Raw genomic sequence first — 55818 nt, 5'->3', positions numbered from 1 at the left:
GCGTTGAAGGGCACGGAGATGTCGAACGCTTCCTCGATGGCGAAGATGCTTTCCACGAGGCCGAGACTGTCGATGCCGAGCTCGTCCAGCGTGCTGTCCATCGTGACGTCAGACGGCTCCAGCACCGCCTGTTCGGCAATGATCTCGATGACCTTGTCCTTGATTTCCATGCTGCACCCCGTTCTTTCCGCAAACCGCTTTAGTCAACCTGATCCGGTTTTGAAACAGCTTTCTTGAGGTCAGCCACGTCGGCAAAGAGCCGCTTGAGCCGTCGCAGGCCTTTGAAGACCTCCATCGTGGATTCCATTTTCATCGCCGGATAGCCCAGCATGACGCGCCCGGCGGGAACATTGGCCAGAAGCTTGGTGCCGCCGCCGGCGATGACGTTGTCACCGATGAAAATGTTGTCGGCCACGCCCACCTGCCCGGCCAGAACGACGTTGTTTCCGACCTTGACCGACCCGGCCAGCCCAACCAGCCCGCAGAGCAGGCAATCGTTGCCGATGACGCAGTTGTGGCCGACCTGCACGAGGTTATCGATCTTGGTGCGGTCGCCCACCACGGTGTCGCGGATGGTGCCCCGGTCGACGGCGGAATGGGCGCCGACCTCGACATCGTCGCCGATGCGCACGGCGCCAAGGCTGTGGATGCGGACATAGGATTGCGATGCGATATCGCCTTGGTCGCCCAGGGACTGGCGCGCCCGCTCCACGCCCGAGACATCCGGCGTGACGTAGGAAAACCCGTCCGCCCCCACCACCGCGTTGGGCTGGGCAATGAAGCGTTCGCCGATGACGACGCGGGCGCAGATGCGCGCGCCTTCCCGCAGAAAGGCTTTCTCGCCCAGCACCGCGTCGGTGCCGACAAAGCTTTGCGGTCCGATGACGCTGTGCGCGCCGATGCGCGCGCCGGCGCAGATCACCGCCAGAGGACCGACCGAAACATTCTCGCCAAGTTGCGCGGTCTCGTGGATGACGGCCGAAGGGTGGATGCCCTCGTCCCAGCCCTGGCCGGGGTCGAACATGGTGCTGAGTCCCGACATCACGTAGCGCGGCCGTGGCGCGACGATAGCGGCGGAAAGTCCGAGCGCCTGCCAGTCGGCCCCGTCCCAGACGAGCGCGGCACGGGCCGCGCCCTGCGATAAATTCCGGGCATATTCAGGCTTCATGGCCAGGGCGAGGTCGTCTGCCGTGGCATCGGCAGGCTCGGAGACCCCGGTGACGGTCACGGTGACATCGCCCAGGGCGGTGGCCCCGAGTGCATGCGCGATTTGCTCGATCGTGTAGGACATGTCCGACCCCTTGCGTTTGGGGCCGGTTTATCCCCGAACGCCGGGCAGCGAAACCCCTGCCTGTTCCAGTGCGGACCAAATCTGCGCATCACGCCCATAGACATCCGCACGGTAATTGGTGTGTCCCTTGGGAGAGGTCACGGCGGTACGGTAGATGATGTGCACCGGCACGTGGGTTTCCAGATCGACCTTGGTTTCACGGCCCGTATTCAGGATGCCGTGGAACTTGCCCCTGGGGTCTGCCTCCTGCACGGCCAGCAGCGTATAGGCGAATTCGAAGGGCTGGTGCAGGCGGATGCAGCCGTGGCTGTAGGCGCGGGTTTCATGGTCGAACAGGTGCTTCTGCGGGGTATCGTGCAGGTAGATGTTGTACTTGTTCGGGAACATGAACTTCACCAGTCCAAGCGCGTTGCTGCTGGACGGCGGCTGCTTGATGGCGAAGGGAAAGTTGCGGGCATTGTATGCGCCGAAATTGATGCTGGAGCGGCTGACCACGCGGCCGCGGCTGTCGACCAGGCGAAGGTGACCTGCCGCGTTGCGGTTACGCTTCATCTGCGGCAGGTATTCCTTGACGGCGATCGAACGCGGGACGTGCCATGTCGGGTTGATGATCATGTGCTCCATCTCGTCCGAGAATTCGGGGCTTTGCCGGTCCGAGGCCTTGGCGCCGATCACCGCGCGGGTGCGGAAGGTCTCGATGTCGTCATCCATGATGCGGGCGGAGAAATCCGTCAGGTTCACCAGGATATGGCGCTTGCCCCGGCCCTGCGGCAGGTTCAGCCAGCGTTCGCGCTCCATTGCCACGATGACCGATTTCAGGCGCTCCTCGGCGGTGGTGTTGATCTGGTTGAGCGTGCTTTCGCCAGCGACGCCGTCGGGCTCCAGCCCGTGATCGCGCTGAAAGTCCATCACGGCCTTCTGGATGGTGACGTCATAGCTTTGCGTCGCGGTGCGCCCCAGGTAGCCCTGGGCCATGAGCCGGTTGCGCAGGGCGGTCACGGCGGCGCCTGTGGCGCCCGGCTCGAGCTTGCCGCCCGGCACGGTCGGGCCCCAGCCCCCCTCGGCGACCAGGGCTTCGAGCCGCATCTTTTCCTTCATCAGGCGTTTATACTCGTTGGTCGAGGGGGCCAACTGGCGGATGAACTGGCGCGGCTCGCGGCTGGCGGCAAAGGCGGTCAGGGTGCGGGTGCGGTCGTAGTCGCGCAGCTCGCGCTTGATGGCGGGGACCACGCGGCGCGGATCCAGCACGCCGGTGCGCATGTCGTCGGCCAGGTTCAGGAACGCCTTGCTGAGCGCCACCTCGGCAAAGCCGATATCGCGCGGGGTGCGGGCGGCGCGCAGCATGTTTTCGAGCGCGTCGATGTCATAGCGCGACTGCGGCAGGCCGTGGGCGGATACAGTCTCGAGCGCCAGAAACAGCGCCTGGCGGCGTGGACGGTGGACGGTCTCGTCGGTCCAGATTCCGCGAAAGCCGGTGCTGCGATAAAAGGCGGCAAGATCGCGGTCATCGGAGGCGGCCTCGGCGACGGCCTGCTTGAAGGCGGTGACTTGCGCCGAGGCGGGCTGTGGCGCGGACACCCAGAAGACAACCGCCATGACGGCGCTGAGGATGGTGGTGAAAATGCTGGTGTGCCCGAAGATGCGCAACGCGCTGCTCATGCCGTTCTCCAAATCGTCGATTGCCCTGCGTGCACAACAAGCGCACGCGATCATTAGTTCCTATGGCAGGAGGAACTGTCCAATCACAATTGGTTTTAAACGCAAAATTCGGCACATGTTGCAGCCAGGACGCGGAACGGCGCGCGCTTGCAAACCACGCCTGACCGAAATTTGCGCAAATTCTTGCCGAAAACCCATGCGCCATGGAACCCTCGGGCATTCACCCCTTGGTAACCGAATCCCGATATGCAATAACACTCCTACATCTGGGGATGAGATGAACAGAGCCGCTACTTAACGCGGCAACAGGCAAGCGACGGGACAGGCGCTAACAACATGACCGATCAAAGCTCGACGAGCGTAACGCGGCGTGCGTTACTGGGTGCATTTGCAGCTACGACAGTGGTCGCAGCACCAACGTTTTCCAACGCAGCAGGGTTCCTTCGGGGCGCAGGCGACATTCGCCGCCTGACCATGGCCTCGCCCCGCACCGGTGAAAAGATCGACACGATCTACTGGATCGAAGGGGAATACATCAAGGACGCGGTCCAAGAGATCAACCTCTTCATGCGCGACTGGCGCACCAACGACGTCCACCACATCGACATGCGCACGATGGACATCATGGCAGCGGCCCACAACCTGATGGATGTGAACGAGCCCTACCTTCTGCTCTCCGGCTACCGCAGCCCCAAGACAAACGCGATGCTGCGCTCGCGCTCCAGCGGTGTGGCCAAGAATTCGCGCCACCTGCAAGGCCAGGCGGCGGACCTGCGGATGCACTCGCGCTCGGTCAACCAGATGTTCCGTGCGGCTTCGGCCTGTCGCGGCGGCGGAGTGGGCCGTTACTCGGGCTCCAACTTCGTGCACATGGATTGCGGCCCGGTCCGCAGCTGGGGGCGGTAAGACCCGCGCGACGAAACGCAAATATGTCTGTTCAGCACCGGCCCCGCGAGGTCGGTGTTTTTGTTTTCGGACGGGAGATCCCGGATCAGGTCCGGGATGGGCTGGCGCTGGTTTTGTCCGGCACGACTCTCACGCGGACGTCATCCCGGACTTAATCCGGGATCTCTTGCCGTTCTCGACGGGCCGCGGCGCCCCTACCCCAGCCTGGCCATCCGCGCGTCGCGCAGGCGGGCGAAGTCGTCGCCTGCGTGATAGGACGACCGCGTGAGCGGCGTGGCCGAGACCATCAGGAAGCCCTTGCCATAAGCCGCCTTTTCGTAGGCCGCGAACTCGTCGGGATGCACGAAGCGGGCGACCGCATGGTGCTTGGGCGTGGGCTGAAGGTATTGGCCGATGGTCAGAAAATCGACATCGGCGGCGCGCATGTCGTCCATCACCTGGTGCACGGCCTGACGCTCTTCGCCCAGGCCCACCATGATGCCGGACTTGGTGAAGATGCCCGGATCGAGCTCCTTGACGCGTTGCAGCAGGCGCAGGCTGTGGAAGTAGCGGGCGCCGGCGCGGACCTCGGGATAAAGACCCGGCACGGTTTCGAGATTGTGGTTGAAGACATCCGGTTGCGCCGCGACCACGACCTCGAGCACAGCCGGGTCGCAATGGAGGAAATCCGGCGTCAGGATCTCGATCGTGGTGCCGGGCGAGCGGTGGCGGATGGCGCGGATGGTCTGGGCGAAATGCTCGGCCCCGCCGTCGGTGACATCGTCGCGATCCACCGAGGTGATGACCACGTGATTGAGCCCCAGCTTCTGCACCGCGTCGGCCACGCGCCCCGGCTCGAACGGGTCGAGATCCTCGGGCGGCTTGCCGGTGGCGATGTTGCAGAACGAACAGGCGCGGGTGCAAACCTCGCCCATGATCATCATGGTGGCATGCCCCTGGTTCCAGCATTCGCCGGCATTGGGACAGCCCGCTTCCTCGCAGACCGTGACCAGCTTGTGCTCGCGCATGATCCGGTGGGTTTCCAGATAGCCCTTGCCGACCGGCGCCTTGACGCGAATCCAGTCGGGCTTTTTCGGTTGGGCGTTGTCGGGCCGGTGCGCCTTTTCAGGATGGCGCTGGTCCGGGATCTTGAGATCGCGCACGAATTTTTCCCCGCAAATCCTTTGGTAACACACTCTATTTATAAGTCACCGCGGTGGGAAGTTCCAGTGATGCAAACCCGTCATGCAAGTGACGAATTCGCGCGTAACGAGTGTCCCACCTCCCGCCGTCCCAGCAAGGACGGTATGCGCCCGTGCCCCGTCCGCGCGGGCGCCTTGCACCGGGCGGTATGGCCGGTTGCGCGTGCGCCGCGCCGCTTTATGCTGGCGCGCGAGGCATGAGGCGGGGACAGGATGGATTGGCAGCGGCACCGGCGCGAGGCGCACCGACTGAGCCAGACGCAGGAATACTTGAAGCAGATCGTCTATGGCGGCAATGACGGGATCGTGACCACCTTTGCCATCGTGGCAGGTTTCGCCGGCGCCCAGGCCGAGGGCGTGGCGCAGATCGGCGGCGTGGCGGTTCTGGTCTTCGGCCTTGCCAACCTTTTTGCCGACGCGATCAGCATGGGGCTGGGCGAATTCCTGTCGCTGCGGTCGCAGCACGACCTCTACCGCGCGCGGCGCACCAGCGAGCTGCGCGAGATCGCGGCCGATCCCGAGCATGAGCGGATGGAGCTTTTCGAGATTTTGCGCCAGCGCGGCCTGCCCGCCGGAGAGGCCGACACGGCGGCCACGATCATGTCGAAACATCCCGAGATCATGGCCGACCTGATGATGACCTACGAATTCGGGATGCAGGACCCCGACGAGGACAGCCCCGTGCTGAGCGGGCTCTTCACTTTCGGCTCGTTCATCGTGTTCGGGGCGATTCCGCTGTTTCCCTATTTCGTTCTGGAGGCCACGCAGACGACCTTTCTGCTGTCGATCGGGACAACAGCGGCGGCGCTGGTGGCGCTTGGCATGCTGCGCTGGAACGCGACGGGCGAACGGATGGGCCGCTGCGTGGGCGAGACGCTAATGGTGGGCGCGATCTGCGCGGTCGCGGCCTTCGGCGTCGGCTGGCTGGTGGGCGGCTGAGCCGCGCCTGCCCCGTCCCTACCCCATCAGGCCCGCGCTGTCGCCCAGCTCTTCGTAATGCCGCTTGAGCCTTTGCAGCGCGATGCGCAGCACGATCTTGCCCGAGCGGGCCGACCAGCCGAGCTTCTTCTCGGTCGTCTCGAGCCCTTCGAGAAAACAGCAGCAGCGCAGCGCCACATCCGCCAGCCCGGGCCCGAGATCGCGCAGTGCACCGATCACGCGGGTCTGTGCAGCCTGGGCAGAGCCGTTCCGCGGCGCCGCGGTTGCAAGCGGCGCGGCGCCGGTCAGGATGTCCGGCCAGGCGTCGCGGGGCATTTCGTTCAACAGCGCCATCTCGTAATCCTCGCGCAGGCGTTCGCCGGCGCGGACGAGTTCGGCCGGCAGAAAGCGGCTGCCGTCGCGGTTGCGGCGGCGTGACAGTAGGATCAGCGGCGACTCGGCGATGCCGTAGCGGATGCGGCGCCGCTCTTGGGCGTCGTCTTCGTCGGCCGTGCCGGCGTCGGGTCGTCCGAGGAATGCGGCCTGGCTTTCCTCGAACCCCTGCGCGTTGTTCTCCGCCTGCGCAATGAGTTGCCCGAGCGCGCTGCGCCCTGCCCCGGTGATGGCATAGCGCGAGATCCGGCCGGGGCTGTCGCAGCTGATCCAGGATTTCAGCGCCAGCGCCTCGGCGATGTCGCGGTCGACCACCGCCGTGCGGTTCTGCCCGGCCTCGGATTCGCGCACCACGACGGCCTTGTCCATTTCCGTGGCCACGGCCAGCACGGCGCCTCTTTCGCACAGTCGGCGCAGCACGCGCAGCGCTTCGCGGTTGAGGCGGGTTTCGGTCAGGGTGGTCTTGCTTTCGGAAGGTGTCAGGGGCGCGGTCATGCGGGTCTCCTTGCTGCACGAACCGGCATCGGCGTGGGACATGACCTGAGCGCCGAGGCGGCGCAGCGCCTCGTCGACGAGATGATCGTCGCGCAGCGCCTCCAACGCACGGACCTGTCGGGAGACGGTGGAAGCATGACAGCCGAGCTTTCGGGCCAGCGCCCGGATCAACGTGCCGCCCTCGATATGGGCGAGATAGGTGATGGCCGCCGTCGGCACCCATGACAGATCTTGCGAGGCGGGAGGGCCCGCCATGCGTGTATCGCTCATCCGTTTCCCTCCTTGGCCCGATCTCTTGCGACAGGATCAGTTGTCCCCAAAACGCCCACAGAGTTATCCACAAGCAGAATGCAACCTATAGGCGACTTTGTTACCAGTTCGTTAATTTAAAGCCAGTTCGGCAACAGTGGTTTCCAGGGTGTAAACAATTGGCAACAGCGCCGAGCGCAACCAACCGGATTCGCGCAACGCCCACGTGCGTCATGGCACCAAGTATGCCTGACAAACGAAAAAGGAGTGCGACGCCATGACCGACCTGCTTGCCCATCTCGAAACGCTGAAGCGGCCCCGCCTTTTGATCAACGCGGCGCGGATCGGGGCCGCGCAGTATCGCCGGGACATGCACTTGGCGCGGCACCTGGAACACGGATCGGTGCCGGGACACCGCGCGGCGCTGGCGCAGTTGATCGGGCTCGAGGCGGAGCTGGACGCGGCGCGGCGGGCACGGCAGGCGGACTATGCCGTCGCGCGGCATCTAGACGTGCTGATCGCCTTGATGGGAGAGGCGCGGCTGCTGCGCGCCGAGACGGCCGACCCGGCCACTGCACCGGCGCAGGCGGCAGAGCCCGCGCCGGTGGGATGACAGTTCAGGAAAAGGCGTCGGGCATCGAGGCCTTTTTCTCGGCGACATAGGCGTCGAGCGCCTCGAGCACGCCGGGGTCGAGATGAGGCTGCTGGTAGTTCGCCAGCTGCTTTTCGACCCGGGTTGCGGCCAGCGCCATGGTGTCCTGCGCGCCCTCGTCGGCCCATTGCTCGAACGGTTTGTAGTCGAGCATTTCCGAGCGCCAGAAAGCGGATTTGAAGTTCGCCTGTGTATGGGCGCAGCCAAGGTAGTGCCCGCCGGGGCCGACCTCGCGGATGGCATCCATCGCCTGGCCGTTCTCGTCGGTGTAGATGCCCTTGGCGAGGTGGTGGTAGACGCCCAGCTGGTCGGCATCCATCACGAACTTCTCAAACGAGGAGACCAGCCCGCCTTCGAGCCAGCCGCAGGAGTGCAGCATGAAATTGACGCCGGAAAGAAGGCCCATGTTGAGGCTGTTGGCGGTCTCGTAGGCGGCCTGCGCATCGGGCAGCTTGGAGCCGTTGAACGACCCCGCCGAACGGTAGGGAAGCCCGAGGCGCCGGGCGAGTTGCCCCGCGCCATAGGTGATGTGCGCGGCCTCTGGCGTGCCGAAGGTGGGCGCGCCGGAGTTCATGTCGATCGAGGTGACGAACGCGCCCATGATGACGGGTGCGCCGGGATTGCAGAGCTGGTTGAAGGCCACGCCGGCCAGCGCCTCGGCCAGAACCTGCGTCAGGGTGCCGGCCACGGTCACCGGCGCCATGGCGCCACCGACGATGAAGGGCGAGACGATGCAGGCCTGGTTGTTCTTCGCGTAGACCTCCATCGCGCCCATCATCACCTCGTCGAAGGTCAGCGGCGAGTTGATGTTGATGAGCGAGGTCATCACGGTGTTCTGCTGCACGAAATCCTTGCCGAAGAGGATGCCGCACATGTCTACGCTGTCCTGCGCGCGGGAAGGCTCGGTCACCGAGCCCATGAAGGGCTTGTCCGACAGCACCATGTGGGCGCGCAGCATGTCGAGGTGCCGCTTGTTGACGGGGATGTCGGTGGGTTCGCACACGGTGCCGCCCGAATGGTGCAGCCACTTGGACATGTAGCCCAGCTTCACGAACTTCTCGAAATCGGCCATCGTCGCGTATCGCCGGCCGCCGGCGCTGTCGCGCACGAAGGGCGGGCCGTAGACCGGAGCGAAGACGAGGTTGTTGCCGCCCACCACGACATTGCGCTCGGGGTTGCGGGCGTGCTGGGTGTACTCGGACGGCGCGGTCTTGATCAACTCACGCGCGAGGCCGCGGGGAATGTGCACCCGCTCGCCCTGCACGTCGGCGCCCGCGTCCTTCCACATCTGCAGGGCGCGCGGGTTCTCGACGAAATTAACGCCGATCTCTTCCAGAACGGTTTCGGCGTTGTGCTCGATCATTTCGAGCGCCTCGTCGTTGAGGATCTCGTAGTTCGGGATCTTGCGCTCGATATACTTGGCGGTTTCGATGCTGACGGCGGTACGCTCTGCGCGGCGGGCTGCGCCGCCTCCGCCCCGGGCCCGTCTGCGAGCTGCTGCTTCGGCCATATTCTGGTTCCCCAACGTGGACTTGCACCCATGACAGGGTGCGACTGTCCCCTTAAATATCCACTAACGCGACCGAGTCGCGGGAGATTTGCGCCGTTTCACGGTCTATAACGACATTCGGCGGGGATGAGAGCTGGCGGCGGACAGGTGCGCGTGGGCTCTCGCCCACCCTACGCGATGTGATGGTGCGTCATGTTCATGCGAGGCTGGGTCACGCACGCTCAAACCTGTTGCATCGCACACGGGCTTTTCATATGGCCTCTGCATGATCGAACATGACCGCCTCCTCATCATCGACTTCGGCAGCCAGGTGACGCAGCTGATCGCGCGCCGCCTGCGCGAGCTAAGCGTCTATTGCGAAATTCACCCGTTCCAGAACGTCACCGACGATTTCCTCAAGGAGTTCGCCCCCAAGGCAGTGATCTTTTCCGGCGGTCCCGACACGGTAACGCGCGACGGCGCGCCGCGCCCACCGGAATCGGTCTATGACCTTGGCGTGCCGATCCTGGGCATCTGCTATGGCCAGCAGGTCATGATGCAGGACCTGGGCGGGCGCGTCGAAGGCGGCAAGATCTCGGGCGGCGGCGGCACGGCAGAGTTCGGCCGCGCCTGGGTGTCGCCCACGGACGAGCGCATCGACCTGCTGGCGGGCTGGTTTTTGGGCGAGCGCGAGCAGGTGTGGATGAGCCATGGCGATCACGTGGCCGAACTTGCGCCCGGTTTCGCGGTCTATGGCACCTCGCCGCACGCGCCCTTTGCCATCACCGCCGATCTTGAGCGGGATTTCTACGCGGTTCAGTTCCATCCGGAAGTGCATCACACGCCCAATGGCCGCACGCTCTACGAGAATTTCGTCAAGCGTGCGGGGTTCAAGGGCGACTGGACCATGGCCGCCTACCGCGAGGAGATGGTCGAGGCGATCCGCGAGCAGGTGGGCGACTCGAAGGTCATCTGCGCGCTGTCGGGCGGCGTGGACAGTTCGGTGGCCGCGGCGCTGATCCACGAGGCGATCGGCGAGAACCTCACTTGCGTCTTCGTCGATCATGGCCTGCTGCGCCTGAATGAAGGCGAAGAGGTCGTGGGCATGTTCCGCGATCACATGAACTTGCGCGTGATCCACGCTCAGGAGCAGGACCTGTTCCTGGGCGAACTGGACGGCGTGTCGGACCCCGAGACCAAGCGCAAGATCATTGGCAAGCTCTTTATCGACGTGTTCCAGAAATACGCCGACGAGATCGAGGGCGCGGCATTCCTCGCACAAGGCACGCTCTACCCGGATGTCATTGAATCGGTCAGCTTTTCCGGCGGCCCCAGCGTGACGATCAAGAGTCACCACAATGTCGGCGGCCTGCCCGAGAAGATGGGGCTCAAGCTGGTCGAACCGCTGCGGGAGCTTTTCAAGGACGAGGTGAGGGCACTGGGCCGCGAACTGGGCCTGCCTGACAGTTTCATCGGCCGACACCCCTTCCCCGGCCCCGGCCTTGCCATCCGCTGCCCCGGCGAGATCACCCGCGACAAGCTGGAGATCCTGCGCAAGGCGGATGCCGTCTATATCGACCAGATCCGCAAGCACGGGCTTTACGACGAGATCTGGCAGGCCTTCGTCGCGATCCTGCCGGTGCGCACCGTGGGCGTTATGGGCGACGGGCGGACCTATGACTATGCCTGCGCCCTGCGCGCGGTCACGAGCGTGGACGGCATGACCGCCGATTACTACCCGTTCAGCCACGATTTCCTGGGCGAGACCGCGACGCGGATCATCAACGAGGTCGAGGGTATCAACCGGGTCACATATGACATTACCTCGAAGCCACCGGGCACCATCGAATGGGAATGACCGAGACGGCGGAGCCTGCGCCGCAGGTCCTGCGGGCGGGGCTGTTCATGATGGGTGCCGTGGCATCCTTCACCCTGATGGCGGTGGCAGGGCGAGAGGTGAGCTTCGAGCTTGATACCTTTGAAATCATGATGTTTCGCAGCATCGTGGGGTTGGTGGTGGTACTTGCTGTCGTGCTGCTGACCGGGCGGCTGCACGAATTGCCGACGCAAAAGACCGGAACGCATCTGCTGCGCAACGTCTTTCATTTCACCGGTCAGAACCTGTGGTTCTTCGCGATCACCATGATCCCGCTGGCGCAGGTCTTCGCGCTGGAATTCACCACGCCGTTGTGGGTGCTGATCCTGTCGCCCCTGATGCTGGGCGAGCGGATGACGCGCATCCGCGTGATCGCGGCGGTGCTGGGGTTCATCGGCATCCTGATCGTCGCCCGGCCCAGCCCCGAGACACTGAATATCGGCACGCTGGCGGCGGCCGCCTGCGCCATCGGGTTCGCGGGCACGTATATCTTTGCCAAGCGGTTGACGCGGACGGAGACGTTGGCCTGCATCCTGTTCTACATGACGTTGATGCAAGTGGTGTTCGGGCTGATCTGCGCGGGCTATGACGGTGATATCGCCCTGCCCTCCGCCCAAAGCCTGCCGTGGCTGGTGGCGATCGGCATCTGCGGGCTGACGGCGCATTTCTGCATCACCTCGGCGCTGGCGCTGGCCCCCGCCACCCTGGTCAGCCCGATCGACTTCATGCGGCTGCCGGTAATCGCGATCGTGGGCCTGCTGGTCTATGACGAGGCGGTGAGCGTGTTCGTCTTCGTCGGCGCGGTCCTGATTTTCGGGGCCAATTACCTGAACCTCTGGGCCGAGACCCGCAAGAGGTGAACGCTTCGGTTCGGTTGAGACCGAAGCTGTGACATTCTTGCACGCACGTCCCCTGCTCCTCGACTCATGACGTCGGGTAAAAATTGACCGGTTTTCACACGTAACAGTAGTGTGAACTCAATGTTCTGGAGGAGAGGAACTCATGAAAAAACTGGCACTGGCCGCCACCACTCTCGGCCTTGCGACAGGCGCCGCCCACGCGGGCGGACTGGACCGCAGCTATACCCCCATCGACCCGCTGTTCGAGCAAGGCAACTATGCCGAACTGTCCTATGGCTTTACCATGCCCGACGTGACCGGCTCGGACTTGCTGGGCAACCCGATCAGCAATGTCGGCGGTGACTACGGGCAGGCCGGGTTCGCGGTGAAGCTCGACTTCAACGACAAGCTGTCGCTGGCGATGATCTACGACCAACCTTATGGCGCGGACGTGCGCTATGGCGGCAGCCCGGCGACGACGCTGCTGGGCGGCACGCGGGCCGACGCCGAGACGCACGCCCTGACCACGCTCGTGCGTTACAAGATCACCGATCGGTTCTCTGTCTACGGTGGTCCCCGCTTCGTGACCGCTGGCGGCGGGATCACCCTGTCGGGCCTCGCCTATGGTCCGCTGAACGGCTATAACGTGGAATTTGCCGACACCACGGGTGCGGGCTATGTCGCTGGTGCGGCCTATGAAATCCCCGATATCGCCCTGCGTGCTGCTCTGACATACCACTCGTCGGTCGACATCTCGCTGAGAACGACGGACAACATCGGCACCCCGGTCGGGATCACCGAGTCCGAGCTTCCGCAGAGCGTGGAACTGGCGGTTCAATCGGGCATCAACCAGAGCACCCTGCTTTTCGGGTCCGTGCGCTGGTCCGAGTGGGAAGCGTTCTCTCTGGACCCGCCGAACCCGCTGGTGCCGAACCTGGCCGAACTGGACAACGTCGTCACCTACGAGATCGGCGTCGGCAAGCGTTTTACCGAAAAGTTCTCGGGCAGCGTGTCGGTTTCCTATGAGGATGGCGGCAGCGACGACCTGGTATCGCCCCTGGCCCCGACCAGCGGCCAGATCGGGCTGACCGTGGGCGGCGAGTACAAGATCAACGACAAGATGGATGTCTCGGGCGGTATCCGTTACACGTGGCTGGGCGACGCGCAACCCGAGACCGGCACACCGGACACGGCACGCGGCAATTTCGACAACAACTCCGCCATCAGCCTGGGCTTGAAGTTCGGCTATCACTTCTGAGCTTTCACGCAACGAAAGATCGGAAAACCCCGCCGACCACTCCGGCGGGGTTTTTCTTTTGGCCTATCGCTTTGAGGTTTGACGCCTGCCGCAGCGCTGTCTACCAAAGCGGCGATAAGGAGAGGCCGGACCATGATTTATCAGACCGCGCAGGACTGGCGCGATGCGCCGCACAAACGGGTGCTGTTCTACGGCATGTCGGGCCTGGGCAAGACCCACCTGTCGAACATGCTGCGCGATGCGGGCGACTGGTTTCACTATTCCATCGATTACCGGATCGGCACCCGCTATATGGGCGAGCTGATCGCCGACAACGCCAAGGCGCACGCGATGAAGGTGCCGTTCCTGCGCAACCTGCTGATGACGGACTCGATCTATATCGGGTCGAACATCACGTTCGAGAACCTGTCCCCGGTCTCGACCTACCTGGGAAAACCGGGCGATCCGGACAAGGGCGGATTGCCGATCGACGAATACCGCGTGCGGCAGGAACAGTTCCGCCGGGCGGAGGTGAACGCGCTGATGGATACCGGCCATTTCATCGAGCGTGCCGGGCGGCTGTATGGCTATCCGCATTTCGTCTGCGACACCGGCGGATCGATCTGTGAATGGGTGGATGGAGACGATCCGGACGATCCGATCCTGACGGAACTGTCCTCTCACTGTCTTTTGATCGGGCTGAAGGGCGACGAGGCGCACCGGCAGGAACTGATCCGCCGGTTCGACCGTGCGCCCAAGCCGATGTGCTACCAGCCAGAGTTCCTGGCCGGCGCCTGGGCGGAATACCTTAGCGAAAACAACGTTAAGGAAGGCGATGTTGAACCCGATCACTTCATTCGCTGGACCTATGCCCGCGCGCTGGCCCACCGCGCGCCGCGCTATGCGGCGATGGAGAAATGGGGCATCACGCTCGACCATGACGAGGTGGCGCAGGTCACAACCGCGGACGGGTTCGAGGCGCTGGTCGCCCGGGCCCTTGAGCGTAGCGGATAAACAGTTATCTATCGCGGATTCCCGATACAGGTTCCCCAATGCCCATAAAGATCCCTGCCAGCCTGCCCGCCTTTGACGTCCTCACCCGCGAGGGCGTGATGGTGATGGACGAGGATCAGGCGGCGCGGCAGGATATCCGGCCCCTGCGGATCGGGCTGCTGAACCTGATGCCCAAGAAGATCCAGACCGAGAACCAGTTCGCGCGCCTTATCGGCGCGACGCCGCTGCAGATCGACCTGAGCCTGATCCGCATGTCCCAGCATCGTACCAAGAACACTGCGGCGGATCACATGGAAAGCTTCTATCGCCCCTTCACCGAGGTCGAGGCGACGGGCGAGAAGTTCGACGGGCTGATCATCACCGGCGCGCCGATCGAGCACCTGGAGTTCACCGATGTCACCTATTGGGACGAGCTGATGCGCGTCTTCGAGTGGACCCAGACGCACGTGCATTCCACTTTCGGCGTCTGCTGGGGCGGGATGGCGATGATCAACCATTTCCACGGCGTGAAAAAGCACCTGCTGGAGGCCAAGGCGTTCGGTTGTTTCCGGCACAGCAACATGGCGCCGGCCTCGCCCCTGTTGCGCGGATTTTCCGACGATTGCGTGATCCCGGTCAGCCGCTGGACCGAGATGCGCCGCGCCGAGATCGAGGCGGTGCCGGGGCTGGAGATTCTCCTGGACAGCGACGAGGTCGGCCCCTGCCTTGTGCGGGACGACACGGCGCGCGCGCTTTATATCTTCAATCACCTGGAATATGACAGCGACACGCTGAAACAGGAATACGACCGGGACGTCTCCCAGGGCACGCCGATCAACGTGCCGTGCAACTATTACCCCGGGGATGATCCGAGCTGCCCGCCGCAGAACCGCTGGCGCAGCCATGCGCACCTGCTTTACGGCAACTGGATCAACGAGATCTATCAGACCACCGCCTTTGATATGCAGCAAATCGGGCTAGGTTCCCGCCGGTAGGTGGCAAGGATCGTTCGGGGAGCGGGTTTGGACATGAAACGCAAGCTGGTACTGGCGGCGCTTGGCGCCGTGGCATTGCTGTCGAGCTGCGCCGGGCTGGCCGAGGTCAAGGAACGCTCGGCCGAGGATGCCCACCCGCCGCTGGGCCGCCTTATCGAGGTGGACGGCACCCGCGTGCATGTCTGGGTCGAGGGGTCGGGGCCGGACGTGGTGCTGATCCACGGTGCGGGCGGCAATTTGCGTGATTTCACATTCGACCTGGCGAAACGGCTGACGCCGCGCTACCGCGTCATTGCCTTCGACCGGCCGGGCCTGGGGTATACCGAGAGGCTGCCGGGCTATGGCGGGGTGGGCAGCACCGAGGGCGAGTCCCCGCGCGAACAGGCGGCACTCTTGCAAAAGGCCGCCCGCCAGATCGGCGTGCGGCGGCCCGTGGTGGTGGGCCACAGTTTCGGCGGGGCCGTGGCGCTGGCCTGGGGGCTGAACGCGCCACAGGAGACCTCGGCGCTGGTTCTGCTGGCGAGCGTGTCGAACCCCTGGCCCGGCGAGCTTGGCACCTTCTACAACGTGACCGGTACCGCCCTGGGCGGGGCGGCGGCGGTGCCGCTCATCACCGCGCTGGCGTCGGCAGAACGGGTGCAGCGCAGCATCGCGGGCACCTTCGCGCCGCAAGAGCCCCCGCGCGGCTATTCGGACTATCTCGGCCCCGGCCTGACCCTGCGCCGCGAGACGTTGCGGGCCAACGGCCAGCAGGTGCTGGGCCTGCGCCCGCATATCGTGGCGATGTCGCAGCAATATCGCGACGTGCTGCGGATGCCGGTCGAAATCGTGCATGGCGATGCGGACGACACCGTACCGCTGGAGGTACACTCGATCCCGCTGTCGAAACAACTGCGCAATGGCAATCTGACCGTTCTGGAAGGCGTGGGCCACATGCCGCATCATGTCCGGCCCAGGGCGAGTGTCGCGGCAATCGACCGCGCGGCCTCTCGCGCCGGATTGCGTTAAGCCGCTTAACATCTCATAGTTGCCCCGAAATCAAGGGAGTGGCCCATGAAGCTGCCTTTCGACGGCGCGATCAGCACCTATTTCAACTCCGAGGCCCCCGAGGAGGTGCGCAACGCCATCCGCCGGGCCGACAAGGGCGATATCCTGTCGCCTGATTACCCGCATTCCGACCGGATGCCGCGCAAGGCCTACGATCAGGATCTGCACCGGCTTCAGATCGAACTGGTCAAGTTGCAGGCCTGGGTCAAGGAAAGCGGCGCGCGGGTCGTCTGCGTCTTTGAGGGCCGCGACGCGGCCGGCAAGGGCGGCACGATCAAGCGGTTCCGCGAAAACCTCAACCCCCGCGGCGCGCGCGTGGTCGCCCTGCCCAAGCCGACCGAGACGGAAGCCACGCAATGGTATTTCCAGCGCTATATTGATCACCTGCCGGCGGGCGGCGAAATGGTGTTCTACGACCGGTCCTGGTACAATCGCGGGGTGGTGGAAAAGGTTTTCGGTTTCTGCACCGACGACCAGCGCGAGCATTTCTTTCACCAGGTCGGCGATTTCGAAAAGATGCTGGTGGACGAGGGCATCCACCTCTTCAAGTTCTGGCTGAACGTGGGCCGCGCCGAACAGCTGCGCCGGTTCATGAAGCGCGAGAGCGACCCGCTCAAGCAATGGAAGCTCAGCTGGATCGACGTTGAGGGCCTGAAGAAATGGGACGCCTATTCCGAGGCGATATCCGAGACGCTGGCGCGGTCGCACAGCACGCACGCGCCCTGGACCATCGTGCGGTCCGACGACAAACGCCGCGCGCGGACCGAGGCGATGCGCCACGTGCTGCGGCACATCGACTATGATCGCAAGCTGCCGAAATCGGTGGGCAGTCCCGATGCGTCCGTCTGCGGCGGGCCCGAGATCTGGGATGCCTAAGCGCGGCTATCACCACGGCAACCTGCGCCAGGCGCTGGTCGACGCCGCGCTGACCTTGATCGAGGAAAAAGGCCCGACCGGCTTCACCCTGTCGGAGGCCGCCAAGCAGGCGGGCGTGACCCCGGCGGCGGTCTATCGCCATTTCAGCGGGCGCGAGGACCTCATCGCCGAGGCGGCGCGCCAGGGATACGAGATCTTCGCGGACGTGATCGAATACGCCTATGGCACCGGGCGGACTGCGCTCAGCGCGTTTTCCGCCACGGGCCGCGCCTATCTCGCCTTTGCCCGGAAATACCCCGGCCATTACATCGCGATGTTCGAAAGCGGAATCTCGGTCAATCGCAACGCCGATCTGGCCGCCGTGTCGGGCCGCGCCCGCGCCGTGCTGGAACGCGCGGCCGAGGGCTTGTCAGCCCATATCCCGCCGGACAAGCGCCCGCCCACCGCGATGGTCTCGGCCCATGTCTGGGCGCTGAGCCACGGCGTCGTCGAGCTTTTCGCCCGCAACTCGCCCGGCACCCAAAGCCCCTTCCCGCCCGAGGACCTGCTGGAATCCGGCATCGGGATCTACCTGCGTGGATTGGGGCTGTTGCCGCCGGACCAATAGGACCCGCCCCCACTCTTCTTCTGTCCAAAGATATCCCGGGGGTTTGGGGGCTGGCCCCCAATTGGACCCGTGTTTGGGGGATTGCACCCATAAGGGCCTGCGTTCGACGCTCACCATGCCGCAAAAGAAAAGGGCCGCCCACCCGGACGGCCCTTTCCTAAATTCTGAACCCAAAGCTTAACGCTTGGAGAACTGGAAGCTCTTGCGGGCCTTGGCGCGGCCGTATTTCTTGCGCTCCACCACGCGGCTGTCGCGGGTCAGGAAGCCTGCGGCCTTCAGCGGCGAGCGCAACGACGGATCGTAAAGCTGCAGCGCCTTGGAGATGCCGTGTTTGACAGCCCCGGCCTGGCCCGACAGGCCGCCGCCCGAGACGGTCGCCATGACGTCGAACTGGTCCTCGACGCCGGCCACCGTGAACGGCTGGCGCAGGATCATCTGCAGCACCGGGCGGGCGAAGTACTTGTTCATTTCCTTGCCGTTCACGGAAACCTTGCCCGAGCCGGGCTTGATCCAGACGCGGGCGACCGCGTCCTTGCGCTTGCCGGTGGCATAGGAGCGGCCCAGCTCGTCGCGGACGGGTTCGCGGGGCGCCTGTTCGGGCGTGCCCTGGACACCGCCGATATCGTCGGTGACGGCTGCTTCGAGACCGTCGAGTGTTTTGATTTCGTCAGCCATGTCTCTTACACCCGCGTGTTTTTCTTGTTCATGGATTTCACATCCAGCACTTCGGGGCTTTGCGCCTCGTGCGGATGCTCGGTGCCGGCGTAGACGCGCAGATTGGTCATCTGGCGGCGTGCAAGGCGGTTCGACGGCAGCATGCGCTTGACGGCCTGCATGACGACACGCTCGGGGTGCGCGCCTTCCAGGATTTCCGCCGTGGTGCGCGACTTGATCCCGCCCGGGTGGCCGGTGTGCCAGTAGTTCGGCTTTTCGCGCTTGTTGCCGGTCAGCTGCACCTTGTCGGCATTGATGACGATGACGTTGTCACCCATGTCCTGGCTCGGTGTGAAGCTGGGCTTGTGCTTGCCACGCAGGCGCGTGGCGACGATCGAGGCAAGGCGGCCGAGAACGATGCCGTCGGCGTCGATCACGATCCACTTCTTGTCGATATCTGCCGGTGTTGCAGAAAAGGTTTTCATGGTCTTGTCCCCAAGGGTCAGAGGGTCATTATTCGGATTGCGGGGTTATATAGGCTTCGCGGAACTGTTCAAGCGGGAAATGCGGTATATTTCCATTCAAAAACAATCGCTTGTCATTTAGGTATCATTTTACCCCATATGGAGTTCTTGATTCACGACCCCGGTCCGCCGCTGGCGACCCTGCTGCTGCTGGCCCTGTCGACGGCGCCTGGCATGGCGCAGAAGATCGTGGTCTGATCGGCTTTGGCCTCGGCGGGGTGCGGGCGGATTGCTTTAGGATCAGACGCCGATGCCTTCGGGCGGGTTGTCCAGCAGGCGGCGCAGGCGCTGCATCGCGGCCTCGAAACTGTCCAGGCTCACGCCCGCGTTCACGGCCATGCGCACGGCGTGGGGCGAGGCCGCGTCGCGACAGGCGAAATCCTCGGCCGAGCGGACCTGCACGCCCTGCTCTGCCGCCGCCTGGCAAAAGGCGGAGGTGCGCCAGCCCGGCGGCAGGGTCAGCCACAAAAACGGCACGTCGCGGCGCCATTTCACGTCATGGCGGCCCAGCACGTTCAATGCGCATTGAATGTACTCGTCCGACCGTTCGCGCACCGCATCCATCAGCCCGTCGAGCCCGTCATGCGTCAGAAGCGCCGCGATCAGGTCCGAGATCGGCGTGGCGAGGCCGAAGAACGAGGATTCGACCGCCCGGCGCAGCGCCATCGACTGCCCCTCGGGCGCCAGCGCAAAACCGACGCGCAGCGCGGGCGTGAGGGATTTCGACAGCGACGCCACGTACCAGCCGCGCTCGGGCGCCAGCATACGGTAGGCCGGGGCCTGGGACGGGCCGATACGGTAACAATCGTCCTCGAGGATTTGCAGGTCGCAGCGGCGGGCGACCTCGACGATCTCGTCGCGGCGCTTGGCGGGGGTGAAAACGCAGGTGGGGTTGTGCACCTCGGCGGAGGTGAAGAGCATCTGCGCCTGGTGCTTGTGTGCCGCGGCCTCCAGCGCGCCGGGATTGAGGCCATGGGCGTCCATCGTCACCGGGATCACCTCGGCCCGCATCAGGTCGGCGGCGCGGCGGACGCCGGGATAGCACAATTCCTCGACCAGGATCGTTGGGCGGCGGCCGCAAAGCACGGTCTGCATGATCAGGGTGATCGCGTTCTGCCCGCCATGGGTCAGTACCACGTCATCCTCGGTGAAACGCCCCAAGGGAACGCGCGACAGGAACCGTGCCGCGGCGGCGCGGGCGGGCTGCATGTTGCGGCGGCTGGGATAATGCATGACACCCGAAGGCGGATCCTCGGCGATCTGCGCCAGAAGCTGCCGGATCAGTCGGGCCTGCCCCACGCTGGGCAGATGCGGCGAGATCATGTTGACGGCATAGCCGTCGCCGCCCGAATTGTGCTCGACGGTGTCGGCCTCGATCGGGAAGTAATCCGGCGGGATCGGTTTGGGCTCGGCCACGAAGGTCCCCCGCCCGACCTCGGCCACCAGCGTGCCGTCATCGGTCAGCCCTGAATAGGCCCGCGCCACAGTGCCCGGCGTGATCCCGAGACGCCAAGCGAGGTCGCGCACGGGCGGCAGCTTGTCCCCCGGCACGAGGCTCTGATTGCCGATCCCGGCGCGGATGGCCTGGATCAGAGCCTTGTATTTGGGGCCTGCCCCCTCGGCGAGGTCCGGCGTCCAATTTGTACCCATGACAATATTTCCGTGGATTCAGAGTTTGTGGCAATGTATCACTTTATTGTGGCAATCACACGTTATTGTGTCAATACAATTTAGGAAGAAAGGACATCGCCATGACCAGTTTCACCCACACCGACCGCCCGGCACTCGAGGGGCTGTCTGCCCGCACCACCCTGCCCGCCCTGTCGCTGATCGCGGTAAAGCTGGCCTGGGCCTATGTCCTGTGGTCGCAGCGATATGAAAGCCGGAAACACCTGGCGCGGCTGGACGATCACATGCTGCGCGATATCGGCCTGACCCCGCGCGAGGCCGACATCGAAGCGCGCAAACCCTTCTGGAGGCCGTAATCGTCCCCGATACGGATCTCTTCCACCTGGGCCGGGGTCACTCCCGGCCCTTTTTTCAGGGCTTGGGGGGAATCGAATACGTCAGGCTGGCCCGCGCCACCGGCTGGTCGAATCCGTCCGAGAAGATCAGCACGTCGCCCACGGCCAACACGCGCCCCAGCTTCAGCAGCCGGCAGTCGGCAATCAGGTCGGTATTGGCGGCGGGCTTGCGCATGAAGTCGATGGAGCAACTGGTGGTGACCGCCAACGCCTCGCGCCCCGTCATGCTGAGCACCGCCATGTATACGGCCACATCCGCCAGCGCGAATATCGACGGGCCCGACACCGTGCCGCCGGGGCGCAGATGGCGGTCGTCGACGTTCAGGCGCACGCGCAGCGCCATGTCCTCCAGGCTGTCGATGGTGAAATCCCCCTTCACCTGCGGGAAGACCTCGTCGATATAGGCCATGAGATCGGTTGCATTCAGTTTCAGCGGCATGCTTTCCTCCGTGCGCGTGCCGGCGTAAAAAGGCACAAGCCCGGAGGAGGATCAAGATGACAATCCTGGAACGCGAGGACGACGGCGCCATCGCCCGTCTGACGATGAACCAGCCCGAAAAGCTGAACGCGCTGAGCGACGGGATGCTGGAGGCGCTGCAATCCAGTTTCGAGGCCATCGCGGAGGAGTCGTCGATCCGCGTGGTCACCCTGGCCGGGGAAGGCAAGGCGTTCTGCGCGGGCCATGACCTGAAGGAAATGACCCAAGGTCGCCAAGCCGAGGACGGCGGCAAGGCCTATTTCGCCGATCTTTTTTCGCGGTGCAGCAGACTGATGCGAACGATCCGCGACCTGCCCCAGCCGGTGATCGCCCTGCCCCACGGCATTGCCACCGCCGCGGGCTGTCAGTTGGTGGCGACATGCGACCTGGCGGTGGCGGCCACCGGCACACGGTTCGGCGTCAACGGGGTGAATATAGGGCTCTTCTGTTCCACGCCGATGGTCGCGCTCAGCCGCAACATCCCACGCAAACAGGCCTTCGAGATGCTGACGACGGGCGAATTCATCGAGACAGACCGCGCGATAGAACTGGGCCTGATCAACCGCGCGGTGCCGTATGACGGGCTGCAAGCCGCGGGCGACGCACTGGCGCATACCATCGCGGCCAAGCTGGGCGCGGCGGTGAAGATCGGGAAGCAGGCTTTCTACCGCCAGCTCGAGATGGGCATCGACGACGCGTATGCGTTTACCGGCGACGTCATGGTTGAAAACATGATGTGGCGCGACACCGAAGAGGGAATCAGCGCCTTCATCGAAAAGCGCCCGCCGGAGTGGAAACAGGACTAGACGGGCGAGAAACGGCGGGCTTCGGAGCGGGAATATCCGGCCTTTCGGTCGCCACGCGCCCGGAAAGGTTGTGTTTCTTCAATCGGTTCGCCGATTGTTAACGCTTTGCGCCCGCAGTGTTGCCAAATAAGCGGTTTTTCCGAGCCTCAATTTAGCCATTATCGACCCGAGGCTGATGCGACAGTCAAAGGGCCCCGCGCCCCGGTTTTTTTTAGCAGCTCAGTTTAGTTCCGTCGCATCGGCCTCACGATAAACTTTCGAAAACATCAGCCTGGCCGCGTTTCCTGCGGTACTTGGCAATGTTTCCAAAGCTGCGCCACAGTTTTTCCGCTTTTGCCGTTTTGTCGCCACATTCGATCCGCTACACCCGTTTGCGGGGGCATCGTGTGGGGTTAACACGACGCTATGATTACGGCGCTATGACATATCGGGTGGCGGTCTTCGGCATCTGGTCCCTCCTGGCCAGCCTCTCTCTGGCCACGTTTTCGGAGGCTTCGGACCTACCCGACCCGGCGGATCGCGCGGAGTTCCCCACACCGGGGGCGACGTCGGTTCTGCTGGGCCGTGATCTGTTCTTCGACCCGATCCTGTCGGGCAATCGCAACATCGCCTGCGGCACCTGTCATCAGCCCGACATGGGCAGTGGCGACGGCGTCTCGCTGTCGCTTGGCGAGGGCGGTCGCGGGCTGGGCCCGGCGCGGAGACGGGCCACCGAGAATCCGCCCAGGCGCCTGCCCCGCAACGCGCCGCCTCTGTTCAACCTGGGCGCGGCGGAGTTTACCGCCTTTAACCATGACGGCCGCGTGACCAGCAGAAAGACCGAACGCTACGGCATTGCATTGCCGAAGGAACTCCTGCTGGAACGCCCGGTCAGCCTGTTGGCCGCGCAGGCACTTGTTACGATGGTTTCGGCGGACGAGATGGCCGGCCATCCGGGCGAGAACATCATCGCCGACGCCGTGGCACAGGGCCGGATCGCGGGCTATGACGGCGCCTGGCAGAAGATCACCGAGCGGGTCTGGGACATCCCCGCGTATCGTCGCCGGTTCGAGTGGCTGATCGGCCCCGACGAACCCCTACACATCACCCATATCGCCGCCGTGCTGGCCGATTTCGTCAGTTACGAGTTCCGCGCCACCGACAGCCCGTTCGACGCCTTCCTGTCGGGCCGGGACGAGGCGCTGAGCAACGACCAGCTGCGCGGCATGGCGCTGTTTTATGGCAAGGCGGGCTGTGCCATGTGCCATTCCGGCACGTTTCAGACCGATCACGATTTCCATGCCATCGCCCTGCCCCAGATCGGGCCGGGCAAGGGGCATGGGGCGCACGGCAACTCCGATATCGGGCGTGGGGCGATCACCGGCCGGGCGGAGGACGCCTACAAGTTCCGTACGCCTTCTCTGCGCAACGTGGCGCTGACCGCGCCTTATGGCCATAACGGCGCCTATCGCGACCTCGGCGCGATGATCCGGCATCACGGCGACCCCGGCGCGGGGCTTGCCCAATATCCCGGCCTCACGGCGGCCTTTTTGCCCGATATCGGCGCCGATGAGACCACGCTGGAGGCCGCGATGCAGGACGACGCCGAGGTGCTGAACATCTATGCCGCTGCAACTCTTCCGGGTAACCCGTTGACGGATATGGAGATAACCAATCTCATTGGGTTTCTCGACGCGCTGACCGACCCGGTCTCGCGCGAGGGGCGGCTGGGCGTGCCCGATACCGTGCCGTCGGGCCTGCCCGTTGCGGGACTGCCGGACGACAACTGACCCTTTCCAAACCGGCCGCGACCCCTTAAATGCGGGCGCATGGCAGAGACACTTCATATCGTCGGCGGCGGCATGGCCGGGTCCGAGGCCGCGTGGCAGGCCGCCAACATGGGCGTGCGCGTGGTCATCCACGAGATGCGCCCCAAGGTCGGCACCTTCGCGCACCAGACCGGCGACCTGGCCGAGATGGTCTGTTCCAACTCCTTCCGCTCGGACGATGACGAGCAGAATGCCGTGGGCCTCTTGCACTGGGAAATGCGCCAGGCCGGCGGGCTTATCATGGAAATGGCCGAGACCCACCGCCTGCCCGCCGGCGGTGCCCTGGCCGTGGACCGCGAGGCATTCTCGCAAGGGGTGACCGCCCGGCTGCGCGCGCATCCCAATGTCACGGTCGAGGAAGGTGAAGTGACCTCGTTGCCCGACGATGGTCGCTGGATCTTCGCCACCGGTCCGCTGACCTCTCAAGGTCTGGGGGCGGCCATTGCCGCCGAAACGGGAACCGACCGGCTGGCCTTTTTCGATGCCATCGCGCCGATCGTCTATTACGACACGATCGACATGAGCCAGGCGTGGATGCAATCGCGCTATGACAAGGGGGCAACCGAGGAGGAGCGTACCGCCTATCTCAACTGCCCGATGACGCGCGACCAGTACGAGACCTTCATCGATGCCCTGCTGGCCGCCGACAAGACCGAGTTTCACGAGGGCGAGACGGCGACCTATTTCGACGGCTGCCTGCCCATCGAGGTGATGGCCGAACGGGGCCGCGAGACGCTGCGGCATGGCCCGATGAAACCCGTGGGCCTGACCAATCCCCACCAGCCGGACGTAAAGCCCTGGGCCGTGGTGCAGCTGCGCCGGGACAACGCGCTCGGCACGCTCTACAACATCGTCGGCTTCCAGACAAAGATGAAGTACGGCGCGCAAACAGATGTTTTCAAAATGATTCCCGGGCTGGAGAATGCCAGCTTCGCGCGCCTGGGCGGCATCCACCGCAACACGTTCCTGAATTCGCCGACGCTGCTGGACGACCAGATGCGCCTGCGCGCCAGGCCACACATCCGCTTCGCCGGCCAGATCACCGGCGTCGAGGGTTATGTCGAATCCGCCGCCATGGGCCTTCTGGCCGGGCGACTGGCCGCCGGAGAGATCCTGGGCCGCCCCCTGCCCGCACCGCCCCAGGACACCGCCATGGGCGCTCTAATCCACCACATCACCGGCGGGGCCGAGGCCAAGACGTTCCAGCCGATGAACGTCAATTTCGGCCTCTTCCGCCCCGTCGACGGGCTCAAGGGCGGGCGCCGGGGGCGGCGTGACCGCTACAAGGCCTATACCGACCGCGCCAAGGCGGCCTGGACCGGCTGGCTGGGCGAAACAGAAGTGGACGCCGCCGAAACCGTGTGATCTTGTTCGGACATGGCTGAGAATTTTTTCGACAAGGCCTATAACACGGCCGATCCGGATCAGACCCGCGCGCTCTATGACGCGTGGGCGGCCAGCTATGACGCCGAAATCGCAGCCAACGGTTATGCCACGCCAGGCCGCGTGGCCGACGCGATGTTCCGCTTCACCAGGGAACCCGAGGCGCCGCTTCTGGACTATGGCTGCGGCACGGGCCTGTCGGGGCTGGCACTGAAGCTCGCGGGGTTCACCACGCTCGACGGCATGGACCCCAGCCACGAGATGCTGGACGGCGCTCGGCGCAAGGCCGTCTACCGTACCCTGACACGGATCGATCTGTCGGACCCCGCCCCGATCCCGGCGGGGGCCTATCGGGCCATCACCTGCATCGGCGTGATCGGTACCGGCGCGGCGCCGGCTTCTACGCTCGACCTGGTGATGCGCGCGCTGCCCAAGGGCGGTCTGCTGGGGTTCAGCCTGAACGACCACGCGCTGGCCGACCCGCAATACGAGGGCGCGTTGAATGGCTGGCTCGACTGCGGCGCGGCGCGGCTGCTGTTTCGCGAGCACGGGCCCCACCTGCCCGGCCAGAACCTGAAGTCCAACGTCTATATCATTGAGAAAGCGTGAGTTTCCGAACGAGGTTCGCCCCGTCTCCGACGGGCCCCCTGCATCTGGGACATGCCTATTCGGCCCTGCTGGGGCATGACATGGCGCGGGCCCGCGGCGGCGCCTTTCTGCTGCGAATGGAGGACACCGACCTGCAACGCAGCAAACCGGAATGGGACGCGCAGATCCTTGACGACCTGACATGGCTGGGCCTGAGCTGGGACGGGCCCGTGCTGCGCCAATCCGAGCACCTCGGAACCTACGATCCCGCGCTGGACCAGCTCGCCGCGATGGGCCTGCTCTATCCCTGCTCCTGCTCGCGCAGCCAGATCCAGGCCGCGCTCGCCGCCCCGCAGGAGGGCGTCACCCACGAGGTCTATCCCGGAACCTGCAAGCATCGCAGCATGTCGAGCCGCCGGCCCGGCGACGCGCTGCGCCTGCACCTTGACCGGGCGCTGGCGCATTTCGGCGGCCTCTATCCCGACTTCGAGGAAACCGGCCCGTTGTATACCGGCACGCACCGGATCGACCCGGACCACGCCCTGGCCGAGATCGGCGACGTGGTCCTGTCGCGCAAGGGCGAGGATATCGTCGCATATTTCCTCGCCTCCGCGCTCGATGACATTCGGCAGGAGATCACCGACGTTGTGCGCGGTGAGGATCTCTTCGGTTTCGTGCCGATCCAGGTGATCCTGCTCAGCCTTCTGGGCCATGCAATCCCGCGCTATCACCATCACCGCCTGATCCGTGACGAGGAGGGCAAACGCCTGGCCAAGCGCGACGACGCCCGCAGCATCGCCACCTATCGCGACGCGGGCAAGACCCCGGACGATATCCGTATCATGATCGGGCTGTAACGTACGGAATTCCCGGCTTTTTCTTGCCGGAAACACTCATGGCGCGACCGGCGCCATAAGCTCGACCTCGAGCCCCTCTCGGACACCTGTATAGAAGCAGCTGCGCCGGTTGGTATGGCAGGCCGGCCCGGTCTGGTCGACCAACACCAGCAGGCAGTCACGGTCGCAATCCACCCGGAATTCCACCAGCTTTTGCACGTGACCCGAGCTTTCGCCCTTGATCCAGAACGCCTGGCGCGAGCGGCTCCAATAGGTGACGCGCCCGGTTTCCAGCGTGCGGGCCACGGACTCGGCGTTCATCCACGCCATCATCAGCACCTCGCCGCTCGCCGCATCCTGCGCGATGGCAGGGATCAGACCCTGGTCGTTGAAGCGCAAGCTGGAAACATCGAACTCCATGTCAGAAAACCTTTTGCCTTGCCGGTGTCAGCCCTTATCTATGGGGTCAACGACGAAAGGGAAAGCCATGAGCGGCGAGACCGACCTGATCAAGCTCTATTCCGCGCGGATCCTCGAACTGGCCGCCGACATCCCGCATCATGGCCGGCTGGACGCGCCGGATGCGACAGTGAAACGCCGCGCGCCGCTTTGCGGCTCGACCGTGACGGTGGATCTGGTAACCGATGGCGACCGGATCACCGACTATGCCGCCGAGGTGAAGGCCTGTGCACTGGGGCAAGCAGCGGCGAGCGTGGTGGGCCGCGGCATCATCGGCTGCACCTATGCCCAGGTGGTCGAGGCGCGCGACGCGTTGAAGGCGATGCTGAAGTCGGACGGGCCGACGCCGCCCGCGCCGTTCGACGGGCTGGAAGTGCTGCGCCCGGCGCAGGACTACAAGAACCGCCACGCCTCGATCCTGCTGACGCTGGAGGCCACGGCGGAGGCCATGGAAGAGGCTCGCGCCACGGCTTGATGTCAGGCAGAGAGTCTTCGTACGAAGACTCTTGTTCACCGCACCACTTCGATCGTCGCGTGATCCATGCCGTAGCTGTCGCGCAGGGCCTCCCTGACCTGTGATTTGACCGCCTCGGTGTCGTATCCCTCGGTCACGACAAGGTTCAGCGTCACCATCGGTCGCTCCTGCGTCACCTGCCAGGCGTGAACGTGGCTGACCTCGGCGACCCCCGCCACCTCGCGCGTGAGCCTGTCCGCCATCTCGCGTCGGTCGAACCCGCGCGGCGCGCCTTCCAGCAGGATGTGCCCGCTTTCGCGCACTACTTTCAATGCCGAACGCAGGATGATCACCGCCACCAGAGCCGACAGGATCGGGTCGATCGGCATCCAGCCGGTCCAGAGGATAACCAGCGACGCCACTATCGCGGCAACCGAGCCCAAGAGGTCCCCCGCCACGTGCAATGCAGCGGCGCGGATGTTGAGGTTATCGCTGTTCTCGCGGGTCAACACCCAGAAGCTGGCGATATTCACCACCAGCCCTGCCAGCGCGACCCCCAGCATCAGCCCGCCCAGCACCTCGACAGGTTGCGCCAACCGCCGCACCGCTTCGATCACGATCCAGATCGCGATGGCAAAGAGCGTCAGGCCGTTGACGAAAGCCGCCAGCACCGAGAACCGGTCGTAGCCATAGGTCCGTTTCCAGTCTGCCGGCCGGCGCGCGATGCGAAAGGCGAACCACGCCAGCATCAGCGAGGCGAAGTCGGTCAGCATGTGGCCTGCATCGGCCAAGAGCGCCAGCGAGCCCGACAGGATGCCGCCCACCAGTTCGGCCAGCATGAAGCCGCCTGTCAGGGCGGCCGCGATGGCGATGGTGCGTTCCTTGCTGGGGACGTGGCTGTGCCCGTGGGCGTGGGAATGGTCGTGCATGGCGTGGGTTCCTGGGGCGCAGCCTCTCACGCGCCGCCGAACTCCGCAATCTGCCGCGTCAAAGATTCTTCGTACGAAGAATCTTTGACCCTGCGCGCAAAAAAACCGCCGCACGCTGGAACAGCGGCGGCGGAAGGAATGCGTGATCCGCTTTGGCGCGTCGTGTCCGGGGAAGAGGCAACACCCCGGGACAAGGGGACAGTAGCAGGCCGCGTCAGGGGACAGGAGACGCAAGCGCGACGCGCAAGGGATATACGCAGGCAGAAACGGTTACATCAGTCCCGGCAGGTAGAGCCCGCCCACCAGCGTGACGACCAGCGCCGCACCACCGATGAAATCACCGAGCAGAGTGTCGGCAGAGCGTTTGGCAGCGGTCTTGATCTGGGTCAGCATCGGGTGGCTCCTTGGTGCCGTGGACTTCTGTTGCTTCTTTGTTCTCATTTTGGAAATGGTTTGTAAAGAACTTTATAAGAACATTTGCGAACTTTATGGGAATTAATCTGCCAACCCTCTGAAATGATGCCAGAATTAACCGTTAATTTTTCTTTGAACCCGTCACCGCCCGGCTGCGACTTCCAGTTAGTCTCAACGGAAAAGAAAGTGGAACAATGGCGGACAAGGATCACAAGAAGTGGATCGAAATCCTTTCAGTCGGCACGCCTGTGCAGCGAGAAGATGCCAGCGACGTGTTCGACCCACCCGAGAGCTTTCTGCTCTTGCCGGACGTGCAGATTGCGCCCGAGCGCCCTGGCTCTGACGAATTCGATTTCAAGGCATCCGACGGTGGCGAGGAAACCGCTTTCGGTGTCACGGACGTGCTGGTCAGCAGCTATCAGACGGGCGGATCAGGCAGCACCGATCGGGACGTGGTCCCCGAGCCCGACCTGACACCGGATTTCGGCATGGCGGATCATTTCGATTTCATCTGAGCGTCGCGGCGCGCCTCATCCGACCGACAACAGGCGGATGGCCTCGTCCTGGCCCATCAGCCACAGCAGAACGCGGGCGGCCTGTCCGCGCTCCGACTGCAATTCGGGGTCGTCGGCCAGCAGTTTCCGCGCATCGGTCTGGGCGGTGGCCATCAACCCCGCCTGCGCTTCCATGTCGGCGATGCGAAACCGCGGCAGGCCCGATTGCGCCGTGCCGATAAGGTCGCCGACGCCGCGCATTTCAAGATCCACCTCGGCGATGCGAAAGCCGTCCTCGGTCTCGCGCATCGTGTCCATCCGGCGCTGCCCGCCCTCCGAGAGCGGCGCCTGATACATCAACAGGCAGGTTGACTGCGCCTCGCCCCGCCCCACACGCCCGCGCAGCTGGTGCAATTGCGCGAGCCCGAAATGCTCGGCCCGTTCGATCACCATGATCGAGGCGTTGGGAACGTCCACCCCCACCTCGATCACCGTGGTCGAGACCAGAACGCTAGTTTCGCCGCGCTGGAAGGCGGCCATCGACGCATCCTTCTCGACGGGGGGCATCTGGCCGTGGACCAGCCCAACGCGCCCCTCGCCCAAGGCCGCGCGCAGGTGCTTGAAGCGTTCCTCGGCGCTGGTCAGGTCCATCACCTCCGATTCCTCGACCAGCGGACAGACCCAGTAGGCCTGCCGCCCTTCGGCAATGGCGCCGCGCAGGTGCTCGACGACCTCCTGCATTCGGGCCATGTTGGTCAGCGCGGTCTTGATCGGTTTCCGGCCGGGCGGTTTCTCGTCGAGGATCGAGACATCCATGTCGCCGTATTGCGCCAGCGCCAGGCTGCGCGGAATCGGCGTGGCGGTCATCACCAATACGTCGACGGCGCTACCCTTGCGCCCCAGCTCCAACCGCTGGCGCACGCCGAAGCGGTGCTGTTCGTCCACCACGGCCAGGCGCAGGTCGTGAAATTCCACGTCTTTCTGGAACACCGCATGGGTGCCCACGAGGATATGGATATCACCGCGCTGCAACGCCTCCAGCTTGGCGCGCCGCTCGGCCCCCTTGTCGCGCCCCGTTAGCAATTCCAGCACCACGCCCGCGGACTCCGCCAGCGGACGCAACCCTTCCAGGTGCTGCCGCGCCAGGATCTCGGTGGGGGCCATCATCACCCCCTGCCCGCCCGCCTCGACCGCGACCAGAAGCGCCATCAGCGCCACCAGCGTCTTTCCCGCGCCCACGTCCCCCTGCAACAGGCGGTTCATACGCAGGGGCGCGGCCATGTCGTCACTGATCTCGGCAATGGCGCGGGTCTGGGCATCGGTGGGCGTGTAGGGCAAGGCGGCGCGGACCTTTGCCTGCAAAATGCCCGTGGCCTCGCTCACCCGGCCCTTGCCGCGCCGCATCCTGGCGCGGGCCAGCGCGAGGGTCAGCTGGTGCGCCATGAACTCGTCATAGGCCAGCCGCGTGCGGGCCGGATCGGTCGCCGCCAGATCGCCCATTTTCGCGGGGGAATGGGCCTGCTCCAGCGCCGCGTGCCAGTCCGGCCAGTCACCTTGGGCCTTTTGCGACGGGTCGATCCACTCGGCCAGTTCCGGCGCGCGGGCCAGGGCCGATCGCACCGCCTTGGCCATGGTCTTTTGCGTCACCCCGGCGGTCAGTGGATAGACCGGCTCGAAATCCGGGATCTCGCCCGCCTCTTCCACGGGCAGGATGTGATCGGGATGCACCATCTGCGCCATCCCGTCGAAGAGTTCCACCTTGCCCGAGACCACCCGGCGCGCGCCGGTCGGCAAAACGCGGTTGAGGTAATCATCGCGGCCGTTGAAGAACACCAGTTGAAAGCCGATCTGGGCATCCTCGACCTGTATGCGATAAGGCCGCCCGCGCGACCGGGGCGGATCGTGCCGGCCCACCGTGACCTCGACCGTGACCGTGCCGGGCAAATCCGCGCCCTGCACCGTGTCACGCTTGCGCCGGTCGATGCCGGAATGCGGCAACGTGAAAAGCAGGTCCCGCGGCCGCGTAATTTGCAGCGCCTCCAGTGTCTTGGCGGTCTTCGGTCCGACGCCTTCCAGCGTTTCCAGCTCCGCGAAAAGCGGAAAGAGGATCTCGGGCCGGGTGCTCATGCGTCGCCGATCAGTTCCAGCCAGCCATCCTCGTCGATGGTCTCGATGCCCAGCTCCTCGGCCTTTTTCGCCTTGCTGCCTGCACCGGGCCCGGCCACCAGCAGGTCGGTCTTGGCCGAGACCGAGCCAGAGACCTTGGCGCCCAGGGCTTCGGCCCGGGCCTTGGCCTCGGCGCGGGTCATCTTTTCCAGCGTGCCGGTAAAGACGACCGTCTTTCCCGCCACAGGGCTGCCATCGGTGGAGGGGGCCGCGGCCTCCTCGATGTCGAGATGCGCTATCAGCCGGTCGATGCTCTCGCGCTCGTGGTCCTGCGCAAAGGCGGTGACAAGGCTGCGGGCCATGACCGCTCCGACCCCGTCGATCGACAGCAGGTTTTCCCACTCCGGCCCTTCGCAGTCTTTCGCGGCGTCCATGGCCTTGGTGAAGTCGTCCCACCTGCCATAGCTGCGCGCGATGAGGTTGCTGGCCTGCTCGCCGACGTGGCGGATGCCGAGGGCAAAGAGCACACGGCCGAAGGGGATCGACCGCTTGTCCTCGATGGCCTCGAACAGGTTTTCTGCGCTCTTCTCGCCCCAGCCTTCGCGGTTCTTCAACTGCTTCACGCCCGAGCCGTAGCGATCGTGCAGGGTGAAGATGTCGGCAGGCTCCTTCACCCAGCCGTCGCGATAGAACTGTTCGACCTGTTTCGCGCCCAGCCCCTCGATGTCGAATGCCGCGCGGGAGACGAAATGTTTCAGCTTTTCAACAGCCTGCGCGGGACAGATGAGCCCGCCGGAGCAGCGGCGCACGGCGTCGCCCTCCTCGCGGATCGCCTCGGACCCGCATTCGGGGCATTCGGTCGGGAATTCGTAGGGTTTCGCCCCTTTCGGCCGCTTCGACAGATCCACATCGGCCACTTTCGGGATCACGTCGCCGGCGCGGTAGACCTGAACCCAGTCGCCCTCGCGGATGTCCTTGCCGCCGCGAATCTCATGCCCCTTGCTATCGAGACCCTTGATGTAATCCTCGTTGTGCAGGGTGGCGTTGCTGACCACCACGCCGCCCACGGTGACCGGGGTCAGGCGCGCCACCGGCGAAAGCGCTCCGGTTCGGCCGACCTGGATCTCGATCTTTTCCAGAGTGGTCCAGGCGAGTTCCGCGGGAAACTTGTGCGCCGTGGCCCAGCGAGGCGTGGTGCTGCGAAAGCCCAGCCGGCGTTGCAGGTCCAACTCGTTGACCTTGTAGACCACGCCGTCGATGTCATAGCCTAGGCTGGCGCGCTGTTGTTCGATCTTGTCGTAATGCGCCTGCATCTCCACCGGACCGTCGCAGAGTGCTGTCAGCGGATTGGTCTGGAATCCCAGTTTGCCCAGCCGCTCGATGGCCGCCATTTGCGTATCGGCCAGCGCCTCGCTGACCTCGCCCCAGGCATAGGCGAAGAAACGCAGGGGCCGTGCCCTGGTGATGCTGCTGTCGAGCTGCCGGAGCGAGCCGGCAGCGGCGTTGCGCGGGTTGGCGAAGGTCTTGGCGCCCGCCTCGGCCTGCCGTGCGTTGAGCGCCTCGAAATCGGCGTGGCTCATGTAGACCTCGCCGCGCACTTCCAGCACGTCGGGCGCGTTTGTCAGCGTCACGGGAATGTCGTCAATGGTGCGGGCATTGGCGGTCACGTTCTCGCCGATCGCGCCGTCGCCCCGCGTGGCGGCTTGCACCAGCTTGCCCCCCTCGTAGCGCAGGCTCAGGCTCAGACCGTCGATCTTGGGTTCGGCGGTATAGTCGAGCCGGGCGTCGGCCTTGAGGCCAAGATAGCGGCGGATCCGGTCGTCGAACTCCTCGACCTCGGCGTCGTCGAATACATTCGACAGGCTCAGCATCCGCACCGCGTGCGTGACCTTGGCAAAGCCTTCGGCCGGGGCCGCACCGACCTGTTCTGTCGGGCTGTCGTCCCGCTTGAGGTGGGGGAATCGGGCTTCGATCGCGGCGTTGCGGGCCTTGAGCGCATCGTATTCGGCATCGGTCATCTCGGGCGCATCGTCCCGGTGGTAGGCCTCGTTGGCCTCGGCCAGCACCGTGGCCAGGCGGGCCAGCTCCTCTCTCGCGTCCGTTTGCCTCAGGCTCTCTACGGGTTTGTCGGCGGTCATGCCCTGTCCTTTGCGCTTCTGCCGGTCGGCTTCTCCTTCGAAGTGTTAATGCCTTTCGCACCGAAGCTGAATTACCGATTTTCGTCCCCGGGCCTGGCGGCCCCCGTCAGCAGCGCCGGTCCCATCCCGCCCGCGCGCTGGTGGCCGCGATGTGCACCGGCCAGGCGCCGCAAACGAAACCGGGCCCGGCAGGTGCGCCGAGCCCGGTCTGCTGGAGGGCCGTCTTGAATTCTTGCGCCGGATCATGACATGGCGGTTAGGCCAAGCGTAGAGCCGCCATAGCGCAGGCCACGATCCTGCGGGTCGGGGACGGACCTTGCCGATGTTCCGCCGCGGCGTCAGGCACCCACTGCGAGCCGCGGACCGTCTTCCTTGCCCTCGTTCGGGTCCGGGTCGCGCAGAACATAGCCGCGGCCCCAGACCGTATCGATATAATTTTCGCCGTCTGTCGCTTCGGCGAGTTTCTTGCGCAGCTTGCAAATGAAGACGTCGATGATCTTCAGTTCCGGTTCGTCCATGCCGCCGTAAAGATGATTGAGGAACATCTCCTTGGTCAGGGTCGTGCCCTTGCGCAGACTGAGAAGTTCCAGCATCTGATATTCCTTGCCCGTCAGGTGCACCGTCTTGCCGCCCACATCCACCGTCTTCGCATCGAGGTTCACGTTCACCTTGCCGGTGCGGATCACCGACTGCGAGTGGCCCTTGGACCGGCGGATGATCGCGTGGATACGCGCCACCAGTTCCTCGCGGTGGAAGGGTTTGGTCAGGTAGTCATCGGCGCCGAAGCCGAAGCCCTTGATCTTGTTCTCGGTGTCGTCGGCCCCTGACAGGATCAGGATCGGCGTGTCGATCCGTGCAAGCCTGAGTTGCCGCAGCACCTCGTGTCCGTTCATGTCCGGCAGGCCAAGATCGAGCAGGATCAGGTCGTAATCGTAAAGCTTGGCCAGATCTATCCCCTCCTCGCCCAGGTCCGTGCTGTACACGTTCAGGTTGGCATGGGTGAGCATCAGCTCGATGCTTTTCGAGGTGTTCGGATCGTCTTCGACCAAAAGAACGCGCATGTTGCAATCTCCACTGGTATCCTTGTCCGGATCGATACTCCCGGAAATTGGTTAACCGCTGGTTACCTTGGAAGAACAATTAGCGCTTTCTACCTTTGGTTGTCGATTCCTTTCGTTACGGTAACCTTCAGTCCGCTCTCGCCATGGCGGGTTACCGCGTCCAGCCAACCTTGGAACTCCTCGGCGCTGATCTGGTACAGGTCCTGCGCCTCGTCCTGCGTGATCAATCCATGGGCAACAGCTCTCACAACCTTGAGTTTACGCGATGCCACCCACCGCTGCGTGTCCGGCGGAGGCAGGTCCGCGCGCGTCATGACGGAGCCGTCGGGCAACGTCACGGCCCGGGGGCCTTCGACCTTCTTGAGATACATCCTGGTTCACCCCTTACGATATCACCGGATCTACATTCGGGATTTGTCCTTAACGCCCGGTGAAACGGCGCAGGGCGAATGCCTTGGATTTTTCTAAAAGCGCGTGCTGGCATCCCTGAACCCGGCCGGACCGGGTTGACAGCGCCCCCGGGACAGGCCAAACCGCGGCCTCTTAACACGGGCCAGATCGCCCCTATATTCCGGCAAACCCCGGAGACACGCCATGCCGCTCGATCCTGAACTGAACTCTCTCGGATTTGCCAAGGCCCCCGCGGACACGCGGGTCGTCGTCGCCATGTCGGGCGGCGTCGACAGTTCGGTCGTGGCGGCGCAACTGGCCGAGGAAGGCTATGACGTGGTGGGCGTGACATTGCAGCTTTACGATCACGGCGCGGCGCTGGCCAAGAAGGGCGCCTGCTGTGCCGGGGTCGACATCCACGACGCGCGGCGCGTGGCCGAGGAGATGGGCTTTCCGCATTACGTGCTGGATTACGAGAACATCTTCAAGGACGCGGTGATCGACGAGTTCGCCGACAGCTATCTTGCGGGCGCGACGCCGGTGCCCTGCATCCGCTGCAACGAGCGGGTGAAGTTCAAGGACCTCCTGGAGACGGCCAAGGATCTCGATGCCGATTGCATGGCGACGGGCCACTACATCCAGCGCAAGCTGGGCGACCGCGGGCCGGAACTGCATTGCGCGGCGGATGCTGCCCGTGACCAGAGCTATTTCCTGTTCTCGACCACGCCGGAACAGCTGGACTTCCTGCGCTTTCCGCTGGGACATTTGCCGTCGAAGGACGCGACGCGGCAACTGGCGGCGCGCTATGGGTTGCCCGTCGCGGACAAGCCCGATAGCCAGGACATCTGCTTCGTGCCGGGTGGCAACTACGCCTCGGTGATCGAAAAGCTGCGTCCGGGGGCCGCCGAACCGGGCGAGATCGTTCATGTCGACGGCCGCGTGCTGGGGCGGCATGACGGCGTTATCCACTACACGATCGGCCAGCGCCGGGGGCTTGGCATCGGCGGGCTGGAAGAGCCGCTTTACGTGGTGAAGCTGGATGTCGACACACAGCGCGTGATCGTGGGGCCGAAGGATATGCTGGCCACACGCACCGTGCCGGTGCGCGAAATCAACTGGCTGGGCGACGAGGATTTCCAGAGCCGGCCGGAATGGCATGTCTCGGTCAAGGTCCGCTCCACCCGTCCCCCGCGCGAAGCGGTGATCCGCCCCACCGGGCCGGACACGGCCGAGGTCGAGCTGATGGTGGCCGAGGAAGGTGTTTCACCCGGACAGGCCTGCGTGTTCTACGAAACCGAGGGCAGCCGCATTCTTGGCGGTGGCTGGATCTGGAAAGGCTGACCGCGCGGCCTAGGCCGAGGCGCGTAAGTTTCCGAGTGGTTCAGCGTGCCGCGGATCGGTCCGGCTGTTGCGGCGATAGGACGAACAGGGCCAGTCATGCGGGTCGCTGACAAAGCCGTGGCGCACCGGATCGGTCCAGCAATGACGGCGGAAAGCCTCCAACTCGGCACGGGTGCGGATCGGCTCGATCCTGTCTTGCACACACCACAGATGCGACCCTCCCGCCGCGATCTGGCTGGGTGTCATCGCACGTCTCGAAGCGCGGGCAGCGAACCGCGCCTTGATCGTGTTGAGCCGGATGGCAAGATCGTCGTCTCGGAATGGCAAGGTCAGGACCGCGTGCAGGTGGTCGGGCAGGACAACCCAGGCGTCCAGCTCGAACGGCCAGAGGTCGCGAACCATGCGCACCGCTCCTTGCAGGTGGTCGATTTCGTCCACCAGCGTCGTTGCATCAGGCTGGGCCAGGGTCAGGGTGACAAACCGGCTTACGCCCCGGCGGCGAAGGGGAAGAAGCTGTACCATGCGCCGGAGCCTGCGCGATTCCCGTTAACGGGCGATTGACGAAGGCGCGCGGCGCGTCAGCCGGGCATCCGCTTCATCACCGCGCGGGCGGCACGCAGACCGGGGTCTTCTCCGCCGCGCCCCAGCCGGTCCATCGTCAGGCGCATCGCGTCGCGCTGCGGGCCGGGATTGTCGAGCATGTCCAGAACGCCGGGCGCGATCAGCTCCGCGCGGCACCGCTCGCCGTTGAATTCGGGGATGGCGCGAGTCTCGGAGACCAAGTTGACCAGCGTCAGCGTGTCGATGATCAGCATCCGGCGGATGATCTCGCGCGTCAGCCAGGCGGCGTCATAGGCGATGACCATGGGCGTGTCTGCGGCCGCCAGTTCCAGTGAGACAGTGCCCGAGGCCGCCAGCGCCCCCTGCGCCGCGCCAAAGGCCGCCGCCTTGGTCCGCTTGTCGCGGTCGCCCTGCCCCGTGGGCGCGACCACCACCGGGGTGCCGGGCCAGTCGGCCACCAACTCCGTCACCTGTTGCGCGCGCGCGGTCACGGTGGGGATCACCAGCCGCAGATCTGGCCGTTTCGCACAGACCTGGCGGACAGCGTCGCCAAAGATCGGGCCGAGCCGCGCCACCTCGCTGCCGCGCGAGCCCGGCAGCACCAGCAGCACCGGCGCGTCGCCCAGGCCGTGATCGGCGCGGAAAGCGGCGATTTCCGCTTCGCTGGCGGGGATGTCGTTCACCACCGGATGCCCGACGAAATCGCACGCCACGCCCGCGGCCTCCAGGTAGGGCGGCTCGAACGGCAGGAGCGCCAGCACCTGGTCGATCACCTTTGCCATCTTGTCGGCCCGCTTGGGCCGCCAGGCCCAGACCGAGGGGGCGACGTAATGGACAATGCGCAAGTCACTCTTTTGCTTGATGGCCTTCGCCACGCGCAGGCAGAAATCCGGGCTGTCGATGCCGATCACCACGTCGGGGGCATATTCGATCGCGGCTTGGGCGGTTTCACGGATGCGGCGCTTGAGGTGGAAATACTTGGGCAGAATCTCGACCAGGCCCATGACGCTGAGTTCCTCCATCGGGAAGAGCGAGGTCATGCCCTCGGCCTGCATCTGGTCGCCGCCAACGCCCGCGAATTCCACGTCTGTCAGCGATTTGAGGCCGGCCATCAGCGCGGCCCCCAGCCGGTCGCCCGATGCCTCGCCGGCGATGACGAAGACCTTCATGCCCCGCCCCGTGGCCGCACCCACAGGAACATGCCTTGCGCGCGCAGCACTTCGGCCACGCCATCGGGGTCGAGCAGCATCACGCCACCCGATTCGATCACGATGCCCGCCAGCCCCGCCTCGGCGGCACGCATCACGGTGCCAAGGCCAATGAGCGGCATGTCCACGCGCAACTCCTGCCCCGGCTTGGGTGCCTTAAAGAGGAGGCCGCCATCGCTGGTGTCTTCAGCAGCCCGCGCCTCTGCCACGGGTCCGCTCAGCCAGTCGGCGACACTGTCGAGCATGTCGCCCATCAACTCGAACGGGTCATGGGAAAAGCCCGCGTCCGGGGTCTCGGGGCAAAGATCGCTCAGCATGGCATCGGTGCCGCGGGCGTCCTCGCGGGCGATCACCTTGCCGCCGCGCACCACCACGGCCTGACCGGCATCGGCGGCGGCCAATTCGGCCAGTGCCGCCTCGGCCACGGCAATGTCCTGTTCCACGCCGTCCGGCAAACTGCCGGTCACACCCTCGGGCGGCAGCAGCGAGGGGTCGATATCGGCGGCACCGATAACCTCGATGCCGGCCTCTTCGAAAATCTCGGTGAAAATGCGCAGCGTGCTGTCATCGCCCGAATTGGCCAGCGCCGCCTGCACCTTGGGCACCAGCGGCATGGTGGCCGCGTCGATCTGCGACGGGTCGATCGGCGGGCGGCGCATGGCCCCGGCCATGCAGATCCGGTTGACACCGACCTCCTTTGCGGTGGCAATGAAGGTTCCCAGCGTTTCCAGCCGAAAGCCAAGCCGCGGCAGCTCGCCTTTCACATCCGACGGGAACTGCTCGATCTCGCAGACAACCGGCACTTCGCCACGGGCCAGCAGGACCCGAACCAGCTGCGGTGGCAGGCCGCCCTGCCCGGCGATCAGCGCCAGCGTCACAGGGCGCCTCAGCCCGCGCCCGGCGTCAGGAACGACCGGTCGCTTTCGGCCAGCACGAAATCCACGATCTGGCGGACGTAATCGCTTTCGGTTTCCTCGCCCAGCCGGCGGGCGCGGTCCTGGAACGCGCCCTCGCCCTGCGCCAGCATCTGGAACGCGGCGCGCAGCGCGGTGATGTCCTTGCGCGCCACGCCACGGCGTTTGAGCCCGACCAGGTTCAACCCGTCCAGATGTCCGCGCGGCGCCTGTACGAGGCCGTATGGAATCACGTCGTTGGTCACCATCGTCACCGCGCCGATGATCGCGCCCTGCCCGATGCGCACCCATTGGTGCACACCGGAAAGACCGCCGATGATCACGTCGTCCTCGACCACGCAATGCCCGGCAAGGGCGGCGTTGTTGACGATGATCACCCGGTTCCCCACCTGCACGTCATGGGCCACGTGACAGCCGGCCATGAAGAGGCCGTCATCGCCCACGCGGGTCACGCCGCCGCCGCCCTCGGTGCCGGAGTTCATCGTCACATGCTCGCGGATGCGATTGCGGGCGCCGATACTCAGCCTGGTCTTTTCGCCGCGGAACTTCAGATCCTGCGGGATCTCGCCGATGCAGGCAAAGGGAAAGATGACCGTCTCGTCGCCCACCGCGGTGTCGCCGGTGACGACCACGTGGGATTTCAGCACCACACCGTCGCCCAGTCGCACCTCGGGGCCGACATGGCAGAACGGGCCGATCTCGACGCCCGCGCCGATCTGGGCGCCGTCCTCGACAACCGCATGGGGGTGGATACGGGTCTCGGCCATGCGGGGTTACTCCTTGGGCAGATCCATCATCGCGGTGAAGTCGGCCTCGCAGGCCAGCTCTCCCGCGACCGACGCCTCGCCGTGGAAACGCCAGACCTTGCCGCCGGGCTTGCCGCGCGTGGTCTTGACCTTCAGTTCCAGCACGTCGCCCGGCACCACCATGCGGCGGAACTTGCAGCCCTCGATGGCCATGAAATAGACCAGCAGATGCTTGTCCTCCATCTCGAGCGCCGCGCCCACCATGACGGCGGCGGTCTGGGCCATCGCCTCGACGATGGTCACGCCGGGCATGATCGGTTTGGCCGGGAAATGCCCCTGGAAATGCGGCTCGTTCATGGTGACGTTCTTGATACCGCGGGCCGAGGCGATGCCGTCCATGTCCACGACCTTGTCGACCAGAAGGAACGGATAGCGATGCGGGATCAGCCGTTGGATGCGGCCGATATCGGCACTGTCGAGAGACGTGGTCATGGGTTGCGTGTTCCTTCTGCCTTTGACCGTGGACAGGGCCCGCCCCCGGTGTCCCCGCTTAGCAATTCGGGTTCAGCGGGGCAAGCGCGGCGGCACGCGGTGGCCTATTCGGCAGGGGCGTTGTCCGGCGCGGTCTCGGGCGTGGTCTCGGGGGTGTTTTCCGGAGCATCGACACTTTCCCCGTCACCCTCCTCCAAAGCGTCGGGGCCAAGCGTTGCGTCGATGCGCTGGACCGCGGCGCCGGTGATGTCCACGACGTCGGCCTGAAGCAGCACCGTGCGGCGGTCCATCACCACCGCCGCCCCGGCCTCGCGCATCAGTTCGACCAGCACCGGCTCGGCCTGGCGCATGAAATCCAGGGGCGCGCGTTCACGGTTGCGCTCGTGCTCGCGCACGCGGCGCTGGCTGTCGGCGCGGATCCGCTGGACCCGCTCGTCGAAGGCGTCGGCCAACGCGCGAAACTCCTCGGGCGAGGTCGTGTCGCGCTGTTCCGTCAGGGCAAGCTCCTCGGCCTCCAGCTCGGCCTCCAGCTTGCGGTTGAGAGCGATCAGCGCCTCGCGTTCTTCCTGCAACTGCGCGGTGATCGACTGGCCCAGCCTGGTTTCCTCGAACAGGCGTTCGGGGTCCACCACCAGGATATCGCTTTGGACCACGCCGACGCTCTGCGCCGCCGCGGGCGCGGGGCCGCCGGCGAGCCAGGCCGGGGCCGCCAGCAGGGCCACCGACATCAGCAGGGCCCGAAACGGCGTCATGTCAGAATTCCGTGCGGACCGTGATATCGAACTCGCGCTCGATGTCGCCCGGCTCTTTCTTGAGCGCCTTCGAGAAGTTCAGCCGCAGCGGACCGAAAGGCGATTCCCAGAACAGCGACAGGCCGACCACGTGGCGCGGATTGAACCCGGTCGATTGCGCCGGTCCGATCGTATCGACATTCCATATCGCGCCGACATCGTAAAAGGCGCCGCCGGAGAGGCCGAACTCCTCGGGCGTGCCGAGAGGGAATTCCACGTCGAACTTGGCCACCGCAAAGAGGTTACCGCCCAGGTGCTCGCCATTCTGAATGGGGCCCATGCCGTTGCTGTCAAAGCCGCGCATGACCTGAGATGAATAGCGGTCCACGGCGCGGGAGCGGTCCCCGCCCATGAAGTCCAGCGCCCCTGCCTCGAGCGATGCGCGCAGCGTGATCTCTTCGTTGAACACGAGCGTCTGACCGGCCACACGCATGGAATACTTCATGTATTCCTGGTCGCCGCCCAGGCCGTTGTATTCAAGACCCGCATCCACCAGCACCCCGGCATTGGGATTGAGACCCGTGCGACGGGTGTCAAAGATGACCCGTGCGCCGACGCCACTGCTGAACAGACCCCCCTCCGCGGTCTCGGCCGCAAGCGTCGGCGAAACACCGGTATAGTCGTCCATCTCGCGGTAGCCCGCGCGATAGTAAAGCTGCAGCCGGCTGTTTTCGGCCACGGGGAAGGTCAGGCTGGGCTGGAAAACGCCCTGGATCGTGTCGTAAAGGCTGTTGTTGTCATCGGTTTCCAGGAGCGAGGTCTGGATCGCGAATTCGACGTCGCGGCCAAGAAACGCCGGCTCGGCGAAGGCGAGGTTGTAGTTCGCGGTGTCGGCCGAGGCCGAGATCTGCGCCGTCACCCGCTGGCCTCGTCCCAGGAAGTTGCGCTCGGAAAAGCCCAGGGTCAGACCGAAGCCGCCGTCCGAGCTGTAGCTGCCGCCGAAGGACAGCGTGCCGGTGGTGGTTTCCTCGACATCCACGTCGACCACGACCTGGCTGGGGTCCGATCCTTCGCGGGCATTGACGTCCACGTCCTCGAAATACCGCAGCGCGCGGATGCGTTCGGCGGCTTCGCGGATCTGGCGCGGGTTGAACGGGTCACCCTCGACGGGGGTGAACTGGCGGCGGATGACGCGGTCCAGCGTTGTGGTATTGCCCTCGATGTCGATGCGTTCCACGAACACGCGTGGCCCGCGCACCAGTGTAAACTCAACGTCCAGGGTCAAGTCGCGCTCGTTGCGGGTGATGACCGGCTCGACCCGCAGGAAATCGACGCCCTGCTTGATCGCCAGCCGTTCCATCCGCGCGATCGAGTTTTCGACCAGCGTGGGCGAATACACCACGCCCGACCGGATCTTCAGAACATCCTGGTAGATGGCGGCGTCGGCCTCGGGAATCTCGCTGGTGGTGGTGATCCGGCCAAAGCGGAATTGCTGGCCTTCCTGCACGTTGAAGGTCACGAAATAGCCGTCACGCTCGCGCGCAAGTTCGGCATTGGTGCCGGTGACGCGGAAATCCACGTAGCCCCTCGACAGGTAGAAATCGCGCAGCACCTGCTTGTCGAATTCCAGCCGTTCGGCGTTGAACGTGTCGCGTGCGACGATGGCGCGCAACAGACCGGCCTGCTTGCTTTCCACCACGCGGCGCAGGCGGCGGTCGGAATAGGCACGGTTGCCGACAAAGCTGACGCGATTCACCTCGATCGCACCGCCTTCGAAGATCTCGAAGACAAGATCGATACGGTTGTCGCTGCGGCGGATCACCTTGGGCTGTATGCGGGCCGACACGCGGCCGTTCTGTTCATAGGCCTCGGTAAGGGTGGTCACGTCTCGTTCGACACGGGTGGGGTTGAACACCTGGCGCGGCGCGCTCTCGATGAAACCCTGAAGATCGGAGTCCTTGAGGCGGCGGTTGCCCTCGAAGACGACGCGGTTGATCGTCGGATACTCGATGACCCGGATGACCAGCGTGTTGCCTTGCGGGGTCACCTGCACGTCCTCGAAGAGGCCGCTGGCGCGGATGCGCTGTGCCGCTTCGTTCAGCTGGCCGGCGCTGATCGTCTCGCCGCGGATGATGCCCGCCTGGCTGAGGATCGTAGCGCCTTCGATCCGCTGGTTGCCCTCGATGGACACGTTGGTAAAACGATAGCTTTGCGCCTGCGCCTCGCTGGCGGCGGACAAGGCGGCGGCCAGCAGGCTGACTGCGAAAAGCAGCGAAAGAATACGGTGTGTCGAAAACAGCCCTGAAAAGCGCTTCGTCCCCAACCCGATCGACAGTTTCATCGGCAAACCCAATCAGACGTCCCAGTGCCCAAAAGCACTATCGCCTCCGGGGTGGGTTGTCAAAACGAGTATGGGAGATTTTTGAAGGATGCGACCTATGGGCCGCAGGGGGCGAGTCACGGCTCAGAGAGAGCCGACGAACGCGCCTGCCCAAAGCGCGACCGCGATGGTCGCAAGATACAGAATACGATCCCAGTTGAGGTTCACCAACAGGGTCATCCCGCGATATCCGTTGAGAACGTGTTGCATGTGAGTCGGGCCTTCGCTTCGTATCCAGACGTTCACTGAGATTTTCCAATTTCAATGTGACGATATTCAGGCGTCAATTAAGGCAAATTCATGAAATGACCCGGCCTGCCCCGCTCGGGTCCCCTGCCCGTGCCGATGCCCGGGCGCCCGGCACGGGCCGCGTGTCAGGGGCAGAATATATCGTTGAAGATCGCGAACAGCATCACCCCCAGCACCAGTGTCAGGCCCACGGTCATCATGATCCGCAGCGCCCGGTCGCTGGGCGGGCGGCCCGCGACGGCCTCGTAGGCATAAAATACCAGGTGTCCGCCATCCAGAACCGGGATCGGGAAAAGGTTCAGCAGGCCGACCGCGGTCGACAGCACCGCGATGAACCAGATGAAACTGTCCACCCCCTGGCTGGCCATGGCGCCCGACACCTCGGCGATGCCGATGGGGCCGGACATGTTGCAGCTGCTGATCGCGCCGGTGATCATGTGATACAGCCCGGAAATCGAGCTCGAGATCACCCGCCAGGTCTGGCTGACCGCACCCGACAGGGATTCGCCGAAACCCCGCGGCCCGGTCTGCAATTCATAGGGCAGCCCGCCCACGATGCCGATCCGCCAGTTGGTCTCGAACCCGCCTTCGTCCTGCGGCTCGTCCACCCGGCGCGGCGTCAGGTCGAATTCCATCACGTCGCCGTCGCGCCACACGTCCAACGCCACGGTGGCGCCGTCCGAGCCTTCGACCACGTCCTTGAGCTGGTTGAAGGCATAGATCCTCTCGCCGTCCAGCCCGACGATCACGTCCTCCTGCTTCAACCCCGATTCGAAGGCCGCGGAGCGCGGCGACAGCTGCATCACCAGCGGCGGCTGCGGATGCGGGCCCATCGCCTCGACCACCTCGCCGTCGCGGCGGACCTGATAGGTCAGCAATGGCTCCAGCGGCAGGTCGGTGATGAAGGTGCGGAAGACTTCCGTGTCCTCCTCGTTCATGTTGATCAGCGTCGGGATCTCGCGCCCCTCGATCGCCAGCAATTCGTCGCCCTCCTGCAGGGTGACGCCGTCAAAGGGCAGCGGGCGCAGATCCTCGATGACATAAGGTTCGGTCACCTTGCCCTGGAACATGAAGATCGCGCCGAAGACCAGGATCGACAGGATGAAGTTGAAAACCGGCCCCGCCGCGACTGTCAGCGTCCGCGCCCAGAGCGGCGCCCCCAGCATGGTCTTGCGCTTCATTTCGGGCGGCATTTCCTCGACCGTGCCGTCGCTGGTGCCGCTGGCGGCGTTGGCGTCGCCCATGAACTTGACGTAGCCCCCGAAGGGAAGTGCCGCCAGTTGCCAGCGCGTGCCGTGCTTGTCCATGCGGCTGAACAGCACCGGACCGAAGCCCAGCGAGAAGACGTCCGCCTTGATCCCGCACCAGCGCCCGACGATGTAATGGCCGTATTCATGGATCGCCACGATCACCGACAGGGCGGCGAAAAAGGCCAGAAGGGTCAGGGCGAGGCCGCCGAACTGCGGGAGAAAGCTGATTCCGTCCAAGGTCTGTTATCCGTCCTGCTCTTTTGCCACGCTGTCGACATACATCCTTGCCAGATGGTCCGCGCGGGCTGTTGTATCAAGTGTCATCGGCCTTCGGGCGATCTTGTCATGCTCGGCAAGGCGCGCCAACACCTCTTCGACGATCGTGTTCATCTGCATGAAGCCGATTCTGCCGGCGATGAAATGGTCCAGAGCGCGCTCCTTGGCGCCGTTGAACACCGCGCCCATCAGGCCGCGCGCCTCCATCACGTCACGCGCCAGCCGCAGCGCCGGGAAGCGCTGCGGGTCCGGCGCCTCGAAGCTCAGCGTGCCGGTGGCGGCGAGATCGAGTTCGGCGACCGGCAGGTCGCGCCGTTCCGGCCAGTGCAGCGCATAGCCGATGGCGTGGCGCATGTCATGCGGGCCCATATGGGCCATCACCGCGCCGTCGACGTAATGCACCATCGCGTGCACCAGGGATTCGGGATGGACCAGCACCTCGATCTGCTCGGGCGCGACGCCGAAGAACTCGCGCGTCTCGATCATCTCCATCGCCTTGTTGAACATCGAGGCGCTGTCGATCGTGATGCGCTGGCCCATGTCCCAGTTGGGATGGGTCGCGGCCTCGGCCGGGGTGGCATATACCAGCTGATCCAGCGGCCAGTCGCGGAAGGCGCCGCCGCTGGCGGTGATGACGATGCGTTTCACGGCGGCAGCGTCCTCGCCCACCAGCGCCTGGAAAATGCCGGAATGCTCGCTGTCCACCGGCAGGATGCGCGCGCCCGCCCGCCGCGCGGTGCCCATCAGAAGCTGCCCGGCGGCGACCAGCGATTCCTTGTTGGCCAGCGCCAGCGTCGCGCCGGTGCGCAGCGCGGCCAGTCCCGGCGCCAGCCCGGCAAAGCCGACGATGGCCGACATCACCCAGTCGGTATCGCGCGCGGCGGCCTCCTCCAGCGCCGTGGCGCCGGCCGCTGCCTCGATATCGGTACCGCGCAAGGCGGCGCGCAGGTCGTCCAGCAGGCTTTCGTGGGCGGTCACGGCGATCTCGGCGTCGCAGGCGATGGCGTCGCTGGCCAGCTGTGCGATGTTGCGCCCCCCGGTCAGCGCCACGACGCGGAACTCGGATGGCTTGCCGCGCACCAGGCTCAGCGTGTTCTGCCCGACCGAGCCGGTGGCGCCCAGAATGCTGATCCGCTTCACGAAACCGCGCCCGGCATCAGGCCAACGGCCCAGAACACCAGCGCCGCGGCACTGCTGCCCAGCATGGCGTCGAACCGGTCGAAGACGCCGCCGTGACCAGGGATCAGGCTGGAGCTGTCCTTGATCCCGCGGCGGCGCTTTACCGCGCTTTCGGCGATGTCGCCCATCTGCCCGGCAAAGCCCACGATCATCGACATCGGCACCAGTTCCAGCCCCATGCCCAAGGGGCGCAGAAAGAACAGCCCGACGATCCCGGCCAGAAGCCAGCCCGCGATGGTGCCCGACCAGGTTTTCTTGGGGCTGACCCGCGGCCAGAATTTCGGCCCGCCCAGCATCCGGCCGGCGAAATATCCCGCCACGTCCGAGGCGATGACGACCAGGATCAGCCAGAGAATCCAAAGGGTCTCATGTCCCGAACGCAGCCACAGCAGCGCAAAGCAGGCCAAAAGGACCCAGGTGAACACCATGAATGCCAGCGGCACATCCTCGGTGCTCTGGCTGGCCGCCACCAGCGCCAGCCCCAGCATCAGGGGCAGTGCGAAGGTGCCGGGCAGGAAGTTCAGCGCAAGCATCACGGCCGCGGCGGCGATGCCGAGGCCCACCGCCTGGCGGGTGTCGAACATCCGCGCGGTTTCCCACACCATCGCGCCGCAGATGGCGCAGACCATCACCACGAAGAACAGACCGCCCTGGTAGACCCCGAACGCCCCCAGCACCAGCATCAGCACGCCCGACAGCGCCCGCCGGCGCAGGTCGGACCACTTCGCGTCGCCTGCGCTCATGCGGTCACGGCCCCGAAGCGCCGGTCACGCGCGCCATAGCCGCGCAGAAGCTCGCCAAAGATCTCGGGCGTGAAATCGGGCCACAGCGTGTCGATGAACTCGTATTCCGCATAGGCCGACTGCCACAGCAGAAAGTTCGAGATCCGCGCCTCGCCCGAGGTGCGGATCACCAAGTCGGGATCGGGCAGCACGCAGGTGTCGAGATACTTGGGCAGGGTTTCCTCGTTCACCTCCTCGGGGCGCAGACGGCCCTCGGCCACGTCGCGGGCCAGCCGCTGGGTGGCGCGGCTCACCTCGTCGCGCCCGCCATAGTTCAGCGCGATCGTCAGGTTGGTGCCGGTGCATCCTTGGGTCATCGCCTCGGCGTCGTCCATCAGCTGGCGCAGCTTGGCATCCAGCCGCGGCCGGTCGCCGATGAACCGCACGCGCACGTTCTCGCGCACGAATTCCTGCATTTCCTTCATGATATAGCGGCGAAAGAGGCTCATCAGCCCCGCGACCTCGGTCTGGGTGCGTTTCCAGTTTTCGGTCGAGAAGGCGAAGATGGTGACGTAATCCACCCCTAGATCGGGACAGGCGGTCACGATCTCCTTTACCCGGCGCGCGCCGGCATGGTGCCCGAAAAGACGCGGCCGCCCGCGCTTTTGCGCCCAGCGGCCATTGCCGTCCATGATGATCGCCACATGGCGCGGGCCCTGCACGGGGGATGTCTCCTGCATGTCGCGCGCCTCTGTCATCTCAGACCTGCATGATTTCGGCCTGTTTGGCCTCCAGCGCGTCATCGACCGACTTGATGTGCAGGTTGGTCATCTCCTGCACCTCGGTTTCCCAGAACTTCTGGTCATCCTCGGACATGCCGTCGGCCTTGGCCTTCTTGATCTGGTCCATGCCGTCGCGGCGCACGTTGCGGATGGCGACGCGGGCGTTCTCGGCATATTGCGCGGCCACTTTCGTCAGCTCCTTGCGGCGCTCCTCGTTCAGCTCGGGGATCGGCAGCATGATGATCGTGCCGTTCATCTGCGGGTTGATGCCCAGCCCGCTTTCGCGGATGGCTTTCTCGACCTTGTTCACAAGGCCCTTGTCCCAGACATTGACCGTCACCATGCGCGGCTCGGGCACGTTCACGGTGCCGACCTGGTTGATCGGGGTCTGCGTGCCATAGGCGTCCACCATCACCGGCTCCAGCATCGAGGCCGAGGCCCGGCCCGTCCGCAAGGATGCGAATTCCGTGCGCAGGCTGGTCATCGCGCCGTCCATGCGCCGCTCCAGGTCCTTGGTGTCCAGTTCGAAGTCGTCGCTCATCTGTCATCCCTTGTTCTGCCGGACGATGGTTTCGCCTCTATACCGGCAACTCGCCTCGATTGTATAGGCCCCTGTCCCGCAGGAAATGCCCGGATCCTGTGCGGATTTCGTGCAGTACCCTCAGCCGCCGACCCGCGTGTAGGTGCCCGTTCCATCAAGAATCGAGCGGAATCCGCCCGGCTCGTCCAGGCTGAAGACGATGATCGGCAGGTTGTTGTCGCGCGCCAGCGCGATGGCGCTGGCATCCATCACGCCCAGGTGCTTGGCCAAAACCTCGTCATAGCTGACCTCGTCGAACCGCTTGGCATCGTCGAACTTCATCGGGTCCTTGTCATAGACCCCGTCCACCTTGGTGCCCTTGAAGATCGCCTCGCAGGCCATCTCGTTGGCGCGCAGCGTGGCGGCGGTGTCGGTGGTGAAATAGGGGTTGCCGGTGCCGGCGGCGAAAATGCACACGCGTTTCTTCTCAAGGTGGCGCACCGCCCGGCGGCGGATATAGGGCTCGGCCACCTCGTCCATGCGGATGGCGGTGATCACCCGGCAGAAGACGCCCAGCTTCTCCAGCGCGCTCTGCATCGCAAGCGCGTTCATCACGGTGGCCAGCATCCCCATGTAATCCGCGGTGGTCCGCTCCATCCCCTGCGCGGACCCCTGAAGCCCGCGAAAGATGTTGCCGCCGCCGATCACCATGCAGATCTCGACGCCCATGTCGTGGACCGATTTCACCTCCCGCGCGATGCGCTCCACCGTGGGCGGGTTCAGCCCGTAACTCGCGTCGCCCATCAGCGCCTCGCCGGAAATTTTCAGCAGGACCCGGTTGAACGTGGTCTCGGGGGCGGCAGCATCTGGCATGGGGCGGCTCCTTGTGCGCGGTCTTGGAACGGGCCCGGTGCGGGTCGTCTCTTGGCGCGCAAAATGGGCGAAAACGCCCCCGGGTTCAATCGCCAAACCGGGTCGGGCCGGGCCGGCAGCGCGAATTTCGGCGCAAGGCGCTTAAAACCGGCGTGGAAACATCCTAAACGAAGGGCATGACCTCCCTGCCCGATATCCCCGCCGACCGGCCCGTGCTCATTGCCGGGCCCACTGCCTCGGGCAAGTCCGCCCTCGCACTGGCGCTGGCGGAACGCGACGACGGGCGGATTATCAATGCCGACGCGCTGCAGGTCTTCGCCAACTGGCGCATCCTGACCGCCCGCCCCTCGCCCGAAGAGGAGGCGCGCGCCCCCCACGCGCTCTACGGTCACGTGCCGGGCGATACCGCCTATTCCGTGGGCCACTGGCTGCGCGACCTCGCGCCATTGCTGCGCGACGGTCCCCGCCCGATCATCGTCGGTGGCACCGGGCTGTACTTTTCCGCCCTGACCGAGGGGCTGGCCGAGATCCCCGCGACCCCGCCCGAAATCCGGGCCGAGGCCGACGCGCGGCTGCAACGCGAAGGCCTGACCAGCCTTCTCGGCGAACTCGACCCCGAAACCCGTGCGCGCATCGACACCGCCAACCCGATGCGCGTCCAGCGCGCCTGGGAGGTACAGCGCGCCACGGGCAAGCCGCTGTCGCAGTGGCAGGATGCCACCCCGCCCCCGCTCCTGCCGCCTGACCGCGTCACGCGCATCCTGATCGACGCCCCCAAGGATTGGCTGACACCCCGAATCGAGCGCCGTTTCGATCTGATGCTCGGCGCGGGCGCGATCGACGAGGCGCGGGCGAACCTCGCGGAATGGTCCTCCGCCCATCAATCCTCCAAGGCCATCGGCGCGGCGGAGCTGATCGCCCACCTGCGCGGCGAGATGCCCCTCGACGCCGCGCGTGAGGCCGCCATCATCGCCACGAGGCAATATGCCAAGCGGCAGCGAAGCTGGTTCCGCGCCCGAATGAAAAACTGGCAAAGCTTCGCCGCCGCCACGCTCTGACCTTGTAACCTCTATACAGAATCGGACATTCCTGACCTCAATCCGATGAAAACCCTGCGCCATGCGTGCAGAATCACGACAATCGAGGCTCCGGACAGTGACATCCCATCCGCAACTCCAGACGCTCGCGCAATGGATCGGGCCGGGCGCGTGGCGCGCCAGCCTGCCTCACAGCGACCCGCATCACGTGTTCCTCTGGATCACCCGCGGACAGGGGCGCTGCCTTGTCGGTGGCCAGCGGCGCGGACTGGCCGTGCACACCGCGCTGGTCCTGCCGGCAGGATCGCTCTTCGCGCTCGATCCCGGTGCGCAAAGCTTCGGCCTGGCATGCCGCATCCCACCGCGGACCGGCATCCTGATGCCGGACGAGCCGGTGCTCCTGCGCGTCCGCGACCCCCGCGCTCAGGCCGACCTGACGACCTTGCTGGAAACCATGCAGCGCGAACAGAACGAGGCGCGTGATTTCATGGACGAGGCGATGACCGCCCATGCCCAGCTTCTGACGGTCTGGCTGCGCCGCGCGATGATCTCCATCGCGGACGAGGCCTCCGCCCCAACGGCGGCGCATCGCCTGGTCGAGGCCTACGCCGCGCTGATCGAGCGGGATTTCCGCACCGGCGCCTCGATGCAGGATTTCGCCCGGCATCTCGGCGTCACGCCCACCCATCTCAGCCGGGTGTGCAAGTCCAGCTCTGGCCTGACGGCCTCGGCCATGCTGACGGGCCGGGTCCTGCACGCCGCCCGCCACCTGCTGGAGACCACCGACCGCCCTGCCAACCAGGTCGCCGCCGACCTCGGCTTCAACAGTGCCGCCTATTTCTCGCGCTTCATCCTGCGCCATACCGGCAAGTCGCCATCGGACCTGCGCCGCACCGCGCCGCGGAAGGCCGCCTGAGACCGCACCGGTCACAGGTATTTCAGCGCCACCCGGTTGATTTCCGCGCAGCCGGGATGGAAACTGATACCCGAAGCCTCATTTCTAATCACAAAACTTGTTTCAAGGCTCGCGCACATGTCCTCTCGCTCCGCCGCCCCGCTTCACCCCGCCCTGCCCGCGCTCAACCGTGCATACCGGCGCGGGGCAATGGACCGGCGCGAATTTCTGGCTCGCGCCTGCGGTCTGGGCGTCACGGCGCCGCTGGCGCTGTCGCTCGCCGGCTTGCCCGCCCCGGTCCGCGCGCAGGAAAGCGCTGATATCGTCCCCGGCGGCACGCTGCGCATCCAGCAGAACGTCAAGGCACTGCGCGACCCGCGCACCTATGACTGGAGCGAGATGGGCAACCAGACCCGCGGTTTCCTGGAATACCTCGTGGAATACGGCCGCGACGGGACCGTGCGCGGCATGCTCCTGGAAAACTGGGACGTCAATGCCGACGCGACCGAGTATCGCCTGAACGTCCGCGGCGGAGTGACGTGGAACAACGGCGACCCCTTCACCGCCCGAGACGTGGCCCGCAACCTCGAACGCTGGTGCGACGCGAGCGTCGAGGGCAATTCCATGGCTTCGCGCCTGAAAAGCCTCTGCGACCCTGCCTCGGGCCAGATCCGAGAGGACGCGATCCGGGTCATCGACGACGCCGCGCTCGTACTCACGCTCGCCACGCCGGACATTGCGCTGATGGCGAACCTGTCCGACTATCCGGCGGCGGTGATGCATGCCAGCTATGACGGCGGCGACCCGTTCGAGCATGGCATCGGCACCGGCCCCTTCCGCCCGATCGAGCTGTCTGTGGGCCAGCGCTGCGTGCTGGAACGCAACACCGATCACCAATGGTGGGGCGCCGACGTTCTGGGCGGGCCATACCTCGACCGGGTCGAGTTCATCGATCTCGGTACTGATCCTTCCAACTGGATCGACGCGGCAGAGGCGGACGAGATCGACCTGCTCTACGAATCCGTCGGCAATTTCATCGAGGTTCTGGACGCCATCGGCTGGACCCGGACGGAAACCGAAAGCACCGCCACCATCGTCATCCGCGGCAATGCCGATGCCGAGCTGGAGGGCGCGCGCCCCTATGCCGACGTCACCCTGCGCCGGGCGCTGGCGCTGGCCGTCCGCAACGAAACCTGCCTGGAGCTGGGCTATGCCGGCTACGGCACGGTCGCGGCGAACGATCATGTCAGCCCGATCCACCCGGCCTTTGCCGATCTTGGCCCCGCACCTTTTGACGCCGCCCAGGCGCGCGCCGACCTCGAGGAAATCGGGATGCTGGGGTTCGAGCATGAGCTGATCACCGTCGACGACGAATGGCAGCGCAACACGGCCGACGCCGTGGCGGCGCAACTGCGCGACGCGGGCCTCAACGTGCGCCGCACCGTCCAGCCCGGCGCCACTTTCTGGCAGAACTGGCGCGACTATCCGTTTTCGGCCACCCAGTGGAATCACCGCCCTCTCGCCGTGCAGATTCTCGACCTCGCCTACCGGTCCGACGCGGTGTGGAACGAGACCGGCTTCGCCTCCGAGGAGTTCGATCGCCTGCTGGATCGCGCCATGTCGATCACCGACGCCGACACGCGACGGACGACGATGGAACGCCTGCAATCCATCCTGCGCGAGGAAGGCGTGATCATCCAGCCCTACTGGCGCACGCTCTACAACCATCACAACGGCCGGGTGGCCGGAGCGGAGAAGCATCCCTCGAACGAGATTCACCTGCACAGGATCGGCTTCACCGGATGAGCCCCGCGCGCCCCTTGGCGGCGCGTCCCGCCGGGTCTATGTCAGTCGGCAGACATCAGTGACACCGCGAAAGGCCGCATCATGAAGATCACCCGTCCCGGCACCAATCCGTCATCCCCCGGCCCCGCCGAGTATTTCACCGGCGGTGTGCGACTCGATCCGCTTTTCACCGCCGAGGCACCGGGCCGCGCCGTAGGCCTCCATGTCATTTTCGAGCCCGGCGCGCGAACCGCCTGGCACACCCATCCCGCCGGCCAGACCCTGATCGTGACCTTCGGGCGGGGCCGGGTCCAGCGCGAGGGCGGCCCGGTCGAGGAAATCCGGCAGGGCGACGTCGTCTGGTTTCCGGCCGGCGAAAAGCACTGGCACGGTGCGTCGCCCGACACCGGCATGAGCCATATCGCAATTCAGGAAAGCATCGACGGCAGTGCCGTCACCTGGATGGAACACGTCTCCGACGAAGATTACGAGGGCTGAGGCGCGCGGCGCGGCCTACTGCCCGTAGATGATCTTCACGTAATTGCGGGTTTCCGTATAGGGCGGGATGCCCTTGTACTTCTCGACCGCCTTTGGCCCCGCATTGTAAGCCGCCAGCGCCAGGCGCCAGGACTTGAAGGTGCGATACTGCTCGGCCAGGTAGCGCGCCCCGCCTTCCAGGTTCTGATGCGGGTCATTGGCATCGACTCCCAGATAGGCCGCCGTGCCCGGCATCAGCTGCGCCAGCCCGATCGCGCCCTTGTGTGACTTCGCGCGCGGGTTCCAGCCCGATTCCTGTTGCACCAGCCGCAGGAACAGGTTCTCCGGGATGCCGTGCCGCCGCGCCAGATCCTTGGCGACATTCAGGTACTGCCCCTTGTACTTGCCGTTATAGCCAAGCGCGGGGGCCGCCTCGTCCCATTTGCTCGGGGTATGGACCTTCTGCGGCTGAAGCCGCACCGACGCGTTGTATTGCTGCTTGGCCCGGCTATCCAGCACGCGTGTCTGCGAACTGAAGATCCGTTGCTTGCCCTTGGTGGAAAGGATATCCGCCGTGGCCGCCAACGGCCAGGCCAGTGACGCGCAGGTCACCGCAATTGCCAGCTTACGCATACTGAATACCGTCCCTTACTGTCCCATTGCGGTCAGGTCCGTGCCTCGTATTCCCGGGCAATCCCCTGACCGTCTCACGCCGCACTATACCGAACTCGGCTCAAATTGCCAGACTCGCAGTCCGCATTCCGCTCCGGTGCCTTGCGCCAGGGATTTTCCCCGAATTTTAGGCTTTTCTTCATCCCTTGGGGGTGATGTAAGGTGAACGTTAACCATCAGACCGCAGCAGGAGGGCGCCATGGCCGGTTCCGTCAACAAAGTCATTCTCATCGGAAACCTGGGGCGCGACCCCGAAGTCCGCACCTTCCAGAACGGGGGCAAGGTCTGCAACCTGCGCATCGCCACGTCCGAGACCTGGAAGGACCGCAACACCGGCGAGCGCCGCGAAAAGACCGAGTGGCACTCGGTCGCGATCTTCCAGGAGGGTCTGGTTCGCATCGCCGAGCAATACCTGCGCAAGGGCTCCAAGGTCTATATCGAGGGCCAGCTTCAGACCCGCAAATGGCAGGACCAGTCCGGCCAGGACCGCTATTCGACCGAAGTGGTACTGCAAGGGTTCGGCGGCAACCTCACCATGCTCGACGGCCGCGACGGTGGCGGCGGCGGTGGTGGTGGTGGCGGCGACTACGGCGGCGGCAGCGGCGGCGGCTACGATCAGGATTACGGCGGGGGGCCGTCCTCCGACCAGGGCCGCTCGCAACCCTCGCCCTCGCGCGATTACGACGACGAAATCCCGTTCTGACCGGGACCTGACCGGTGCTGTCCTCGCTGTCGCCCGAGGGACAGGCCCTGGTCACCGTCGTCACCTGCCTGGCGGTGGCCTATTTCATGCTCTACCCCGCCCTGCGCCCGCGCCACGCGTCGCGCATGGCGCTCTACGATCTTGGCGTGACGGGGGTGATGCTGCTGGTCAATGGCTGGCTTTTCGGGGGCACCGGCACGCGCTTTTCGCTCTGGCTGTTCGACACCAACTGGGTCGTCTTCACCATCGTCACAGCCCTGGTCATCGAAACGCCGCTGATGCTGTGGTATGTCCGCCGCAACGGCATCTCCTGGGACTGAGCGGCTACCACAGCCATTCGAAAACGCTCAGCACCACGAAAACCGGCACTGACACCGCCACCGCCACGAGCCAGGCAGCATAGAGCGTGGGCCGCACTGTGGGTGCGCGCACGCCGCGCACGGGGTCGGTATTCTTCGCCATAAGTGCCATTAACCATGATTTAGGTTGTCATCGTCTTAATGGCGGACATGTTCCCGACCTGGCTCCCCTGTGACACCGCCCCCGATCCTCCCGGCCCCTGCGCCCTGCAGCAGCACCCGCGCTATGGCGCGGCGATGCGGGCCATCGGCGCCGATGTGGCATGGCTGGCGCTCACCGAGGGCTCCGGCACGCTCGGGACCGCGCAAATCCTGCGCCGTCGCATCGGCCCCGTGCGCCTGACCTGGCTGCCGCGCGGCCCCGTGCTGGCCCCCGGCACCGAGCCCCGCGCGGCCATGCTGCCCCTGCCCGGCCCC

At 65.1% G+C, this 55818-nt stretch carries 58 protein-coding genes and 1 pseudogene (1 of these 59 only partly in view); 27 read left to right on the top strand and 32 right to left on the bottom strand.

The window, feature by feature from the left end; genetic code table 11:
- The 3 genes in view from RBB31_RS11170 to RBB31_RS11160 are tightly spaced (at most 29 nt apart) and all read right to left on the bottom strand, a layout consistent with a single transcriptional unit that may run on beyond the window.
- Positions 1 to 170, bottom strand: partial view of an acyl carrier protein gene (locus RBB31_RS11170; RefSeq protein WP_306129374.1) — the 5' portion only. Its footprint begins 91 nt before the window's first position; the window shows 170 of its 261 coding nt (coding positions 1–170); it begins with the start codon at positions 168 to 170; its stop codon lies beyond the left edge, outside the window.
- A 29-nt stretch (positions 171 to 199) separates the two neighbouring features.
- The gene (gene lpxD / locus RBB31_RS11165; protein ID WP_306129373.1) at positions 200 to 1291 is read right to left on the bottom strand and encodes a UDP-3-O-(3-hydroxymyristoyl)glucosamine N-acyltransferase; all 1092 of its coding nucleotides are present in this window, start codon (positions 1289 to 1291) and stop codon (positions 200 to 202) included.
- A 27-nt stretch (positions 1292 to 1318) separates the two neighbouring features.
- Positions 1319 to 2950, bottom strand: coding sequence for a murein L,D-transpeptidase (locus RBB31_RS11160; RefSeq protein WP_306129372.1), 1632 nt, complete (start codon positions 2948 to 2950; stop codon positions 1319 to 1321).
- Positions 2951 to 3286: 336 nt separating this feature from the next.
- Here RBB31_RS11160 and RBB31_RS11155 point away from each other — a divergent pair, with 336 nt between their 5' ends.
- On the top strand, positions 3287 to 3856 hold the full coding sequence (locus RBB31_RS11155; RefSeq protein ID WP_306129371.1) for a DUF882 domain-containing protein: 570 nt from the start codon (positions 3287 to 3289) through the stop codon (positions 3854 to 3856).
- A gap of 194 nt (positions 3857 to 4050) precedes the next feature.
- Here RBB31_RS11155 and lipA read toward each other — a convergent pair whose 3' ends face one another.
- Positions 4051 to 4998, bottom strand: coding sequence for a lipoyl synthase (lipA, locus tag RBB31_RS11150; RefSeq protein WP_306129370.1), 948 nt, complete (start codon positions 4996 to 4998; stop codon positions 4051 to 4053).
- Positions 4999 to 5250: 252 nt separating this feature from the next.
- On the opposite strand from lipA, the gene RBB31_RS11145 reads away from it, so the two are divergent.
- Positions 5251 to 5976, top strand: a complete 726-nt coding sequence (locus RBB31_RS11145; RefSeq protein ID WP_306129369.1) for a VIT1/CCC1 transporter family protein — start codon at positions 5251 to 5253, stop codon at positions 5974 to 5976.
- An 18-nt stretch (positions 5977 to 5994) separates the two neighbouring features.
- Here the strand turns inward: RBB31_RS11145 and RBB31_RS11140 are convergent, their stop codons facing one another.
- Complete coding sequence (locus RBB31_RS11140; RefSeq protein WP_306129368.1) at positions 5995 to 7113, bottom strand: DUF6456 domain-containing protein; 1119 nt, start codon at positions 7111 to 7113, stop codon at positions 5995 to 5997.
- A gap of 256 nt (positions 7114 to 7369) precedes the next feature.
- On the opposite strand from RBB31_RS11140, the gene RBB31_RS11135 reads away from it, so the two are divergent.
- Complete coding sequence (locus RBB31_RS11135) at positions 7370 to 7705, top strand: DUF6477 family protein (RefSeq protein ID WP_306129367.1); 336 nt, start codon at positions 7370 to 7372, stop codon at positions 7703 to 7705.
- 4 nt (positions 7706 to 7709) lie between these two features.
- Here the strand turns inward: RBB31_RS11135 and RBB31_RS11130 are convergent, their stop codons facing one another.
- The gene (locus tag RBB31_RS11130) at positions 7710 to 9254 is read right to left on the bottom strand and encodes a trimethylamine methyltransferase family protein (RefSeq protein ID WP_306129366.1); all 1545 of its coding nucleotides are present in this window, start codon (positions 9252 to 9254) and stop codon (positions 7710 to 7712) included.
- Positions 9255 to 9519: 265 nt separating this feature from the next.
- Here RBB31_RS11130 and guaA point away from each other — a divergent pair, with 265 nt between their 5' ends.
- The 8 genes from guaA (at position 9520) to RBB31_RS11090 (ending at position 17703) form a co-directional block, all read left to right on the top strand.
- A complete protein-coding gene (guaA, locus tag RBB31_RS11125) occupies positions 9520 to 11091 on the top strand; it encodes a glutamine-hydrolyzing GMP synthase (RefSeq protein WP_306129365.1) in 1572 nt (523 codons plus the stop codon).
- Positions 11082 to 11969, top strand: a complete 888-nt coding sequence (locus tag RBB31_RS11120; RefSeq protein WP_371931320.1) for a DMT family transporter — start codon at positions 11082 to 11084, stop codon at positions 11967 to 11969. The genes guaA and RBB31_RS11120 overlap by 10 nt, the downstream gene beginning before the upstream one ends.
- A gap of 142 nt (positions 11970 to 12111) precedes the next feature.
- Positions 12112 to 13206 (top strand): OmpP1/FadL family transporter, encoded by a 1095-nt coding sequence (locus RBB31_RS11115; protein WP_306129363.1) that lies wholly within the window; start codon positions 12112 to 12114, stop codon positions 13204 to 13206.
- A gap of 132 nt (positions 13207 to 13338) precedes the next feature.
- Complete coding sequence (locus RBB31_RS11110) at positions 13339 to 14199, top strand: ATPase (protein ID WP_306129362.1); 861 nt, start codon at positions 13339 to 13341, stop codon at positions 14197 to 14199.
- Between the two features lie 38 nt (positions 14200 to 14237).
- Positions 14238 to 15173, top strand: a complete 936-nt coding sequence (gene metA / locus RBB31_RS11105; RefSeq protein ID WP_306129361.1) for a homoserine O-succinyltransferase — start codon at positions 14238 to 14240, stop codon at positions 15171 to 15173.
- Positions 15174 to 15206: 33 nt separating this feature from the next.
- Positions 15207 to 16181: an alpha/beta fold hydrolase gene (locus RBB31_RS11100; RefSeq protein ID WP_306129360.1), complete on the top strand. Its 975-nt coding sequence runs from the start codon at positions 15207 to 15209 to the stop codon at positions 16179 to 16181.
- A gap of 45 nt (positions 16182 to 16226) precedes the next feature.
- Positions 16227 to 17096: a polyphosphate kinase 2 gene (gene ppk2 / locus RBB31_RS11095; RefSeq protein ID WP_306129359.1), complete on the top strand. Its 870-nt coding sequence runs from the start codon at positions 16227 to 16229 to the stop codon at positions 17094 to 17096.
- Positions 17089 to 17703 (top strand): TetR/AcrR family transcriptional regulator, encoded by a 615-nt coding sequence (locus RBB31_RS11090; RefSeq protein ID WP_306129358.1) that lies wholly within the window; start codon positions 17089 to 17091, stop codon positions 17701 to 17703. The genes ppk2 and RBB31_RS11090 overlap by 8 nt, the downstream gene beginning before the upstream one ends.
- Positions 17704 to 17880: 177 nt before the next feature.
- Here RBB31_RS11090 and rpsI read toward each other — a convergent pair whose 3' ends face one another.
- The 3 genes from rpsI to RBB31_RS11075 all read right to left on the bottom strand — a co-directional run bounded on the left by rpsI (position 17881) and on the right by RBB31_RS11075 (position 20531).
- Entirely contained in the window at positions 17881 to 18378 is a 498-nt protein-coding gene (gene rpsI / locus RBB31_RS11085) for a 30S ribosomal protein S9 (protein ID WP_306129357.1), read from the bottom strand.
- 5 nt (positions 18379 to 18383) lie between these two features.
- A complete protein-coding gene (rplM, locus tag RBB31_RS11080) occupies positions 18384 to 18842 on the bottom strand; it encodes a 50S ribosomal protein L13 (protein WP_306129356.1) in 459 nt (152 codons plus the stop codon).
- A gap of 279 nt (positions 18843 to 19121) precedes the next feature.
- Entirely contained in the window at positions 19122 to 20531 is a 1410-nt protein-coding gene (locus RBB31_RS11075) for a PLP-dependent aminotransferase family protein (protein WP_306129355.1), read from the bottom strand.
- 101 nt (positions 20532 to 20632) lie between these two features.
- Between RBB31_RS11075 and RBB31_RS11070 the strand changes: the two genes are divergently transcribed.
- The gene (locus RBB31_RS11070; protein WP_306129354.1) at positions 20633 to 20866 is read left to right on the top strand and encodes a DUF1127 domain-containing protein; all 234 of its coding nucleotides are present in this window, start codon (positions 20633 to 20635) and stop codon (positions 20864 to 20866) included.
- Positions 20867 to 20921: 55 nt separating this feature from the next.
- Here the strand turns inward: RBB31_RS11070 and RBB31_RS11065 are convergent, their stop codons facing one another.
- Positions 20922 to 21344, bottom strand: coding sequence for a PaaI family thioesterase (locus tag RBB31_RS11065; RefSeq protein WP_306129353.1), 423 nt, complete (start codon positions 21342 to 21344; stop codon positions 20922 to 20924).
- A 56-nt stretch (positions 21345 to 21400) separates the two neighbouring features.
- Here RBB31_RS11065 and RBB31_RS11060 point away from each other — a divergent pair, with 56 nt between their 5' ends.
- From RBB31_RS11060 to gluQRS, 5 genes are all read left to right on the top strand, one after another.
- Entirely contained in the window at positions 21401 to 22189 is a 789-nt protein-coding gene (locus RBB31_RS11060; protein WP_306129352.1) for an enoyl-CoA hydratase, read from the top strand.
- A gap of 419 nt (positions 22190 to 22608) precedes the next feature.
- The gene (locus RBB31_RS11055) at positions 22609 to 23958 is read left to right on the top strand and encodes a cytochrome-c peroxidase (RefSeq protein ID WP_306129351.1); all 1350 of its coding nucleotides are present in this window, start codon (positions 22609 to 22611) and stop codon (positions 23956 to 23958) included.
- A gap of 39 nt (positions 23959 to 23997) precedes the next feature.
- Complete coding sequence (gene trmFO / locus RBB31_RS11050) at positions 23998 to 25362, top strand: methylenetetrahydrofolate--tRNA-(uracil(54)-C(5))-methyltransferase (FADH(2)-oxidizing) TrmFO (protein ID WP_306129350.1); 1365 nt, start codon at positions 23998 to 24000, stop codon at positions 25360 to 25362.
- A gap of 12 nt (positions 25363 to 25374) precedes the next feature.
- Positions 25375 to 25989, top strand: a complete 615-nt coding sequence (locus RBB31_RS11045) for a class I SAM-dependent methyltransferase (RefSeq protein WP_306129349.1) — start codon at positions 25375 to 25377, stop codon at positions 25987 to 25989.
- Complete coding sequence (gene gluQRS / locus RBB31_RS11040; RefSeq protein WP_306129348.1) at positions 25986 to 26825, top strand: tRNA glutamyl-Q(34) synthetase GluQRS; 840 nt, start codon at positions 25986 to 25988, stop codon at positions 26823 to 26825. The genes RBB31_RS11045 and gluQRS overlap by 4 nt, the downstream gene beginning before the upstream one ends.
- A 36-nt stretch (positions 26826 to 26861) precedes the next feature.
- Here gluQRS and hisI read toward each other — a convergent pair whose 3' ends face one another.
- On the bottom strand, positions 26862 to 27224 hold the full coding sequence (hisI, locus tag RBB31_RS11035; protein ID WP_306129347.1) for a phosphoribosyl-AMP cyclohydrolase: 363 nt from the start codon (positions 27222 to 27224) through the stop codon (positions 26862 to 26864).
- 67 nt (positions 27225 to 27291) lie between these two features.
- Between hisI and RBB31_RS11030 the strand changes: the two genes are divergently transcribed.
- Complete coding sequence (locus RBB31_RS11030) at positions 27292 to 27738, top strand: iron-sulfur cluster assembly scaffold protein (protein WP_306129346.1); 447 nt, start codon at positions 27292 to 27294, stop codon at positions 27736 to 27738.
- 35 nt (positions 27739 to 27773) lie between these two features.
- Here RBB31_RS11030 and RBB31_RS11025 read toward each other — a convergent pair whose 3' ends face one another.
- Together RBB31_RS11025 and RBB31_RS11020 are read right to left on the bottom strand one after the other, a co-directional pair.
- Positions 27774 to 28646 carry a cation diffusion facilitator family transporter gene (locus RBB31_RS11025; RefSeq protein ID WP_306129345.1) on the bottom strand — a complete coding sequence of 291 codons (873 nt, stop codon included), beginning with the start codon at positions 28644 to 28646 and terminating at the stop codon, positions 27774 to 27776.
- A gap of 270 nt (positions 28647 to 28916) precedes the next feature.
- Positions 28917 to 29039, bottom strand: a complete 123-nt coding sequence (locus RBB31_RS11020; protein ID WP_268873912.1) for a hypothetical protein — start codon at positions 29037 to 29039, stop codon at positions 28917 to 28919.
- Positions 29040 to 29254: 215 nt separating this feature from the next.
- On the opposite strand from RBB31_RS11020, the gene RBB31_RS11015 reads away from it, so the two are divergent.
- Positions 29255 to 29575, top strand: coding sequence for a hypothetical protein (locus RBB31_RS11015; protein WP_306129344.1), 321 nt, complete (start codon positions 29255 to 29257; stop codon positions 29573 to 29575).
- A 15-nt stretch (positions 29576 to 29590) separates the two neighbouring features.
- Here the strand turns inward: RBB31_RS11015 and recG are convergent, their stop codons facing one another.
- The 4 genes from recG to RBB31_RS10995 form a co-directional block, all read right to left on the bottom strand.
- Positions 29591 to 31681 (bottom strand): ATP-dependent DNA helicase RecG, encoded by a 2091-nt coding sequence (gene recG, locus RBB31_RS11010; RefSeq protein WP_306129343.1) that lies wholly within the window; start codon positions 31679 to 31681, stop codon positions 29591 to 29593.
- Positions 31678 to 33798, bottom strand: coding sequence for an NAD-dependent DNA ligase LigA (ligA, locus tag RBB31_RS11005; protein WP_306129342.1), 2121 nt, complete (start codon positions 33796 to 33798; stop codon positions 31678 to 31680). Before ligA ends, recG begins: the two co-directional genes overlap by 4 nt.
- Positions 33799 to 34136: 338 nt before the next feature.
- Positions 34137 to 34859: a response regulator transcription factor CtrA gene (gene ctrA / locus RBB31_RS11000; protein WP_306129341.1), complete on the bottom strand. Its 723-nt coding sequence runs from the start codon at positions 34857 to 34859 to the stop codon at positions 34137 to 34139.
- An 89-nt stretch (positions 34860 to 34948) separates the two neighbouring features.
- Entirely contained in the window at positions 34949 to 35230 is a 282-nt protein-coding gene (locus tag RBB31_RS10995; RefSeq protein ID WP_306129340.1) for a DUF1153 domain-containing protein, read from the bottom strand.
- A gap of 223 nt (positions 35231 to 35453) precedes the next feature.
- Between RBB31_RS10995 and mnmA the strand changes: the two genes are divergently transcribed.
- Positions 35454 to 36590 (top strand): tRNA 2-thiouridine(34) synthase MnmA, encoded by a 1137-nt coding sequence (gene mnmA / locus RBB31_RS10990; protein ID WP_306129339.1) that lies wholly within the window; start codon positions 35454 to 35456, stop codon positions 36588 to 36590.
- A 9-nt stretch (positions 36591 to 36599) separates the two neighbouring features.
- Here the strand turns inward: mnmA and RBB31_RS10985 are convergent, their stop codons facing one another.
- The 14 genes from RBB31_RS10985 to pyrH form a co-directional block, all read right to left on the bottom strand.
- A complete protein-coding gene (locus tag RBB31_RS10985) occupies positions 36600 to 37112 on the bottom strand; it encodes a transposase (RefSeq protein ID WP_306129338.1) in 513 nt (170 codons plus the stop codon).
- A 56-nt stretch (positions 37113 to 37168) separates the two neighbouring features.
- Complete coding sequence (gene lpxB, locus RBB31_RS10980) at positions 37169 to 38320, bottom strand: lipid-A-disaccharide synthase (protein ID WP_306129337.1); 1152 nt, start codon at positions 38318 to 38320, stop codon at positions 37169 to 37171.
- Positions 38317 to 39237, bottom strand: a complete 921-nt coding sequence (locus tag RBB31_RS10975; RefSeq protein WP_306129336.1) for an LpxI family protein — start codon at positions 39235 to 39237, stop codon at positions 38317 to 38319. Before RBB31_RS10975 ends, lpxB begins: the two co-directional genes overlap by 4 nt.
- Before the next feature lie 8 nt (positions 39238 to 39245).
- Positions 39246 to 40040 carry an acyl-ACP--UDP-N-acetylglucosamine O-acyltransferase gene (gene lpxA / locus RBB31_RS10970; protein WP_306129335.1) on the bottom strand — a complete coding sequence of 265 codons (795 nt, stop codon included), beginning with the start codon at positions 40038 to 40040 and terminating at the stop codon, positions 39246 to 39248.
- Between the two features lie 6 nt (positions 40041 to 40046).
- Positions 40047 to 40511 (bottom strand): 3-hydroxyacyl-ACP dehydratase FabZ, encoded by a 465-nt coding sequence (gene fabZ / locus RBB31_RS10965; protein WP_306129334.1) that lies wholly within the window; start codon positions 40509 to 40511, stop codon positions 40047 to 40049.
- 104 nt (positions 40512 to 40615) lie between these two features.
- Positions 40616 to 41263, bottom strand: a complete 648-nt coding sequence (locus RBB31_RS10960) for an OmpH family outer membrane protein (protein ID WP_306129333.1) — start codon at positions 41261 to 41263, stop codon at positions 40616 to 40618.
- Between the two features lies 1 nt (position 41264).
- Positions 41265 to 43583 (bottom strand): outer membrane protein assembly factor BamA, encoded by a 2319-nt coding sequence (bamA, locus tag RBB31_RS10955; RefSeq protein ID WP_306129332.1) that lies wholly within the window; start codon positions 43581 to 43583, stop codon positions 41265 to 41267.
- A gap of 123 nt (positions 43584 to 43706) precedes the next feature.
- Positions 43707 to 43832: a hypothetical protein gene (locus RBB31_RS10950; protein ID WP_261391182.1), complete on the bottom strand. Its 126-nt coding sequence runs from the start codon at positions 43830 to 43832 to the stop codon at positions 43707 to 43709.
- A gap of 164 nt (positions 43833 to 43996) precedes the next feature.
- On the bottom strand, positions 43997 to 45358 hold the full coding sequence (gene rseP / locus RBB31_RS10945; protein WP_306129331.1) for an RIP metalloprotease RseP: 1362 nt from the start codon (positions 45356 to 45358) through the stop codon (positions 43997 to 43999).
- Positions 45359 to 45364: 6 nt separating this feature from the next.
- A complete protein-coding gene (gene dxr / locus RBB31_RS10940) occupies positions 45365 to 46537 on the bottom strand; it encodes a 1-deoxy-D-xylulose-5-phosphate reductoisomerase (protein WP_306129330.1) in 1173 nt (390 codons plus the stop codon).
- Complete coding sequence (locus RBB31_RS10935) at positions 46534 to 47319, bottom strand: phosphatidate cytidylyltransferase (RefSeq protein ID WP_306129329.1); 786 nt, start codon at positions 47317 to 47319, stop codon at positions 46534 to 46536. Before RBB31_RS10935 ends, dxr begins: the two co-directional genes overlap by 4 nt.
- The gene (locus RBB31_RS10930) at positions 47316 to 48056 is read right to left on the bottom strand and encodes an isoprenyl transferase (RefSeq protein WP_306129328.1); all 741 of its coding nucleotides are present in this window, start codon (positions 48054 to 48056) and stop codon (positions 47316 to 47318) included. Before RBB31_RS10930 ends, RBB31_RS10935 begins: the two co-directional genes overlap by 4 nt.
- Position 48057: 1 nt before the next feature.
- Positions 48058 to 48621, bottom strand: a complete 564-nt coding sequence (gene frr / locus RBB31_RS10925) for a ribosome recycling factor (RefSeq protein WP_306129327.1) — start codon at positions 48619 to 48621, stop codon at positions 48058 to 48060.
- A gap of 120 nt (positions 48622 to 48741) precedes the next feature.
- The gene (pyrH, locus tag RBB31_RS10920) at positions 48742 to 49473 is read right to left on the bottom strand and encodes a UMP kinase (RefSeq protein ID WP_306129326.1); all 732 of its coding nucleotides are present in this window, start codon (positions 49471 to 49473) and stop codon (positions 48742 to 48744) included.
- A 176-nt stretch (positions 49474 to 49649) separates the two neighbouring features.
- Between pyrH and miaA the strand changes: the two genes are divergently transcribed.
- From miaA to RBB31_RS10900, 4 genes are all read left to right on the top strand, one after another.
- Complete coding sequence (gene miaA / locus RBB31_RS10915; protein ID WP_306129325.1) at positions 49650 to 50531, top strand: tRNA (adenosine(37)-N6)-dimethylallyltransferase MiaA; 882 nt, start codon at positions 49650 to 49652, stop codon at positions 50529 to 50531.
- A gap of 97 nt (positions 50532 to 50628) precedes the next feature.
- Entirely contained in the window at positions 50629 to 51426 is a 798-nt protein-coding gene (locus RBB31_RS10910) for an AraC family transcriptional regulator (protein ID WP_306129324.1), read from the top strand.
- 117 nt (positions 51427 to 51543) lie between these two features.
- On the top strand, positions 51544 to 53211 hold the full coding sequence (locus RBB31_RS10905) for an ABC transporter substrate-binding protein (RefSeq protein WP_306129323.1): 1668 nt from the start codon (positions 51544 to 51546) through the stop codon (positions 53209 to 53211).
- An 81-nt stretch (positions 53212 to 53292) separates the two neighbouring features.
- A complete protein-coding gene (locus RBB31_RS10900; protein ID WP_306129322.1) occupies positions 53293 to 53688 on the top strand; it encodes a cupin domain-containing protein in 396 nt (131 codons plus the stop codon).
- Between the two features lie 15 nt (positions 53689 to 53703).
- On the opposite strand, the gene RBB31_RS10895 is transcribed toward RBB31_RS10900, so the two are convergent.
- Positions 53704 to 54300 (bottom strand): lytic transglycosylase domain-containing protein, encoded by a 597-nt coding sequence (locus tag RBB31_RS10895; RefSeq protein WP_306129321.1) that lies wholly within the window; start codon positions 54298 to 54300, stop codon positions 53704 to 53706.
- A gap of 238 nt (positions 54301 to 54538) precedes the next feature.
- Between RBB31_RS10895 and RBB31_RS10890 the strand changes: the two genes are divergently transcribed.
- The 3 genes and pseudogenes from RBB31_RS10890 to RBB31_RS10880 form a co-directional block, all read left to right on the top strand.
- The gene (locus tag RBB31_RS10890) at positions 54539 to 55042 is read left to right on the top strand and encodes a single-stranded DNA-binding protein (RefSeq protein WP_306129320.1); all 504 of its coding nucleotides are present in this window, start codon (positions 54539 to 54541) and stop codon (positions 55040 to 55042) included.
- 14 nt (positions 55043 to 55056) lie between these two features.
- Positions 55057 to 55362 carry a hypothetical protein gene (locus RBB31_RS10885; protein WP_306129319.1) on the top strand — a complete coding sequence of 102 codons (306 nt, stop codon included), beginning with the start codon at positions 55057 to 55059 and terminating at the stop codon, positions 55360 to 55362.
- Between the two features lie 180 nt (positions 55363 to 55542).
- Positions 55543 to 55818, top strand: a pseudogene (locus RBB31_RS10880) (hypothetical protein); the annotation flags it as partial.

It is taken from the genome of Roseovarius sp. MMSF_3350 (assembly GCF_030733425.1).
Lineage (GTDB): Bacteria > Pseudomonadota > Alphaproteobacteria > Rhodobacterales > Rhodobacteraceae > Roseovarius.
This window is presented reverse-complemented; position numbering and strand designations above follow the sequence as displayed.

Coding starts and splice junctions, on each gene's coding strand:
- lpxD (WP_306129373.1), bottom strand. CDS start 1,291: ATGTCCTACACGATCGAGCAAATCGCGCATGCACTCGGGGCCACCGCC.
- RBB31_RS11160 (WP_306129372.1), bottom strand. CDS start 2,950: ATGAGCAGCGCGTTGCGCATCTTCGGGCACACCAGCATTTTCACCACC.
- RBB31_RS11155 (WP_306129371.1), top strand. CDS start 3,287: ATGACCGATCAAAGCTCGACGAGCGTAACGCGGCGTGCGTTACTGGGT.
- RBB31_RS11145 (WP_306129369.1), top strand. CDS start 5,251: ATGGATTGGCAGCGGCACCGGCGCGAGGCGCACCGACTGAGCCAGACG.
- RBB31_RS11140 (WP_306129368.1), bottom strand. CDS start 7,113: ATGAGCGATACACGCATGGCGGGCCCTCCCGCCTCGCAAGATCTGTCA.
- RBB31_RS11135 (WP_306129367.1), top strand. CDS start 7,370: ATGACCGACCTGCTTGCCCATCTCGAAACGCTGAAGCGGCCCCGCCTT.
- RBB31_RS11130 (WP_306129366.1), bottom strand. CDS start 9,254: ATGGCCGAAGCAGCAGCTCGCAGACGGGCCCGGGGCGGAGGCGGCGCA.
- guaA (WP_306129365.1), top strand. CDS start 9,520: ATGATCGAACATGACCGCCTCCTCATCATCGACTTCGGCAGCCAGGTG.
- RBB31_RS11120 (WP_371931320.1), top strand. CDS start 11,082: ATGGGAATGACCGAGACGGCGGAGCCTGCGCCGCAGGTCCTGCGGGCG.
- RBB31_RS11115 (WP_306129363.1), top strand. CDS start 12,112: ATGAAAAAACTGGCACTGGCCGCCACCACTCTCGGCCTTGCGACAGGC.
- RBB31_RS11110 (WP_306129362.1), top strand. CDS start 13,339: ATGATTTATCAGACCGCGCAGGACTGGCGCGATGCGCCGCACAAACGG.
- metA (WP_306129361.1), top strand. CDS start 14,238: ATGCCCATAAAGATCCCTGCCAGCCTGCCCGCCTTTGACGTCCTCACC.
- RBB31_RS11100 (WP_306129360.1), top strand. CDS start 15,207: ATGAAACGCAAGCTGGTACTGGCGGCGCTTGGCGCCGTGGCATTGCTG.
- ppk2 (WP_306129359.1), top strand. CDS start 16,227: ATGAAGCTGCCTTTCGACGGCGCGATCAGCACCTATTTCAACTCCGAG.
- RBB31_RS11090 (WP_306129358.1), top strand. CDS start 17,089: ATGCCTAAGCGCGGCTATCACCACGGCAACCTGCGCCAGGCGCTGGTC.
- rpsI (WP_306129357.1), bottom strand. CDS start 18,378: ATGGCTGACGAAATCAAAACACTCGACGGTCTCGAAGCAGCCGTCACC.
- rplM (WP_306129356.1), bottom strand. CDS start 18,842: ATGAAAACCTTTTCTGCAACACCGGCAGATATCGACAAGAAGTGGATC.
- RBB31_RS11075 (WP_306129355.1), bottom strand. CDS start 20,531: ATGGGTACAAATTGGACGCCGGACCTCGCCGAGGGGGCAGGCCCCAAA.
- RBB31_RS11070 (WP_306129354.1), top strand. CDS start 20,633: ATGACCAGTTTCACCCACACCGACCGCCCGGCACTCGAGGGGCTGTCT.
- RBB31_RS11065 (WP_306129353.1), bottom strand. CDS start 21,344: ATGCCGCTGAAACTGAATGCAACCGATCTCATGGCCTATATCGACGAG.
- RBB31_RS11060 (WP_306129352.1), top strand. CDS start 21,401: ATGACAATCCTGGAACGCGAGGACGACGGCGCCATCGCCCGTCTGACG.
- RBB31_RS11055 (WP_306129351.1), top strand. CDS start 22,609: ATGACATATCGGGTGGCGGTCTTCGGCATCTGGTCCCTCCTGGCCAGC.
- trmFO (WP_306129350.1), top strand. CDS start 23,998: ATGGCAGAGACACTTCATATCGTCGGCGGCGGCATGGCCGGGTCCGAG.
- RBB31_RS11045 (WP_306129349.1), top strand. CDS start 25,375: ATGGCTGAGAATTTTTTCGACAAGGCCTATAACACGGCCGATCCGGAT.
- hisI (WP_306129347.1), bottom strand. CDS start 27,224: ATGGAGTTCGATGTTTCCAGCTTGCGCTTCAACGACCAGGGTCTGATC.
- RBB31_RS11030 (WP_306129346.1), top strand. CDS start 27,292: ATGAGCGGCGAGACCGACCTGATCAAGCTCTATTCCGCGCGGATCCTC.
- RBB31_RS11025 (WP_306129345.1), bottom strand. CDS start 28,646: ATGCACGACCATTCCCACGCCCACGGGCACAGCCACGTCCCCAGCAAG.
- RBB31_RS11020 (WP_268873912.1), bottom strand. CDS start 29,039: ATGCTGACCCAGATCAAGACCGCTGCCAAACGCTCTGCCGACACTCTG.
- RBB31_RS11015 (WP_306129344.1), top strand. CDS start 29,255: ATGGCGGACAAGGATCACAAGAAGTGGATCGAAATCCTTTCAGTCGGC.
- recG (WP_306129343.1), bottom strand. CDS start 31,681: ATGAGCACCCGGCCCGAGATCCTCTTTCCGCTTTTCGCGGAGCTGGAA.
- ligA (WP_306129342.1), bottom strand. CDS start 33,798: ATGACCGCCGACAAACCCGTAGAGAGCCTGAGGCAAACGGACGCGAGA.
- ctrA (WP_306129341.1), bottom strand. CDS start 34,859: ATGCGCGTTCTTTTGGTCGAAGACGATCCGAACACCTCGAAAAGCATC.
- RBB31_RS10995 (WP_306129340.1), bottom strand. CDS start 35,230: ATGTATCTCAAGAAGGTCGAAGGCCCCCGGGCCGTGACGTTGCCCGAC.
- mnmA (WP_306129339.1), top strand. CDS start 35,454: ATGCCGCTCGATCCTGAACTGAACTCTCTCGGATTTGCCAAGGCCCCC.
- RBB31_RS10985 (WP_306129338.1), bottom strand. CDS start 37,112: ATGGTACAGCTTCTTCCCCTTCGCCGCCGGGGCGTAAGCCGGTTTGTC.
- lpxB (WP_306129337.1), bottom strand. CDS start 38,320: ATGAAGGTCTTCGTCATCGCCGGCGAGGCATCGGGCGACCGGCTGGGG.
- lpxA (WP_306129335.1), bottom strand. CDS start 40,040: ATGGCCGAGACCCGTATCCACCCCCATGCGGTTGTCGAGGACGGCGCC.
- fabZ (WP_306129334.1), bottom strand. CDS start 40,511: ATGACCACGTCTCTCGACAGTGCCGATATCGGCCGCATCCAACGGCTG.
- RBB31_RS10960 (WP_306129333.1), bottom strand. CDS start 41,263: ATGACGCCGTTTCGGGCCCTGCTGATGTCGGTGGCCCTGCTGGCGGCC.
- bamA (WP_306129332.1), bottom strand. CDS start 43,583: ATGAAACTGTCGATCGGGTTGGGGACGAAGCGCTTTTCAGGGCTGTTT.
- RBB31_RS10950 (WP_261391182.1), bottom strand. CDS start 43,832: ATGCAACACGTTCTCAACGGATATCGCGGGATGACCCTGTTGGTGAAC.
- RBB31_RS10935 (WP_306129329.1), bottom strand. CDS start 47,319: ATGAGCGCAGGCGACGCGAAGTGGTCCGACCTGCGCCGGCGGGCGCTG.
- RBB31_RS10930 (WP_306129328.1), bottom strand. CDS start 48,056: ATGACAGAGGCGCGCGACATGCAGGAGACATCCCCCGTGCAGGGCCCG.
- frr (WP_306129327.1), bottom strand. CDS start 48,621: ATGAGCGACGACTTCGAACTGGACACCAAGGACCTGGAGCGGCGCATG.
- pyrH (WP_306129326.1), bottom strand. CDS start 49,473: ATGCCAGATGCTGCCGCCCCCGAGACCACGTTCAACCGGGTCCTGCTG.
- miaA (WP_306129325.1), top strand. CDS start 49,650: ATGACCTCCCTGCCCGATATCCCCGCCGACCGGCCCGTGCTCATTGCC.
- RBB31_RS10905 (WP_306129323.1), top strand. CDS start 51,544: ATGTCCTCTCGCTCCGCCGCCCCGCTTCACCCCGCCCTGCCCGCGCTC.
- RBB31_RS10900 (WP_306129322.1), top strand. CDS start 53,293: ATGAAGATCACCCGTCCCGGCACCAATCCGTCATCCCCCGGCCCCGCC.
- RBB31_RS10895 (WP_306129321.1), bottom strand. CDS start 54,300: ATGCGTAAGCTGGCAATTGCGGTGACCTGCGCGTCACTGGCCTGGCCG.
- RBB31_RS10890 (WP_306129320.1), top strand. CDS start 54,539: ATGGCCGGTTCCGTCAACAAAGTCATTCTCATCGGAAACCTGGGGCGC.